At 63.9% G+C, this 51,124-nt stretch carries 50 protein-coding genes and 1 other RNA gene (1 of these 51 cut by a window edge); 27 read left to right on the top strand and 24 right to left on the bottom strand.

Annotation, left to right across the window (positions count from 1 at the left end; genetic code table 11):
* Positions 1-103 precede the first annotated feature (103 nt).
* Genes AC0SZ7_RS15355 through AC0SZ7_RS15340 form a run of 4 tightly spaced genes read right to left on the bottom strand, consistent with a single transcriptional unit; the run spans position 104 to position 2,935 of the window.
* Complete coding sequence (locus tag AC0SZ7_RS15355) at positions 104-835, bottom strand: amino acid ABC transporter ATP-binding protein (protein WP_416421897.1); 732 nt, start codon at positions 833-835, stop codon at positions 104-106.
* Positions 822-1,472 (bottom strand): amino acid ABC transporter permease, encoded by a 651-nt coding sequence (locus AC0SZ7_RS15350; protein ID WP_475505301.1) that lies wholly within the window; start codon positions 1,470-1,472, stop codon positions 822-824. Before AC0SZ7_RS15350 ends, AC0SZ7_RS15355 begins: the two co-directional genes overlap by 14 nt.
* Positions 1,469-2,134, bottom strand: coding sequence for an amino acid ABC transporter permease (locus tag AC0SZ7_RS15345; RefSeq protein WP_475505182.1), 666 nt, complete (start codon positions 2,132-2,134; stop codon positions 1,469-1,471). The genes AC0SZ7_RS15350 and AC0SZ7_RS15345 overlap by 4 nt, the downstream gene beginning before the upstream one ends.
* A 15-nt stretch (positions 2,135-2,149) precedes the next feature.
* Positions 2,150-2,935: a transporter substrate-binding domain-containing protein gene (locus AC0SZ7_RS15340; protein WP_475505181.1), complete on the bottom strand. Its 786-nt coding sequence runs from the start codon at positions 2,933-2,935 to the stop codon at positions 2,150-2,152.
* Between the two features lie 222 nt (positions 2,936-3,157).
* Here AC0SZ7_RS15340 and AC0SZ7_RS15335 point away from each other — a divergent pair, with 222 nt between their 5' ends.
* From AC0SZ7_RS15335 to AC0SZ7_RS15310, 6 genes are all read left to right on the top strand, one after another.
* The gene (locus AC0SZ7_RS15335) at positions 3,158-3,856 is read left to right on the top strand and encodes a FadR/GntR family transcriptional regulator (protein WP_475505300.1); all 699 of its coding nucleotides are present in this window, start codon (positions 3,158-3,160) and stop codon (positions 3,854-3,856) included.
* Between the two features lie 119 nt (positions 3,857-3,975).
* Positions 3,976-4,305: a thioredoxin TrxA gene (gene trxA, locus AC0SZ7_RS15330; protein ID WP_027979977.1), complete on the top strand. Its 330-nt coding sequence runs from the start codon at positions 3,976-3,978 to the stop codon at positions 4,303-4,305.
* A 247-nt stretch (positions 4,306-4,552) separates the two neighbouring features.
* Positions 4,553-5,812, top strand: coding sequence for a transcription termination factor Rho (gene rho, locus AC0SZ7_RS15325; protein WP_027979976.1), 1,260 nt, complete (start codon positions 4,553-4,555; stop codon positions 5,810-5,812).
* A 143-nt stretch (positions 5,813-5,955) separates the two neighbouring features.
* Positions 5,956-7,956, top strand: coding sequence for an acyltransferase family protein (locus AC0SZ7_RS15320; RefSeq protein WP_475505180.1), 2,001 nt, complete (start codon positions 5,956-5,958; stop codon positions 7,954-7,956).
* A 69-nt stretch (positions 7,957-8,025) separates the two neighbouring features.
* Positions 8,026-9,492: a 4-hydroxy-3-polyprenylbenzoate decarboxylase gene (gene ubiD, locus AC0SZ7_RS15315; RefSeq protein WP_416421901.1), complete on the top strand. Its 1,467-nt coding sequence runs from the start codon at positions 8,026-8,028 to the stop codon at positions 9,490-9,492.
* On the top strand, positions 9,492-10,460 hold the full coding sequence (locus AC0SZ7_RS15310; protein ID WP_475505179.1) for a CDP-6-deoxy-delta-3,4-glucoseen reductase: 969 nt from the start codon (positions 9,492-9,494) through the stop codon (positions 10,458-10,460). The genes ubiD and AC0SZ7_RS15310 overlap by 1 nt, the downstream gene beginning before the upstream one ends.
* A gap of 8 nt (positions 10,461-10,468) precedes the next feature.
* Here the strand turns inward: AC0SZ7_RS15310 and AC0SZ7_RS15305 are convergent, their stop codons facing one another.
* On the bottom strand, positions 10,469-10,945 hold the full coding sequence (locus AC0SZ7_RS15305; protein ID WP_475505178.1) for a sn-glycerol-3-phosphate transporter: 477 nt from the start codon (positions 10,943-10,945) through the stop codon (positions 10,469-10,471).
* Positions 10,946-11,291: 346 nt separating this feature from the next.
* On the opposite strand from AC0SZ7_RS15305, the gene AC0SZ7_RS15300 reads away from it, so the two are divergent.
* Positions 11,292-11,939, top strand: coding sequence for a gamma-glutamylcyclotransferase (locus AC0SZ7_RS15300; RefSeq protein WP_475505177.1), 648 nt, complete (start codon positions 11,292-11,294; stop codon positions 11,937-11,939).
* Here AC0SZ7_RS15300 and AC0SZ7_RS15295 read toward each other — a convergent pair.
* Positions 11,936-13,084: a hypothetical protein gene (locus tag AC0SZ7_RS15295; RefSeq protein ID WP_475505176.1), complete on the bottom strand. Its 1,149-nt coding sequence runs from the start codon at positions 13,082-13,084 to the stop codon at positions 11,936-11,938. The genes AC0SZ7_RS15300 and AC0SZ7_RS15295 overlap by 4 nt on opposite strands.
* Positions 13,085-13,189: 105 nt before the next feature.
* On the bottom strand, positions 13,190-14,167 hold the full coding sequence (locus tag AC0SZ7_RS15290; protein ID WP_475505175.1) for an NADPH:quinone oxidoreductase family protein: 978 nt from the start codon (positions 14,165-14,167) through the stop codon (positions 13,190-13,192).
* Positions 14,168-14,315: 148 nt separating this feature from the next.
* Between AC0SZ7_RS15290 and AC0SZ7_RS15285 the strand changes: the two genes are divergently transcribed.
* Complete coding sequence (locus tag AC0SZ7_RS15285) at positions 14,316-14,729, top strand: flagellar basal body-associated protein FliL (RefSeq protein WP_475505174.1); 414 nt, start codon at positions 14,316-14,318, stop codon at positions 14,727-14,729.
* Between the two features lie 3 nt (positions 14,730-14,732).
* Here the strand turns inward: AC0SZ7_RS15285 and AC0SZ7_RS15280 are convergent, their stop codons facing one another.
* A complete protein-coding gene (locus tag AC0SZ7_RS15280) occupies positions 14,733-15,182 on the bottom strand; it encodes an EVE domain-containing protein (RefSeq protein WP_475505173.1) in 450 nt (149 codons plus the stop codon).
* 197 nt (positions 15,183-15,379) lie between these two features.
* Between AC0SZ7_RS15280 and AC0SZ7_RS15275 the strand changes: the two genes are divergently transcribed.
* Positions 15,380-15,520 (top strand): hypothetical protein, encoded by a 141-nt coding sequence (locus AC0SZ7_RS15275; RefSeq protein WP_475505172.1) that lies wholly within the window; start codon positions 15,380-15,382, stop codon positions 15,518-15,520.
* 71 nt (positions 15,521-15,591) lie between these two features.
* Here AC0SZ7_RS15275 and AC0SZ7_RS15270 read toward each other — a convergent pair whose 3' ends face one another.
* The 4 genes from AC0SZ7_RS15270 to AC0SZ7_RS15255 form a co-directional block, all read right to left on the bottom strand.
* On the bottom strand, positions 15,592-16,194 hold the full coding sequence (locus AC0SZ7_RS15270) for a 5-formyltetrahydrofolate cyclo-ligase (RefSeq protein WP_475505171.1): 603 nt from the start codon (positions 16,192-16,194) through the stop codon (positions 15,592-15,594).
* An 88-nt stretch (positions 16,195-16,282) separates the two neighbouring features.
* A non-coding RNA gene (gene ssrS, locus AC0SZ7_RS15265) (6S RNA) lies at positions 16,283-16,461 on the bottom strand.
* Positions 16,462-16,492: 31 nt separating this feature from the next.
* The gene (locus AC0SZ7_RS15260; protein ID WP_475505170.1) at positions 16,493-16,810 is read right to left on the bottom strand and encodes a cell division protein ZapA; all 318 of its coding nucleotides are present in this window, start codon (positions 16,808-16,810) and stop codon (positions 16,493-16,495) included.
* Positions 16,807-17,016, bottom strand: a complete 210-nt coding sequence (locus AC0SZ7_RS15255; protein ID WP_081719218.1) for a TIGR02449 family protein — start codon at positions 17,014-17,016, stop codon at positions 16,807-16,809. The genes AC0SZ7_RS15260 and AC0SZ7_RS15255 overlap by 4 nt, the downstream gene beginning before the upstream one ends.
* A gap of 143 nt (positions 17,017-17,159) precedes the next feature.
* Here AC0SZ7_RS15255 and AC0SZ7_RS15250 point away from each other — a divergent pair, with 143 nt between their 5' ends.
* The 9 genes from AC0SZ7_RS15250 to gcvP all read left to right on the top strand — a co-directional run bounded on the left by AC0SZ7_RS15250 (position 17,160) and on the right by gcvP (position 29,417).
* Positions 17,160-17,711 carry a YecA/YgfB family protein gene (locus AC0SZ7_RS15250; RefSeq protein ID WP_475505169.1) on the top strand — a complete coding sequence of 184 codons (552 nt, stop codon included), beginning with the start codon at positions 17,160-17,162 and terminating at the stop codon, positions 17,709-17,711.
* A gap of 19 nt (positions 17,712-17,730) precedes the next feature.
* Positions 17,731-19,071 carry a Xaa-Pro aminopeptidase gene (gene pepP / locus AC0SZ7_RS15245; RefSeq protein ID WP_475505168.1) on the top strand — a complete coding sequence of 447 codons (1,341 nt, stop codon included), beginning with the start codon at positions 17,731-17,733 and terminating at the stop codon, positions 19,069-19,071.
* Positions 19,068-20,261: a 2-octaprenyl-6-methoxyphenyl hydroxylase gene (gene ubiH, locus AC0SZ7_RS15240; RefSeq protein ID WP_475505167.1), complete on the top strand. Its 1,194-nt coding sequence runs from the start codon at positions 19,068-19,070 to the stop codon at positions 20,259-20,261. The genes pepP and ubiH overlap by 4 nt, the downstream gene beginning before the upstream one ends.
* A gap of 59 nt (positions 20,262-20,320) precedes the next feature.
* Positions 20,321-21,541, top strand: coding sequence for a 2-octaprenyl-3-methyl-6-methoxy-1,4-benzoquinol hydroxylase (locus AC0SZ7_RS15235; protein ID WP_475505299.1), 1,221 nt, complete (start codon positions 20,321-20,323; stop codon positions 21,539-21,541).
* Positions 21,542-22,150: 609 nt separating this feature from the next.
* Positions 22,151-23,152: an extracellular solute-binding protein gene (locus AC0SZ7_RS15230; RefSeq protein WP_475505166.1), complete on the top strand. Its 1,002-nt coding sequence runs from the start codon at positions 22,151-22,153 to the stop codon at positions 23,150-23,152.
* Positions 23,153-23,194: 42 nt separating this feature from the next.
* On the top strand, positions 23,195-24,754 hold the full coding sequence (locus tag AC0SZ7_RS15225) for an ABC transporter permease (RefSeq protein ID WP_475505298.1): 1,560 nt from the start codon (positions 23,195-23,197) through the stop codon (positions 24,752-24,754).
* A gap of 174 nt (positions 24,755-24,928) precedes the next feature.
* Positions 24,929-26,011: a glycine cleavage system aminomethyltransferase GcvT gene (gcvT, locus tag AC0SZ7_RS15220; protein ID WP_475505165.1), complete on the top strand. Its 1,083-nt coding sequence runs from the start codon at positions 24,929-24,931 to the stop codon at positions 26,009-26,011.
* A gap of 45 nt (positions 26,012-26,056) precedes the next feature.
* Positions 26,057-26,440 carry a glycine cleavage system protein GcvH gene (gene gcvH / locus AC0SZ7_RS15215; RefSeq protein WP_475505164.1) on the top strand — a complete coding sequence of 128 codons (384 nt, stop codon included), beginning with the start codon at positions 26,057-26,059 and terminating at the stop codon, positions 26,438-26,440.
* Positions 26,441-26,537: 97 nt separating this feature from the next.
* The gene (gcvP, locus tag AC0SZ7_RS15210; protein WP_475505163.1) at positions 26,538-29,417 is read left to right on the top strand and encodes an aminomethyl-transferring glycine dehydrogenase; all 2,880 of its coding nucleotides are present in this window, start codon (positions 26,538-26,540) and stop codon (positions 29,415-29,417) included.
* Between the two features lie 88 nt (positions 29,418-29,505).
* Here gcvP and AC0SZ7_RS15205 read toward each other — a convergent pair whose 3' ends face one another.
* The 3 genes from AC0SZ7_RS15205 to AC0SZ7_RS15195 form a co-directional block, all read right to left on the bottom strand.
* Entirely contained in the window at positions 29,506-29,826 is a 321-nt protein-coding gene (locus AC0SZ7_RS15205) for a DUF2388 domain-containing protein (RefSeq protein ID WP_475505162.1), read from the bottom strand.
* Between the two features lie 74 nt (positions 29,827-29,900).
* Positions 29,901-31,682: a type IV pilus assembly ATPase TfpB gene (tfpB, locus tag AC0SZ7_RS15200; protein WP_475505161.1), complete on the bottom strand. Its 1,782-nt coding sequence runs from the start codon at positions 31,680-31,682 to the stop codon at positions 29,901-29,903.
* Positions 31,683-31,810: 128 nt separating this feature from the next.
* Entirely contained in the window at positions 31,811-32,134 is a 324-nt protein-coding gene (locus AC0SZ7_RS15195; RefSeq protein WP_475505160.1) for a hypothetical protein, read from the bottom strand.
* Between the two features lie 126 nt (positions 32,135-32,260).
* On the opposite strand from AC0SZ7_RS15195, the gene AC0SZ7_RS15190 reads away from it, so the two are divergent.
* Positions 32,261-32,731, top strand: a complete 471-nt coding sequence (locus AC0SZ7_RS15190; RefSeq protein ID WP_475505159.1) for an Lrp/AsnC family transcriptional regulator — start codon at positions 32,261-32,263, stop codon at positions 32,729-32,731.
* Between the two features lie 95 nt (positions 32,732-32,826).
* Here AC0SZ7_RS15190 and AC0SZ7_RS15185 read toward each other — a convergent pair whose 3' ends face one another.
* Positions 32,827-34,194: a CYTH domain-containing protein gene (locus AC0SZ7_RS15185; RefSeq protein WP_475505158.1), complete on the bottom strand. Its 1,368-nt coding sequence runs from the start codon at positions 34,192-34,194 to the stop codon at positions 32,827-32,829.
* Between the two features lie 138 nt (positions 34,195-34,332).
* Between AC0SZ7_RS15185 and argE the strand changes: the two genes are divergently transcribed.
* Positions 34,333-35,481 (top strand): acetylornithine deacetylase, encoded by a 1,149-nt coding sequence (gene argE / locus AC0SZ7_RS15180; protein ID WP_475505157.1) that lies wholly within the window; start codon positions 34,333-34,335, stop codon positions 35,479-35,481.
* 129 nt (positions 35,482-35,610) lie between these two features.
* A complete protein-coding gene (argA, locus tag AC0SZ7_RS15175) occupies positions 35,611-36,912 on the top strand; it encodes an amino-acid N-acetyltransferase (RefSeq protein ID WP_475505156.1) in 1,302 nt (433 codons plus the stop codon).
* Positions 36,913-36,991: 79 nt separating this feature from the next.
* On the opposite strand, the gene gshA is transcribed toward argA, so the two are convergent.
* The 3 genes from gshA to AC0SZ7_RS15160 form a co-directional block, all read right to left on the bottom strand.
* On the bottom strand, positions 36,992-38,575 hold the full coding sequence (gene gshA, locus AC0SZ7_RS15170) for a glutamate--cysteine ligase (protein ID WP_475505155.1): 1,584 nt from the start codon (positions 38,573-38,575) through the stop codon (positions 36,992-36,994).
* 199 nt (positions 38,576-38,774) lie between these two features.
* Positions 38,775-39,158, bottom strand: coding sequence for a PaaI family thioesterase (locus tag AC0SZ7_RS15165; RefSeq protein ID WP_475505154.1), 384 nt, complete (start codon positions 39,156-39,158; stop codon positions 38,775-38,777).
* On the bottom strand, positions 39,158-41,479 hold the full coding sequence (locus AC0SZ7_RS15160; RefSeq protein WP_475505153.1) for a Tex family protein: 2,322 nt from the start codon (positions 41,477-41,479) through the stop codon (positions 39,158-39,160). Before AC0SZ7_RS15160 ends, AC0SZ7_RS15165 begins: the two co-directional genes overlap by 1 nt.
* 240 nt (positions 41,480-41,719) lie before the next feature.
* On the opposite strand from AC0SZ7_RS15160, the gene ompR reads away from it, so the two are divergent.
* Positions 41,720-42,451 (top strand): osmolarity response regulator transcription factor OmpR, encoded by a 732-nt coding sequence (gene ompR / locus AC0SZ7_RS15155; RefSeq protein WP_416421929.1) that lies wholly within the window; start codon positions 41,720-41,722, stop codon positions 42,449-42,451.
* A gap of 90 nt (positions 42,452-42,541) precedes the next feature.
* On the top strand, positions 42,542-43,855 hold the full coding sequence (locus tag AC0SZ7_RS15150) for an ATP-binding protein (RefSeq protein WP_475505152.1): 1,314 nt from the start codon (positions 42,542-42,544) through the stop codon (positions 43,853-43,855).
* A gap of 74 nt (positions 43,856-43,929) precedes the next feature.
* On the opposite strand, the gene rimK is transcribed toward AC0SZ7_RS15150, so the two are convergent.
* The 3 genes from rimK to AC0SZ7_RS15135 are packed head-to-tail and all read right to left on the bottom strand — an operon-like array spanning position 43,930 to position 45,465.
* The gene (rimK, locus tag AC0SZ7_RS15145; protein ID WP_008372889.1) at positions 43,930-44,835 is read right to left on the bottom strand and encodes a 30S ribosomal protein S6--L-glutamate ligase; all 906 of its coding nucleotides are present in this window, start codon (positions 44,833-44,835) and stop codon (positions 43,930-43,932) included.
* Positions 44,832-45,314, bottom strand: coding sequence for a retropepsin-like aspartic endopeptidase RimB (gene rimB, locus AC0SZ7_RS15140; RefSeq protein WP_475505151.1), 483 nt, complete (start codon positions 45,312-45,314; stop codon positions 44,832-44,834). Before rimB ends, rimK begins: the two co-directional genes overlap by 4 nt.
* Positions 45,301-45,465: a hypothetical protein gene (locus AC0SZ7_RS15135; protein ID WP_475505150.1), complete on the bottom strand. Its 165-nt coding sequence runs from the start codon at positions 45,463-45,465 to the stop codon at positions 45,301-45,303. Before AC0SZ7_RS15135 ends, rimB begins: the two co-directional genes overlap by 14 nt.
* Positions 45,466-45,585: 120 nt before the next feature.
* Between AC0SZ7_RS15135 and AC0SZ7_RS15130 the strand changes: the two genes are divergently transcribed.
* A complete protein-coding gene (locus AC0SZ7_RS15130) occupies positions 45,586-45,984 on the top strand; it encodes an RNA-binding S4 domain-containing protein (protein WP_475505149.1) in 399 nt (132 codons plus the stop codon).
* On the opposite strand, the gene AC0SZ7_RS15125 is transcribed toward AC0SZ7_RS15130, so the two are convergent.
* Positions 45,981-46,778 (bottom strand): phosphatase PAP2 family protein, encoded by a 798-nt coding sequence (locus AC0SZ7_RS15125; protein ID WP_475505148.1) that lies wholly within the window; start codon positions 46,776-46,778, stop codon positions 45,981-45,983. The two genes, AC0SZ7_RS15130 and AC0SZ7_RS15125, sit on opposite strands and share 4 nt — an antisense overlap.
* A gap of 110 nt (positions 46,779-46,888) precedes the next feature.
* Between AC0SZ7_RS15125 and hslO the strand changes: the two genes are divergently transcribed.
* The gene (gene hslO / locus AC0SZ7_RS15120) at positions 46,889-47,791 is read left to right on the top strand and encodes an Hsp33 family molecular chaperone HslO (protein WP_475505147.1); all 903 of its coding nucleotides are present in this window, start codon (positions 46,889-46,891) and stop codon (positions 47,789-47,791) included.
* Positions 47,792-47,970: 179 nt separating this feature from the next.
* Entirely contained in the window at positions 47,971-49,515 is a 1,545-nt protein-coding gene (locus AC0SZ7_RS15115; protein WP_475505146.1) for a phosphoenolpyruvate carboxykinase, read from the top strand.
* An 86-nt stretch (positions 49,516-49,601) separates the two neighbouring features.
* Here AC0SZ7_RS15115 and AC0SZ7_RS15110 read toward each other — a convergent pair whose 3' ends face one another.
* Positions 49,602-50,648 (bottom strand): S8 family peptidase, encoded by a 1,047-nt coding sequence (locus AC0SZ7_RS15110; RefSeq protein ID WP_475505145.1) that lies wholly within the window; start codon positions 50,646-50,648, stop codon positions 49,602-49,604.
* Positions 50,649-50,843: 195 nt separating this feature from the next.
* On the opposite strand from AC0SZ7_RS15110, the gene AC0SZ7_RS15105 reads away from it, so the two are divergent.
* Positions 50,844-51,124, top strand: partial view of a 3-hydroxyacyl-CoA dehydrogenase gene (locus AC0SZ7_RS15105; RefSeq protein WP_475505144.1) — the 5' portion only. The gene runs 955 nt beyond the window's last position; the window shows 281 of its 1,236 coding nt (coding positions 1-281); its start codon is at positions 50,844-50,846; the stop codon falls past the right edge of the window.

The raw sequence follows: 51,124 nt of genomic DNA, 5'->3' as shown, positions 1-51,124 counted from the left end.
CTTGTGGGAGCTGGCTTGCCAGCGAGCTTTTATGGCCCCAACAGCTCGCTGGCAAGCCAGCTCCCACAGGATGTAGCAGCGGCCGCGGGGGGGGGGGGGCGGGTCAGGCGTGCTGCATGCCGATGAAGTTGGCCAGTTCCGGCGTCTGCGGTTCGGCGAACAGCTGCTTGGGGTGGCCTACCTCGTGCACCTTGCCCTGGTGCATGAACACCAGCTTGTCGCCGACTTCACGGGCAAAGCGCATTTCATGGGTGACCATGATCAGGGTCATGCCGTCCTGGGCCAGCTGGCGCACCACGCTGAGCACTTCGTTGACCAGCTCGGGGTCCAGCGCCGAGGTGATCTCGTCGCACAGCAGCACCTTGGGCGACATGGCCAGGGCGCGGGCAATGGCCACGCGTTGTTGCTGGCCGCCCGACAGGCGGTCGGGGAAGGCGTCGAACTTGTCACCCAGGCCCACCCGTTCGAGCATCTGCCGGGCCAGCGCCGCGGCCTTGGCCTTGGGCACCTTCTGCACCACCTGCGGCGCCAGCATCACGTTCTCGCCCACGCTCAGGTGCGGGAACAGGTTGAACTGCTGGAACACCATGCCGACCTTCTGGCGCAGGCTGCGCAAATCGGCCCGGGCGGCGTCCAGGTATTCGCCGTCCACCTCGATGACCCCGTCGTTGATCGACTCCAGGCCATTGAGGGTGCGCAGCAGGGTGCTCTTGCCCGAGCCGCTGCGGCCGATGATGGCCACTACCTGGCCTTCTTCCACGGTCAGGTCGATGCCCTTGAGCACGTGGTGGTCGCCATAGTATTTGTGCAGGGCGGAAATTCTAAGCAGTGGCATGCAGTCTCCTTTCCAGGTAGCGGGCGCTGAGCGACAGCGGGTAGCACAGGGCGAAGTAGCCCAGCGCCACCAGGCCGTAGACGGTGAAGGGTTCGAAGGTGGCGTTGGCGAGCATGCCGCCGGTCTTGGTCAGTTCGGTAAAGCCGATGATCGAGGTGACGGCAGTGCCCTTCACCACCTGCACCGAGAAGCCCACGGTGGGCGCCACGGCAATGCGCAGGGCCTGGGGCAGGATCACGTGGCGCAGTTGTTCATAGGGCGTCATGGCCAGGCTGGCGGAGGCTTCCCACTGGCCGTTGCCGATGGATTCCACGCACCCGCGCCAGATCTCGGCGAGGTAGGCGCTGGTGAACAGCGTCAAGGCCAGCGCGGCGGCTACCCAGGGCGAAATATCGATGCCCAGCAGCGCCACGCCGAAAAACACCAGGAACAACTGCATCAGCAGCGGCGTGCCCTGGAACAGCTCTATATAGCCACGGGCAATGCCACGGGGCAGGCCCTTGGCGCTGATGCGCATCGTCATCACCAGCAGGCCGATCAGGCCGCCGCCGATAAAGGCCACCAGGCTCAGGGCCAGGGTCCACTGCAGGCCGGTGAGCAGGTTGCGGACGATATCCCATAAGGTGAAATCCATCAGCGGCTCCTTGCAAGGTAACGGCGGCCCAGCCAGTTCAGCAAGGCGCGGATCAGCATGGCCATGGCCAGGTACACCAGGGTGGTCAGCAGGTAGGTCTCGAAGGCGCGGAAATTGCGCGACTGAATGAAGTTGGCGTAGAAGCTCAGCTCCTGGGTGGCGATTTGCGAACACACCGCCGAGCCCAGCATGACGATGATGATCTGGCTGCTCAGGGCCGGCCACACCTTGCCCAGCGCCGGCACCAGCACCACGTGGCGGAACGCCTCGGCGCGGCTCATGGCCAGCGCGGCGGCGGCTTCCAGCTGGCCGCGGGGAATGGCCTGGATGCCGGCGCGGATAATTTCCGTGCTGTAGGCGCCCAGGTTCACCACCATGGCCAGCACCGCCGCCTGCCATTCGCTGATCTGCACGCCCAGGGACGGCAGGCCGAAGAAAATGAAGAACAGTTGCACCAGGAACGGTGTGTTGCGGATCAGTTCCACATAGACGCCGAAGAGCCGCGCGAACGGCTGGATTTTCCACGCCCGCACCACCCCGCCAATGATCCCCAGGCTCACGCCCAGCAGGGCGCCGATGGCTGTCAGTTCCAGGGTGAACAGCGCGCCCTTGAGCAGCAGGTCGGTGTTGGCCAGTACGGGGGCGAAGTCGAAGTGGTAAGCCATATAGGGTCTGCTACCTCAGAGGTCGGCGGGCAGTGGCTGCTTCAGCCAGGTCTGCGAATTCTTTTCCAGGGCGCCGTCCTGCTTCGCCGCGGCAATGATCTCGTTGACCTTGGCCAGCAATTGCGGCTCGTCCTTGTTCAGGCCCACATACACGGGCGAGTCCTTGAGCTTCACCTTCAGCGCCGGGATGCGCTTGGGGTTGCGCTCGCTGATGGCCACCATCACCACGTTGCCGCTGGCGATGAGGTCCACCTGGTTGGCCAGGTAGGCGGCGATGGTCGAGTTGTTGTCCTCGAAGCGCTTGATGGTCACGCCCTCGGGGGCGACCTTGGTCAGCTCGATGTCTTCGATGGCGCCGCGGGTGACGCTGATGGTCTTGCCCTTGAGGTCGTCGAGGCTGGCGATGGGCGCGTCGGGCGGCCCGAACACGGCGAGGTAGAAGGGCGCGTAGGCGCTGGAGAAGTCGATGACCTTCTCGCGGTCGGGGTTCTTGCCCAGGCTGGAGATCACCAGGTCGACCTTGCCGGTAGTGAGGTAGGGGATGCGGTTGGTGCTGTTGACCGGGGTCAGTTCCAGCTTGACCTTGAGGTGGTCGGCAATCAGCTGCGCGGTGTCGATGTCCAGGCCGCGTGGCTTCATGTCCGGGCCTATCGAGCCGAACGGCGGGAAGTCCTGGGGCACGGCGACTTTCAGGGTGCCGCGCTTGACCACATCCTCCAGGCCGTCGGCGTGGGCGGGGGCCTGGCAAAGCATCAGGCTGGCGAACAGAGCGGTGAGCAGGGCGGTACAGCGCTGGATCATGGCACGGTCTCCGAAAGTGAGTGCCAATGCCCAGTGCACAGCCCATGCCAGGAACGCGTAACCCCCTGGCCACGGGCTTTTGGTTGGTCATACTGGTCTGAACAGTTGCACCGGTTTCGAGCAATAAACACGGGGGTGAACCGTTAGAGTGCGTGATTTGCCAGGCGGAAAAAATGGCGTTACAACAGTTATTCCATACGCCCGAAATGCCCCGCGCCCATGATCAATTCAATGAACCGAGCGGTACCTGAGGTCGCCATCCAGGGCATCCGCCAGCTGATCAGCCAACACGGCTTCGAGGCCGGTGCGGCATTGCCTTCCCAGCGCGACCTGGCCGAGCAGTTGGGGGTGAGCCGCGCCTCCCTGCGCGAGGCATTGTCGACCCTCAGCGCCCTGGGCGTGGTCAGTATCCAGCCGGGCAAGGGTGTGTTCGTGCAGGCCGCGGGGGCGGTGCAGGCCGCACCGGCCGGGTTGGCCTGGCCGTTCGCGGCACAGGCCACGCCCGAAGACATTTTCCAGCTGCGCTACGCCCTGGAAAGCTTCGCCGCCGGCCTTGCTGCAGTACGCTTGAGTGCCGACGAACTGGACGGCCTGCAGGACAACGTCGAGGCCATGCGCGTCGAGCTGCGCGGGGGCGACTTCGAGGCTGCGGCGCGCCTGGACTTCGACTTCCACCGGCGCATCCTGGTGGCCAGCGGCAACCAGGCCATGGCCAGCATCCTGGTCGCCAGTGCCGACATTTTCCTGGAAAGCCAGAAACTGCCGTTCATCCGTGCCGAGCGGGCCATGGAGACCTGGCAGGAACACCGCAAAATCCTTCGCGCGCTGGCGCGTCACGCCGCCGCACCGGCGTCCCGGGCCATGCAGGAACACATCCGCGCAGCGGCCCTGCGCACCGGCATTGCCTTCGTTGCGCCCTGACAACGATTGGTCAAATCTGGAATCACTATAGTTAGAGACAATCATCATCGGCTTCCTGTAGGGCGCCTGTGCCGTTATGATGGGCGACGTTTTTCCAGAATTCGACCGCGGAGCCCGTTATGAGCAGCGACAAAATCGTGCACGTCACTGATGCAACCTTTGAGGAGCAAGTACTCAAGGCCAAGGGCCCTGTCCTCGTTGACTATTGGGCTGAGTGGTGTGGCCCATGCAAGATGATCGCACCCGTGCTGGACGAGATCGCCGGTACCTACGAAGGTAAAGTGACCATCGCCAAGCTGAACATCGACGACAACCAGGAAACCCCCGCCAAGCATGGCGTGCGTGGCATTCCTACGCTGATGCTGTTCAAGGACGGTGAAGTGGCAGCGACCAAGGTCGGCGCCCTGTCCAAGTCGCAATTGGCCGCTTTCCTGGATGCCAGCCTGTAATAGCGCTGAAATATCCAGTGGTAATAGCCCCGCACCTTGCGGGGCTTTTTCTTGGGCGAACGACTAGACGCCCAGAAATTCAGGTGTTACATTCGGCCTCGCACTAGTATCTCTAGTGCCCCCTGCAAGCCGTCGCCGACGCACTCCTACTCGAATTAGTACGCGATCCTGTCGCCTTCTCTGCGGCGCGGCCTCATTAAGCCCAAAGCTTAATTTCTCCCTCCATACATGATTACGTCATTCCCTTATGAACCTGACTGAACTCAAGCAAAAGCCGATTACCGATCTGCTCGAAATGGCCGAACAGATGGGCATAGAAAATATGGCCCGTTCGCGCAAGCAGGATGTGATTTTCTCCCTGTTGAAGAAACATGCCAAAAGCGGCGAGGAAATCTCCGGTGATGGCGTGCTGGAGATTCTCCAGGACGGCTTCGGCTTCCTGCGTTCGGCTGACGCTTCGTACCTCGCGGGCCCGGATGACATCTACGTCTCCCCAAGCCAGATCCGTCGCTTCAACCTGCGCACCGGCGACACCATCGTCGGCAAGATCCGCCCTCCAAAGGAAGGCGAGCGTTATTTCGCCCTGTTGAAAGTTGACACCATCAACTTCGACCGCCCGGAAAACGCCAAGAACAAGATTCTGTTCGAAAACCTGACGCCGCTGTTCCCTACCGTGCGCATGAAGATGGAAGCCGGCAACGGTTCCACCGAAGACCTCACCGGTCGCGTCATCGACCTGTGCGCGCCAATCGGCAAGGGCCAGCGTGGCCTGATCGTCGCTCCGCCAAAAGCGGGCAAGACCATCATGCTGCAGAACATCGCGTCGAACATCACCCGTAACAACCCTGAAGTTCACCTGATCGTGCTGCTGATCGATGAACGTCCGGAAGAAGTGACCGAAATGCAGCGCACCGTGCGCGGCGAAGTGGTTGCCTCCACCTTCGACGAACCGCCAACCCGCCACGTGCAGGTTGCCGAAATGGTGATCGAGAAGGCCAAGCGCCTGGTCGAGCACAAGAAGGACGTGGTCATCCTGCTGGACTCCATCACCCGTCTGGCCCGTGCCTACAACACCGTCATTCCTAGCTCCGGCAAGGTACTGACCGGTGGTGTCGATGCCCACGCCCTGGAGAAGCCGAAGCGTTTCTTCGGTGCTGCGCGTAACATCGAGGAAGGCGGTTCGCTGACCATCATCGCCACCGCGCTGGTTGAAACCGGCTCGAAGATGGACGAAGTGATCTACGAAGAGTTCAAGGGTACCGGCAACATGGAACTGCCCCTGGACCGCAAGATCGCGGAAAAGCGCGTCTTCCCGGCTATCAACATCAACCGTTCCGGCACCCGCCGCGAAGAGTTGCTGACCGCCGACGACGAGCTGCAGCGCATGTGGATCCTGCGCAAGCTGCTGCACCCGATGGACGAAGTAGCCGCCATCGAGTTCCTGGTCGACAAGCTGAAGCAGACCAAGACCAACGACGAGTTCTTCCTGTCGATGAAACGCAAGTAAGCGCGCCTTTCGGCCTGCTTGAAAAAATGGCGCCCCGCGGGGCGCCATTTTTTTTACATCTTTTCGGAACTGATACACGGCCAGCCCTTCTATGATGCGAGGCCCCCGCTACCGGGGAGCTCACAATAAAACAAGGGACTGTCATGGCTGTACTGTCTTACCGTCGCGACATCGACGGCCTGCGCGCGCTGGCCGTAGCGGTGGTCGTGCTTTTTCACTTCGGCATCACCGGGTTTTCCGGCGGGTTTGTCGGTGTGGATATCTTTTTCGTCATTTCCGGCTTCCTGATCACCTCGATCATCTGGCGGCAACGCCAAGCGGGGCAGTTCAGCTTCCTCGACTTCTGGACCCGGCGGGCGCGGCGCATCCTGCCAGCCCTGTGCCTGGTCATGGTGGCGAGCCTGGTGGCAGGCTGGTTCCTGCTGGCGCCGCATGACTACAGCGACCTGGGCCGCACCGTGCGCTACCAGGCCATGTTTGCCTCCAACATTCTGTTCCGTCGCGAGGATGGCTATTTCGACACGGCCTCTGACCTCAAGCCCCTGTTGCACACCTGGTCGCTGTCGGTGGAGGAGCAGTTCTACATCGTCTTCCCGTTGCTGCTGGGGCTGCTGATGCGCTGGGCGCCGCGCTGGCGGCTGTGGTTGCTAGGGCTGGCGCTGGTGTCGTTGGGCATGAGCGTGTGGGCGGTGAAACACGACCCTTCAGCGGCGTTCTTCCTGCTGCCCATGCGTGCCTGGGAACTGCTGGCCGGCGCCCTGCTGGCGGTGGCACCGGCTGCGCAGGCGCCTCGTGCACCATGGCTCTATCAAGGCGCCAGCCTTTGCGGGCTGGCCATGCTGGTGGCTGCCACGCTGCTGTTCGATGCCAGCACGCCGTTTCCGGGTGCGGCCGCGTTGCTGCCGGTGGCGGGCACGCTGCTGTTGATATGGGCCAACGGCGCGCATTCAACCTGGGTTGGGCGCTTGCTGAGCACCCGGTTGTTGGTGGGTATCGGGCTGATTTCCTATTCCTGGTACCTGTGGCATTGGCCGGTGCACGTGTTTGCCAGCTACGCGGCAGTGGATGGGCTGGCCGGCTGGCAGGTGGCGGGCCTTGTGCTGTTCAGCCTGGTGCTGGCCTATGCCAGCTGGCGTTGGGTGGAACAGCCGCTGCGCCAGGCCAGGGTAGCTGCCACGCCGAGGCAAGTGCTGGCCGGCGCGCTGGCCTTGATGCTGATGATGGGCGTGGCGGGCCAGGCGCTGCGCTGGACTGATGGGGTGCCGGCGCGCCTGCCCGAGCAGGCGCTGCGTTACGCCCAGGCCAAGGAATGGGACGGCGGTGAGCGGGACTGCCTGGCAGGCTTCAACGATTCCAAGCCGGTCTGCCGGTTCGGCCCGCAAGGGGCAGGCGTGCCGCGCACGTTGATGTGGGGGGACAGTCACGCAGCGGGCCTGGGGCCGGCCCTGAAAATGGCGGCCGAGCACCATGCCACGCCTATATCCCTGGCAGCCAAGTCGGGGTGCATTCCGGTGCCGGGCCTTGAAGGCAAGCCCGCCTGCCAGGCGTTCAACCAGCAGATGCTGGCCCTGAGCGATACGCCGGGGGTAAGCGACGTGGTGCTGGCAGCGCGCTGGAGCCTGTACCTTTATGGTGAAGAGGATGGCGATACCACCTACATGCTCCATGACCCGCGTTCAGGCAAGCCGGACCGCCAGTATGCCGAGCAGCAACTGGCGCAACGGCTGGGCGACCTGGTAGCGCGGCTGCGGCAGCATGGCCACCGGGTGTGGCTGGTGGCCGAAGTGCCGCTGCAGAAACAACCGGTGCCCTGGCGTCTTACCCGCCTGGCCATGCTCGGCCGCTCGGCGGCCGATGACGGGCGGCCCGTGGCCGAGCATCTGGCGCGCCAGGCATTCATTCACCGGCTGTTCAATGGCCTCGCGGCCCGGGATACCCAGGTGCGGGTGATTGATCCTACCGGGCTGTTCTGCGCCAGGGATGGAATATGCCGGGTCGAAAGTAATGGCCAGTCGCTCTATATGGATACCAACCATTACGGCGACGGTGCGGCCACTTACCTGCAACCGCTGCTGGCGCCGCTGTTCCAGGGCGCGACGGCGGGCCGGGCCGACACGCAAATCCAGGCCAATTCTGCAGAATGACGGTTCGGCGGCTGCCAGCCGTCGCCGGAGCAGGTACGATGTACGCCTATTTTACGAGTGGCATGGTCAATGAAATTCAAGGATCTTCGGGATTTCGTGCAGCAGCTTGAGCAGCGCGGAGAGTTGAAACGCATCCAGGTGCCGATTTCGCCGGTGCTGGAAATGACTGAAGTCTGTGATCGCACCCTGCGCAGCAAGGGCCCGGCGCTGCTGTTCGAAAAGCCCACCGGCTACGACATCCCGGTGCTGGGCAACCTGTTCGGTACCCCCGGCCGCGTGGCGCTGGGCATGGGCGCCGAAGACGTCAGCGAGCTGCGTGAAATCGGCAAGCTGCTGGCCTTCCTCAAGGAGCCCGAGCCGCCCAAGGGGCTGAAGGACGCCTGGTCCAAGCTGCCGATCTTCAAGAAGATCATTGCCATGGCCCCCAAGGTGGTCAAGGACGCCGCGTGCCAGGAAGTGGTCATCGAGGGCGACGATGTCGACCTGGGCATGCTGCCGGTGCAGACCTGCTGGCCGGGTGACGTCGCGCCGCTGATTACCTGGGGCCTGACCGTCACCCGCGGGCCGAACAAGGACCGCCAGAACCTGGGCATCTACCGCCAGCAGGTCATTGGCCGCAACAAGGTGATCATGCGCTGGTTGAGCCACCGTGGCGGCGCGCTGGACTACCGCGAATGGTGCGAAAAACACCCAGGCCAACCGTTCCCGGTATCGGTAGCCTTGGGCGCTGACCCGGCAACTATCCTCGGCGCCGTTACGCCGGTGCCCGACAGCCTCTCGGAATACGCCTTCGCCGGCCTGCTGCGCGACAATCGCACCGAGCTGGTGAAATGCCGTGGCAATGACCTGCAGGTGCCGGCCAGCGCTGAAATCGTCCTGGAAGGGGTGATTCACCCCGGCGAGATGGCTGATGAAGGCCCGTATGGCGACCATACCGGCTATTACAACGAGGTCGACAGCTTCCCGGTGTTCACCGTGGAGCGCATCACCCATCGCATCAAGCCGATCTACCACAGCACCTACACCGGCCGGCCGCCGGATGAGCCGGCGATCCTGGGCGTGGCGCTGAACGAGGTGTTCGTGCCGATCCTGCAGAAGCAGTTCCCCGAGATCACCGACTTCTACCTGCCGCCCGAAGGCTGTTCCTACCGCATGGCGGTAGTGACCATGAAGAAACAGTACCCTGGCCACGCCAAGCGCGTGATGCTGGGAGTGTGGTCGTTCCTGCGCCAGTTCATGTACACCAAGTTTGTTATCGTCACCGATGACGACATCAATGCGCGGGACTGGAACGACGTGATCTGGGCTATCACCACGCGCATGGACCCCAAGCGTGACACGGTGATGATCGACAACACGCCCATCGACTACCTGGACTTCGCCTCGCCGGTGTCGGGCCTTGGCTCGAAGATGGGCCTCGACGCCACCCACAAGTGGCCCGGCGAAACCACCCGTGAATGGGGGCGCGTGATCGTCAAGGACGACGCCGTTACCAAGCGCATCGATGAACTGTGGAACCAGCTAGGAATAGATTGATGCGCGTAACCTTGCAGCCATCGGGCGCGGTGCTGGACACGCGGCCCGGCGAACGGATACTCGAAGCCGCCCAGCGTCTGGGCCACGAATGCCCGCAAAGCTGTCGCAACGGCAATTGCCACGTGTGCTCGGCGTTGCTGGTGGAAGGGCGTGTGCTCCAGAACGGGGAGCAGCGCGATCACGGTGAGATCTACACCTGCATCGCCGAGCCCCTGGAAGACTGCGTGGTGCTGTGGGACGGCGTGCTGGCGCTGGGCGAATTGCCCGTGCGCAGCCTGGCCTGCCAGCTCAGCGAGTGCACTCCGGTAGGCGGCGACGTCTGGCGCGTGCGCCTGCGTGCGCCGGCCGGCAAGCCGCCGCGCTACCACGCCGGGCAGTACTTGATGATCGAGCGCGAGAACGGCGACAAGTCGGCGTTCTCGCTGGCCTCGGCGCCGCACAGCGGCCGTGACCTGGAAATGCACGTGCTGGTGCGCGAAGCCAGTGCCCAGAGCCTGATCGAGCAGTTGCAGCGCAACCGCATGGCCCGCGTCGAACTGCCTTTCGGCGACACCCACCTGGCCGAGCTGCCGGACGGCCCGCTGGTGCTGATCGCCGCTGGTACCGGCATGGCGCAAATGCACAGCCTGATCGAGCATTGCCGCGCCCAGGGCTTCAAGCACCCGGTGCACCTGTACTGGGGCGTGCGCCGGCCTGAAGACTTCTATCAGATCGAGCACTGGGAGGAGTGGAAGGCGCTGCCCAACCTGTTCCTGCACCAGGTGGTCAGCGACCTCTGCGGGTGGGAAGGCCGCTGCGGCATGCTGCACGAAGCGGTCTGCGAAGACATTGCCGACCTGGCTGGCGTGCACGTCTATGCCAGCGGCTCGCCGGCCATGATCTACGCCACCCTGGACGCCTTGGTGGCGGCGGGCATGGATGCGCACCAGATGCGTGCCGACGTGTTTGCCTACGCGCCCCGTCCCTGAGCGCAGGTTCAGAAGCGGAACCCGACGTTGAGCATGGTCGCGGCCAGGCCCAACAGCACTATTTCCCCGGTGACCGGCCCCCAATGGGCGCCGACGCCGGGGATTACCGCCGGCGCAATGCCGTAGCGGTTGAGCGGCAGCTTGTCGCGGTAGGCGCCCTTGTAGCCATGAATCACCCCTGCGCTGAGCTTGTAATACAGCGCGGAGTCCGCCACCTCGAAACGTTTGCCGGCATAGGCATAAGCCGAGCGTTGGCTGAATGAATTGCGGAACGTCGCACCCCCCACGATGAGCCCCGACGCCAGGTTGCGCTCCAGGCCAATCAGGTCCTGGCGGTTGTTGTAGTGGTGGTTGCTGGCGAAATGGCGGGTGATGACGCTGCCCTGCAGCAGCCAGAAGCTATTGGTTTCAGCACCTGCGAGCGGGGCCCAGGCCCCTAGGGCGGCAGGCAGCAGGCCCAGGAGAGTGCTGAAGGTAAGTTTCATGACAGTGAACCGCTATTTACCGAAGGTGCGCTTTTTCGCTCATATCGATAGGAAGTATCTAGCCCTGAAACTTCTGAATATTCTGTAGGAAAGTTTACACCCGCCTAAGGTGCACTATTCTCAGGCAATAGGCGGTGAACTTGCAGGCGCGAAAGTGCCACTTCGGTGCGTGTTCAAGGTTGCCGATCCACAAAGGTGCTTTATAACCAAACCATTTCGGTTTGCTTATAAGCGTTTGCAAGGGCTTGTTTTTCTGAGGTTATCTGCCGTACGGTAACAGCGGGGCTGTAGCAATCGGTTAAAGTGGATTGGCCTTGTCGATTCACGGGGAAATCAGGCGACGACTATGTCGGCTATCGAAACTGCACACTTTAATGAGGTTTACCCACCTTCGCTCGATCTCGGGCCGCAATTGACCCACGAGCAACTGGTGCACTCACTTCACGCCACCATGGCACGTCATAAAGGCGGCCCGGTGTGGCTGTTTGCCTACGGCTCGCTTATCTGGCGGCCGGAGTGCAGCACGGTGGAACGCCGCCGGGCGCGGGTACATGGCTACCATCGCGGTCTCTACCTGTGGTCCCACGAGCACCGCGGCACGCCGGAACGGCCCGGGCTGGTGTTCGGCCTGGACCGTGGCGGCTCCTGCAGTGGCTTCGCCTACCGGCTGCCGCAAGAGCAACTGCAGGACTCACTGCTGGCGCTATGGCAGCGGGAGATGCCTTACCCGTCCTACCGCCCCCATTGGCTGAACTGCCGCCTTGAAGACGGCACCAAGGTTCAGGCGCTGGGCTTCGTGCTGGAGCGGCACTTGCCCAGCTATGCGGGCAACCTGCCCGACAACCTGTTGAGCCACATCCTGGAAAGCGCCAGTGGGCGCTTTGGCAGCACCCTGGATTACGTGCAGCAGACCATCAGCGCCCTGCGCAGCCATGAGATGCCCGACCGCAACCTGGAGGCGCGCATCAAGCGCTGCCACACGCGCGAAGGTTAGGCGCCGGTTGCCGGAGGCAGGAGTTCCCGGTACATGCCCTGGACTGCTGCCACTGGCGCCCCCAGGCCAATGGCCGGCGTGAATGCCGCGCCGCCGATGGCCGAAAAAGGCGCCCATTGCGTTCCATGGCTCACCGCACGCTCGTTCTTCTCGGTCTCGGTAAGGTACGTGTAGCTGTACTTGCGCATGTTGGCGTACCAGGCGTCGTTGAGATGCATGGTGTTGTGGGCAGTCTTCAATGCGGCCGCGTCCAGCTTAAGGCACTTCTGCAGGTTCACGCCCCAACGCAGCAGGCAGGTTTCTGCCAGGTGGCGTACCACAATACCTGGCTCTGCCAGCGCTTTGGGGCCGGCCACGCCGTCCTCGGCGGCATTGCCCACCAGGGTTGCGTGCCTTCCAGGCAACGGATAGATGCGGACCTTCGCATGGCCAGTCACCTTGGGAATTACGCAAGCGAAGCCCTTCGAGCGTTCGTCGCGTGCGTAAAACGCCACGTATTCGCGCACATTGCTGCCCAAGGTAACGCGCTCTGGCTGGAAGTTCAGCAGCCCCGGCACCGGGTCGATGGCGAAGATGTTCACCGGGATATGCTTGAGGGCCGGGTCCTTGAGCATGGCGTTGGCGAGCATATGGCAGCTGATGCCGCCGCGGCTCCAGCCTACCAGGTTGACCTGGCTGGGTATTTTGCCGCCCTTGCGGAACTGGTTGACGATCTGCTGCTGCAGCTGCTGTGGGGTTGGGTTCCGGTCACCGTAGTCGTACACCCGCGCCCAGAAACTGCCTTTGACCAGCACATCCTGGATGGGCACGCCAGATTTCTTCAGCGCCTGGTAATCGGCTTCGTTGAGCTTGTCGCGCTGCCATTCGAATTCGCCCTTGATCATGTTCAAGGCGTGGCGAACATTGGTTTCCCAGCCCTTGCCAAATGTCGGGCCCGCGTACGGGTGGTCCTTGGATTCGACGGTTAGCATGTCGGCTTGCAGGTTGCCGCTGCCCGGCCCGTCGACGACGATCCAGTCGGCGAATTCGCGGCCAAGGCTGTTGGCGGCCAGCGTCGCCACCAGCTCGCCGTTCCAGTAGTCAGGGTGGTTGTTGCCAAAGCTGGTGGCGCCGGTGCCGCAGAAGTAGACAGTAAATACACTCATGGTGAATTCCCTTTCGATGAGGTTGCAACCGGACGATTGCGGCACCCAGTTCAACGTCATCGAGGGGAATGCACCATTCAGAACCTTTTCCTGAACAGGAAGGGCTCACCGCACGGCGATCACCAACTTGCCGACCGCCTGGCGATGGGCAAGCGCGTGAATGGCTGCGCCCGCTTCAGCCAAAGGATAGGTGGCTGAAACCAGCGGCTTGAGCTTGCCCGCGGCGAACCACTGGAACAGCGCCTTGAAGTTGGCCGCGTTGTCCTGCGGCTGGCGCTGGGCAAACGAGCCCCAGAATACCCCGACCACCGCAGCGCCCTTGAGCAGCGCCAGGTTTACCGGCAATTCCGGGATGCGCCCGCTGGCAAAGCCTACCACCAGCAGGCGGCCATTCCAGGCGATGGCCCGCACGGCCTGGTCGAACAGGTCGCCGCCCACCGGGTCGTAGATCACGTCCACGCCGTTGCCGCCGGTCAGGCGCTTGATCTCATCCCTGAGGTTGGTTTCGCTGTAGTTGATCAGCTCGTCAGCGCCGGCTGCCTTGGCCACCGCCAGCTTGTCGGCGCTGCTGGCCGCGGCTATCACCCGGGCGCCCATGGCCTTGCCGATTTCCACCGCCGCCAGGCCCACGCCGCCGGAGGCACCCAGCACCAGCAGGGTTTCGCCCGGCTGCAGGTTGGCGCGCTGCTTGAGGGCATGCATGGAGGTGCCGTAGGTCATGCTGAAAGCGGCGGCGGTCTTGTAGTCCATGCCGTCTGGAATGGGCATGGCGGCGTAACCAGGTACGGCGATTTCCTCGGCGAAACTGCCCCAGCCGGTCAGGCCCATTACCCGGTCCCCAACCTTCAGGTGGCTGACGTTCTCACCCACCGCGCGCACCACGCCAGCCGCTTCGCCACCCGGGGAAAAGGGGAAGGGCGGCTTGAACTGGTATTTGCCTTCGATGATCAGCGTGTCGGGAAAGTTGACCCCGGCGGCGTGCACCTCCACCAGCACTTCGTTCTTCTTGATCGCCGGGCTGGCGATGTCTTCCAGTACCAGGGTTTCGGCGGGGCCGAAGGCTTTGCACAGCACAGCTTTCATCGGGCTATTCCTTTGCAGGTTGTGGCCGATAAGTGTAGGTGTGACGAATGTGCGGTCAACGAGCATGCCCCCAGCTGATAGGCGTCCATAAGCGCCGGCCCGTGGGTTATCTTGTTATGCTTGCGCCAACAGAATGAGGAACGAATTTGTGAAAGCGTGGATCTTGATGGCGTTGGCCCTGACGCTGCCCGTGTCGGCGGCCATGGCCGAGGAAGGCAAGGAAGAGGGCGGCGCACCGAAAGTGAGCTACATCACCCTGAGCCCGCCCTTCGTGGGCAACTATGCGCTGGACGGCAGCCCGCGCCTGCACGTGTACAAGGCTGACGTGGCACTGCGCGTGACCGGGCCCGAGGCGGAAGCAGCGGTCAAGCACCAGGACCCGTTGATCCGCAACCAGCTGGTGGCGCTGTTCTCGCAACAGACCGTGGAATCGCTGAGCAACGTCGAGTCCAAGGAAAAGCTGCGCCAGGAAGCGCTCAAGCAGGTGCAACAGGTCATGACCAGCGAAGAGGGCAAGCCGATGGTCGAGGACTTGCTGTTCAACAACCTGATCGTGCAGTAAGCCTCAGCGCAGTGCCAGTACCGCCGCCCATTGCTCGGCGGTCACCGGCATCACCGACAGCCGGCTGCCTTTCTGCACCAGCGGCAGTTCGGCCAGCGCCGCCTGCTGCTTGAGGTAGCCCAGGCCCAGCACCTTGGCGAAGGTCTCCACGTGGCTTACGTCCACCGCGCTCCAGGGGTTCTTGTCGGCGTTGGCGCGGGCGTCATGGTAGGCGCTTTCCGGGTCCAGGGCGGTGGGGTCTTCGTAGGCCGCCGCGCTGATGCGGGCGATGCCGGCAATACCTGGCTCCGGGCAGCTGGAGTGGTAGAAAAAGAATTCGTCGCCCACCGCCATGGCGCGCAGGAAATTGCGCGCCTGGTAGTTGCGCACCCCATCCCAGCGGGTTTCGCCCAGCTTTGCCAGGCCCTTGATGGAGAGCTCGTCTGGCTCGGATTTCATCAGCCAGTAGGCCATGTGTGGTGCTCCAGATTTGTAACTGAATTTGCCATTATGGCGTTTTCACGACAACCCGACAGTCGGTTGACGCCAGTGTTTGCGTGTCGCGTCATGTTGCCGCAGAATGCGCGCATTTTACGCTTCACATAATTACCGGGCCATCTTCAAACCTCAGCGCCCGACTTCATCACGACTTGCCTGAAGGGGGGCAATTGATGCGCCGCAAACCGGATTTGCTATGGATTTTGGTCATTTTGTTCGGTTTGGGAGTCGTGACCACGGGTTACGCGCAGACGCTGTGGGACCGCAAGGCCAACGCCCCCGTGGACGTGAACGCGCCCGTCCAGTACCGCTGATTCCAGCGCGAAAAAAAGGCCCATCGGCATGCCGATGGGCCTTTTTTGTGCCTGCGGCAGCGCCTGCAGGGTCAGGCCAGGTACCAGCGCCGGTCTGAAACAGTCCCCTGCAAGGGTACATCCCAACTGGCCTGCGCCAACTGGGCAACCTTCTGGCACTCATGGGCCAGCCCCAGCAGCATCGGTTTGTGCCAGGCGTCACGACGGCTGCGGTAGGCCAGGCTGCGGTCATAAAAACCGCCGCCCATGCCCAGCCGGCCGCCGACCTCGTCGAACCCCACCAGCGGCAGCAGGATCAGGTCCAGTGCCCAGATGACGCGCTGGCGTGCAGGGTTGATGTGCGGCTCAGGGATGCGGAAGCGGTTGCGACGATATGCCTCACCCGCGCGCACCTGCTGGAACACCATTTTGGTCCTGGGCCAGGCACTGAGCACCGGCAAATAGGTTTTCTTGCCGCGGCGCTGGGCTTCGGCCAGCAGCAGGCGTGGGTCTATTTCGCTGTCGTTGGGCAGGTACAGGGCAACATGGCGGGCCCGGCGGAATAGCGGGTGCTGGGCCAATTGGCGGTACAGCCCGCGTGCGGCCTGGCGTTGCTGGGCAGGGCTGAGGGCGCGGCGTGCATCGCGCAACTGGCGGCGCAGCTGGGCGCGCGAAGGTGGTGCGGGTTGGGTCATGGCGAAGGCCATCCAGAGGCGCCCGGGCCGCGCAGGGCGGCGGGGCGGATGCCCCTGCCGGCTAGGCCAGGCAAGGGCAAGTAAAGCGAGACTCCCCGACGAACCGCTGTCGGTGTAGCCCTTGAACCCGAAAGTTCAAGGTGGAGATTGCAGGAGGCGTTAAGGCTTTCCGTCAAGCGGACATGCGCACCGGCCCCAGCGTGCAACCCCCGTGGTTGTGCGTATCGGCTCAGGGACATGACCGACTGGCAAGCACTCCAGGGAGCGGCGCAAGTATACCCGAAACAATCACAATGTTTCAGCCCCGGGTTTCATCCTGATCAGTGGCGAGCACCAGGTCGACGCGTTCGAGCAGGTCGCGAACCTGTTCACGGGTCGAACCGTTCACCGCCACTTCTGGCGTGTCCTGCTTGTGCAACAGGTCATGGGTAATGTTCAGCGCGGCCATCACGGCGATGCGGTCGGCGCCGATGACTTTGCCGCTGCTGCGGATCTCGCGCATCTTGCCATCCAGGTAGCGCGCGGCGCTCACCAGGTTGCTGCGCTCCTCCGGTGGGCAAATGATCGAGTATTCCTTGTCGAGGATCTGAACAGTGACGCTATTGCTTGAGCTCATGAGTCTTGCTCCAGGGCCTTGAGGCGCGAAATCATCGATTCGACCTTGTGCCGGGCGATTTCGTTTTTTTCTATGAGGTGTGCGCGCTCCTCGCGCCAGGATTTTTCCTGAGCTAGTAGGAGTCCGTTTTGGCGTTTTAGTTGCTCGACTCGGTCGATCAATTGCTCGAGTCGGCCCATCAGCGCTTGCAGGTCGTTCTGTTCCATGGGGTCCCGTTCGCTACAATCAGTGAGTGGCGCAAGGCCTTGCACGTTAACGAGTTGGCCGCGTCGATGGTCTTGGCGCGCCTGCCGGTGCTAGGATACAAGGTCTTCATTCTAGTCATTGCGCCGCCTGGCGCCTAGTTGCCATGTCTATTCAGAAATCCCCGTATCAAGGCTTTGCCGACCTGCTCAATGCAGGCGGTCACCCCGTCTCCCCTGCCGAGCTGCACGGCTTGCTGCTGGGCCGTAGCTGCGCAGGCGCCGACTTCGACGCCGAAGCCTGGCTGGCCGACGCCGCGCTGTCGCTGGACACCGAACCTGCGGACAACGTGCGCAATGCGCTGGTTGGCCTGCAGCAGATGGTGCAAGGCGAACTCACCGGCGAAGACGTGACCATCGTCATCCTGCTGCCTAGCGACGATGCGCCGCTGCCCGAGCGCGCCACCGCCCTGGGCCAATGGTGCCAAGGCTTCCTCACCGGCTTCGGCCTGCACTCGGGTGGCAAGACCCTGAGCCAGGAAGCCCAGGAAATCCTCCAGGACATGGATGCCATCTCGCAGGTGCAGGAAGCGCTGGAAGAATCCGAAGACGCCGAAAGCGACTACATGGAAGTGATGGAGTACCTGCGCGTGGCGCCGATGCTGCTGTTCACCGAGTGCGCCAAGCCGACGGCCGCTGCCAAGCCATCCCTGCACTGATGCGAAAAGGGGCCCACCTGTGCCAGTAATCCACATCCCGAAGTCGGAATATGCGCGTCGGCGCAAGGCTCTGATGGCGCAGATGGAGCCCAACAGCATCGCCATCCTGCCTGCTGCCGCCGTTGCCATTCGCAACCGTGACGTGGAGCACGTGTACCGCCAGGACAGCGACTTCCAGTACCTGAGCGGCTTCCCCGAGCCCGAGGCGGTGATCGCCCTGATCCCCGGCCGCGAGCACGGCGAGTACGTGCTGTTCTGCCGTGAGCGCAACCCCGAGCGTGAGCTGTGGGATGGCTTGCGGGCTGGCCAGGAAGGCGCCATTCGCGAATATGGCGCCGACGATGCGTTCCCCATCACCGATATCGACGACATCCTGCCCGGCCTGATCGAAGGCCGCGACCGGGTGTACACGGCCATGGGCAGCAACACCGAATTCGACCGGCACCTGATGGAGTGGATCAACGTCATCCGCTCCAAGGCCGACCTGGGGTCGCAGCCGCCTGAAGAATTCGTGGCCCTGGACCATCTGCTGCACGACATGCGCCTGTACAAGTCGGCCAACGAGGTGAAGGTCATGCGCCACGCCGCGCAGATCTCCGCCCGTGCCCACGTGCGCGCCATGCAGGCGTGCCGCGCCGGGCTGTACGAGTTCAGCCTGGAAGCCGAACTCGATTACGAATTCCGCAAGGGCGGGGCGAAGATGCCGGCCTATGGCTCCATCGTCGCCTCGGGCCGCAACAGTTGCATCCTCCACTACCAGGAGAACGATGCACTGCTCAAGGACGGCGACCTGGTGTTGATCGACGCCGGCTGCGAGATCGACTGCTACGCCAGTGACATCACCCGCACCTTCCCGGTCAGCGGCACGTTCTCGCCCGAGCAGAAAGCCATCTACGAGCTGGTGCTCAAGTCCCAGGAAGCGGCCTTCGCCGCCATCGGCCCGAACCGCCACTGGAACGAGGCCCATGAAGCCACCGTGCGGGTCATCACCGAAGGGCTGGTGGAACTGGGCCTGCTGGTGGGCGACGTCAACGAGCTGATCGTCAACGAAGCCTACCGCGCCTTCTACATGCACCGTGCCGGCCACTGGCTGGGCATGGACGTGCACGACGTCGGCGACTACCGCGTGGGCGGCGAGTGGCGAGTGCTGGAGCCGGGCATGACCCTGACGGTAGAGCCGGGCATCTACATCAGCCCCGACAACACCAGCGTCGGCAAGAAATGGCGTGGCATTGGCGTGCGTATCGAGGACGATGTGGTGGTAACCCGCAGCGGTTGCGACATCCTGACCCGCGACGTGCCCAAGACCGTCGCCGAAATCGAAGCCTTGATGGCTCAAGCACGTACCGAGGCCGCATGAACCGCGTCAAACTGGCAATCATCGGCGGCGGCCTGGTCGGCGCCAGCCTGGCCCTGGCCCTGCAGGCCGGCGCCAAGGCGCGCGGCTGGAAGATCATGCTGATCGAGCCGTTCGCCCCTGGCGATACCTACCAGCCCAGCTACGACGCGCGCTCTTCGGCGCTGTCGTTCGGTACCCGGCAGATCTACGAGCGCCTGGGCCTGTGGCAGCACATTCACCGCCGCGCCGAGCCTATCCGGCAAATCCACGTGTCGGACCGCGGGCGCTTCGGCGTCACCCGTCTTACCGCGCTGGAAGAAGGCGTGCCGGCCCTGGGCTACGTGGTGGAAAACGCCTGGCTGGGCCAGTGCCTGTGGCAGGCGCTCGACCCGGAAGTAGTGAGCTGGCGCGTGCCGGCCGAAGTCACCCGCCTGCAGGTGCGCGAGGACGGCTACCGCCTGACCCTCAACGACGACACCAGCCTGGACTGCGACCTGGCGGTGCTGGCCGACGGCGGCCGTTCCGGCCTGCGCGAGCAGCTGGGTATTGGCGTGCGCCGCCGGCCCTATGACCAGAGCGCGCTGATCGCCAACATCAGCCCCAGCCAGCCCCATGAAGGCCTGGCGTTCGAACGCTTCACCGATGACGGCCCCATGGCGCTGCTACCGCTGCCCGACAACCGTTGCGCGCTGGTGTGGACCCGCCAGGGCATGGACGCCCAGCGCCTGGCCGAGATTGACGAGCGCGCGTTCCTCAAGGAGCTGCAAGGCGTGTTCGGCTACCGCCTGGGCACCTTGCAGCAGGTGGGCGTGCGCCACCTGTACCCGCTGACGCTGGTAGAAGCCGAAGAGCAGGTGCGCCCCCACCTGGTGGTGCTGGGCAATGCCGCCCACGCGCTGCACCCTATCGCCGGCCAGGGTTTCAACCTGTCGCTGCGTGATGTGCAGTCGCTGGCCGACACTCTGTTGGCCAGCCAGGCGCCGTTGGGCGATTTCGCCACCTTGCAGCGTTACCGCGAAAGCCAGCGCGCCGACCAGGACCTGACCGTGGGCTTCTCCGACAAGGTCACCCGCCTGTTCGGCTCCTCTCAGCCGCTGGTGGCCGCCGGGCGCAACCTGGGCCTGCTGGGCCTGGACCTGCTGCCGCCGGCCAAGCGTTGGTTTGCCCGCCAGGCCATGGGCCTGGGCACCCGCGCAGATATGCAGGGTTGAGCATGGTCGCGTCGTTTTACTCCCCCATCAGCCCCGTGGAACAGGCTTGAAGCATGGAAATGCGTGCAGATCTGGTAGTAGTCGGCGCCGGCATGGTGGGCAGTGCCCTGGCCCTGGCGTTGCAGAACAGCGGCCTGGAAATCCTGGTGGTCGACGGCAGCCCCCTCAGCGTCAAGGCGTTCGACGCCCAGGCGCCGTTCGAACCGCGGGTAAGCGCCCTTTCGGCCGCCAGCCAGCGCGTGCTTGAACGCCTGGGTGCCTGGCAGGGCATTGCCCGGCGCCGCGCCAGCCCCTACGGCGACATGAGCGTGTGGGATGGCAGTGGCACCGGCCACATTCACTTCAGTGCGGCCAGCGTGCATGCCGAGACCCTGGGCCATATCGTCGAGAACCGCGTGGTCCAGGACGCTTTGCTGGAACAGCTGCACGACAGCGACATCGGCCTGCTGGCAAACGCCCGTCTGGAGCAGCTGCGCCGCTCCGGTGACGACTGGCTGCTGACCCTGGCCGATGGCCGCACCGTGCGCGCGCCGCTGGTGGTGGCCGCCGACGGCGCCCATTCCGCCGTACGCCGGCTGGCTGGCTGTGAAACCCGTGAGTGGGATTACCTGCACCACGCCATCGTCACCAGCGTACGCTGCGCCCAGCCGCACCAGCGCACTGCCTGGCAGCGCTTCACCGACGACGGCCCGCTGGCCTTCCTGCCGCTGGAACATGCCGACCAGCAGCATTGGTGCTCCATCGTCTGGTCGACCACGCCCAAGGAAGCCGAGCACCTGATGGCGCTGGACGACGACACCTTCTGCGCGCAACTGGAGCGTGCCTTCGAAGGGCGGCTGGGCAAGGTCGAGCACGCCGACAAACGCCTGTGCGTGCCGTTGCGCCAACGCCACGCCAAACGCTACGTGGCCGAAGGCCTGGTGCTGATCGGCGACGCCGCGCACACCATCCACCCGCTGGCCGGGCAGGGTGTGAACCTGGGCTTCCTGGATGCCGCGGTGCTGGCCGAAGAGCTGCTGCATGCCGCTGGCCGGGGCGAGCGCCTGGCCGATGTGCGCGTGCTGAGCCGCTACGAACGCCGGCGCATGCCCCACAACCTGGCGTTGATGGCGGCCATGGAGGGCTTTGAACGGCTGTTCCAGGCCGACCCGTTGCCGGTGCGCTGGTTGCGCAACAGCGGTTTGAAGTGGGTGGAACAGATGCCCGAGGCCAAGGCGCTGTTCGTGCGCCAGGCGCTGGGTTTGAGCGGCGACCTGCCAGAGTTGGCCAAACCTCTGTAACCCTTCCTGCAACCCTGTACCAGCGGCCAGGGCCCCCGCAATTACGCAGGCGCCCCGCCGAGCGCGTCGCCTGCATCGCGGCCACGGCCGGCGCCTACCCAGCACGCAACTCGGTTTCTGTAGCAGCGGCCGCAGGCCGCGTCCAGGGCGCCGCGCCTTCCCCGGCACACCGCGGTGAGCCTGGACGCTGCCTTAGGCAGCTGCTACAGGGACGCGGGCACCCGCCTATCGCGGCCAAGGCCGGCTCCTACCCAGCACGCAACTCGGTTCCTGTAGCAGCGGCCGCAGGCCGCGTCCAGGGCGCCGCGCCTTTCCCGGCACACCGCGGTGAACCTGGACGCTGCCTTAGGCAGCTGCTACAGGGACGCGGGCACCCGCCCATCGCGTCGCCTGCATCGCGGCCAAGGCCGGCGCCTACCGCGCACGGTGTAGGAGCCGACTTTAGTCGCGATGCCGGCAACGCGGTTTGAAGACAGTTGCTGCTAACGTATCGAGTTATCTTTATAACTTCGAGGAAACATCTGGAAACTTCTTGCTTTCGACTTCGATTGAGATGGCAAATGCGTTTCTCTACCATTTGCCCCTCATTCGATATCGGGGGTTATTTCCATGCTGCCATCCAAGCGCGTTTTCATTGCCCTGGCGCTCAGCCTGTTCGCCCATGAAGCCCGCGCCGCCGATGCAGTGGTGGTGTATTCCTCGCGCATCGACGAGCTGATCAAGCCAGTCTTCGACGCCTATACCGCCAAGACCGGTGTGCCGATCAAGTTCATCACCGACAAGGAAGCGCCGTTGATGCAACGCATCAAGGCCGAGGGTGAGCACGCCACCGCCGACCTGCTGCTGACCGTCGACGCCGGCAACCTCTGGCAGGCCGAGCAGATGGGCATCCTGCAGCCCATGCAATCGAGCGTCATCGACGCCAACATCCCGCCGCAGTACCGCGCCGCCAGCCATGAATGGACCGGCCTCAGCCTGCGCGCGCGAACCATTGCCTACTCCACAGCACGGGTAACGCCGGATGATTTGTCCACTTACGAGGCCCTTGCCGACAAACAGTGGGAAGGGCGCCTGTGCCTGCGCACGGCGAAAAAAGTCTACAACCAGTCGCTGACCGCCACCCTGATCGAAACCCACGGCGAGGCGCAGACCGAAGCCATCCTCAAGGGCTGGGTGAACAACCTGTCCACCGACGTGTTCTCCGACGACATCGCCGTGCTGCAGGCCATCAAGGCCGGCCAATGCGACGTGGGCATCGTCAACACCTACTACTATGGGCGCCTGCACCGCCAGGACCCGCAACTGCCGATCAAGCTGTTCTGGCCCAACCAGGAAGACCGTGGCGTGCACGTCAACCTGTCGGGCATTGGCCTCACCCGCCACGCGCCGCACCCTGAAGCCGCGAAGGCGCTGGTGGAGTGGATGACCGGGCCCGAGGCGCAGAAGATCTTCGCCGACACCAACCAGGAATTCCCGGCCAACCCCGCCGTCCAGCCTTCAGCGGAAGTGGCGGGCTGGGGCACGTTCAAGGCTGACACCCTGCCGGTGGAAGTGGCGGGCAAGCGCCAGGCCGAGGCTATCCGCCTGATGGACCGTGCTGGCTGGAACTGATTGGCCGTGAACCCGCGCCGCTGGTACCTGCCGGTATTCGCCATGGCGGCGCTGGTGCTGCTGCCCCTGAGCGTGTTGCTGTTGTCGTGGCAGAGCATCGACGCTGCCATCTGGCAGCACCTGTGGGCCACGCAGTTGCCGCGCCTGCTGGGCAACACCCTGAGCTTGCTGGCCAGTGTCGGCCTGGGCGTTACCCTGCTGGGCGTGAGCCTGGCGTGGCTTACCAGCCTGTGCCAGTTCCCCGGGCGGCGCTGGCTGGACTGGGCGCTGATGTTGCCGTTCGCCATCCCTGCCTACGTGCTGGCGTTCGTCTTCGTTGGCCTGCTGGACTTTGCCGGGCCGGTGCAGACGCTGCTGCGCGAGTGGTTCGGCAGCGGCCTGCGGTTGCCGCGGGTGCGCTCGACTGGCGGGGTGGTCATCGTGCTGGTGCTGGTGTTCTACCCCTACGTATACCTGCTGGCGCGCACCGCTTTCCTGGCCCAGGGCCGTGGGGTGATGGAAGCGGCGCGGGTGCTGGGGCACACACCCTGGCAGGCGTTCTGGCGCGTGGCCCTGCCCATGGCGCGGCCGGCCATTGGTGCTGGCATTGCCCTGGCGATGATGGAAACCCTGGCTGATTTCGGCGCGGTAGCGGTGTTCAATTTCGACACCTTCACCACCGCCATCTACAAGACCTGGTACGGCTTCTTCAGCCTCTCCAGCGCCGCGCAGCTGGCCAGCCTGCTGCTGGTGGCCGTGGTGCTGGTGCTGTATGGCGAGCGGCGCGCCCGGGGTGCGGCCCATGCCGGCAGCGAACGCGTGCGCGGGCACATGCTCTATCACCTGACCGGCTGGAAAGCCGCGGCGGCCACCGGCTGGTGTGGCCTGGTGTTCGCCTGTGCCTTCGTGGTGCCGGTGACGCAGCTGCTGGTGTGGTGCTGGCAGCGTGGGCGGTTCGACCTGGACGAGCGTTACCTGGGCTTGATCCTGCACACCCTTTACCTGGGCTCGCTGGCTGCGCTGGCAACGGTGGCGGTGGCGCTGGTGCTGGCATTTGCGCGGCGCCAGGCGCCCACCCGGGCCATCGGCGCCGGCGTGGGGCTGGCCAACCTGGGTTATGCGTTGCCCGGCTCGGTGCTGGCCGTGGCGATCATGCTGGCCTTCAGCTACCTGGATAAAGCCCTGGTCATCCCCCTGGCGGGCCGGCCGCTGCTGCTGGGCAGCCTGGTGGCGTTGCTGGTCGCCTACCTGGTGCGTTTCATGGCGGTTGCCTACGGCCCGCTGGAAAGCAGCCTGGCGAAAATTCGCCCGTCGCTGCCCGAAGCGTCGCGCAGCCTGGGGGTTGGCGGGGTGCGTTTGTTCACCCGGGTGTACGTGCCGCTGTTGCTGCCGGGGGCACTGAGCGCGGCGTTGCTGGTGTTCGTCGACGTGCTGAAGGAAATGCCCGCTACGCTGTTGATGCGCCCCTTCGGCTGGGACACCCTCGCCGTGCGGGTATTCGAGATGACCAGCGAAGGGGAATGGGCGCGCGCTTCACTGCCGGCCCTGACCCTCGTGCTGGTGGGGCTGCTGCCGGTGATCGGGCTGATTCGACGTTCGGCACGGCGTATCGGTCAAAGCTGATGGCGCCTCTGCCCAGAGGTGTCAGGGCCGCGCCTTGCGGCTACAATGCGCGGCATTCGGCGCGGCCGGTCATTGTGATCTGGTCTTATAGGCACCCCGCAAAGCCCTGTTCCAGAGCCTTGCGGGTGGTTTGCCCAGTATTCGCGCCTTCGCCAAGCCCGGAAGGAGAAACCCATGGGACAGCGTACGCCTCTGTATGACCTGCATTTGGCGCTAGGCGCCAAAATGGTCGATTTTGGCGGTTGGGACATGCCCCTGCATTATGGATCGCAGGTCGAGGAGCACCATCAGGTGCGTCGCGACTGTGGCGTGTTTGATGTATCGCACATGACCGTCATCGACATCGCCGGGCCCCAGGCCCAGGCCTTCCTCCAGCACCTGCTGGCCAATGATGTCGCGCGCCTTCAAGGCACCGGCGCGGCGCTGTACAGCGCCATGCTCGATGAGCGTGGTGGCATCGTCGATGACATGCTTGTCTACCTGCTGGACGACGGTTATCGCCTGGTGGTCAACGCCGCCACGCGTGACCAGGACCTGGCCTGGATCGGCAAGGTCGCCAACGGTTTCGATGTGCGCGTCAGCGAGCGCCCCGAGCTGGCGATGCTCGCCATCCAGGGCCCGCAGGCGCGGCATAAGGTCGCGCAGCTGGTGAGCCAGGCGCGCGCGAACCTGATCAATCAGCTCAAGCCATTCCAGGGCCTGCCCGACGTTGATTGGTTCATCGCCCGTACCGGTTACACCGGTGAAGACGGCCTGGAAATCGTGCTTCCGGCCACCGATGCCCCGGCTTTCTTCAACGACCTGGTCGGCGCCGGCATCGCCCCGATTGGCTTGGGGGCCCGGGATACGCTGCGTCTGGAGGCAGGCATGAACCTTTATGGCCAGGATATCGACCAGGCGCACTCGCCCCTGGTATCGAACATGGCCTGGAGCATTGCCTGGGAGCCGGTGCAGCGAAACTTCATCGGCCGTCAGGCGCTGGAGGCTGAACGCGGGCAGGGCGCCAGCGAAAAACTGGTCGGGCTGGTGCTGGAAGAGCGCGGTGTATTGCGTGCCCACCAGGTAGTTCGTATCGCAGAAATTGGCGAAGGGGAGATCACCAGTGGTAGTTTCTCACCTACGTTGAGCAAATCGATCGCCCTGGCGCGCGTTCCGATGGCCACCGCCGACCGTGCCGAGGTGGAAATCCGTGGCAAGTGGTACCCAGTGCGGGTAGTGCGCCCCACGTTCGTGCGCCATGGCAAAACCCTGATCTGACTTTTGCGCGGGCCTGCCGCCGACCCTGTTGAGGACAATAAAATCATGAGCAATATTCCTGCTGACCTGCGTTTTGCCGAAAGCCACGAGTGGGCGCGCCTGGAAGCCGACGGCAGCGTGACCGTGGGTATCTCCGACCACGCCCAGGAAGCCCTGGGTGACGTGGTGTTCGTTGAACTGACCGAAGTGGGCAAAGTGTTCGCCGCTGGCGACGCAGCAGGCGTGGTCGAGTCGGTGAAGGCCGCCTCCGACATCTACTCGCCGGTTTCGGGTGAAGTGATCGCCGTCAACGAAGCGCTGGCCGACGCGCCTGAATCGCTCAACGAAGAGCCCTACAGCGCCTGGATCTTCAAGCTCAAGCCAAGCAGCCCCGCCGAACTGGACAAGCTGCTGGACGCCGCTGGTTACAAAGCCGCCATCGGCGAGTAAGCAACTTCCCGGCACGGGCGGCAATCTCTTTCTAGACTGAACAGGCCTCGACCCGTCGAGGCCTGTTGTAAGCCATGTCTCGGAAAAGAGAGCCGCCATGTCCCGGTTGCCACCGCTTAGCGAACTGCAAGACCCCGACGCCTTTCCCCGCCGCCACCTCGGCCCCGATGCCGCGGAGCAGCGCGCCATGCTTGAGGCGCTGGGCCTGGCCAGCCGTGACCAACTGATCGAACAGACGGTACCGCCCGGCATTCGCTTCAACCGCCCCCTCCACCTCCCCCCGGCGCTGGATGAAACCGCTGCCCTGGCGAAGCTGCGCGGCCACGCCGAGCAGAACGAGGTATGGACCAGCCTCATCGGCCTGGGCTACCACGGTACCCTGACTCCCGCCGTCATCCTGCGCAACGTGCTGGAAAACCCCGGCTGGTACACCGCCTATACCCCCTATCAGCCTGAAATCGCCCAGGGCCGGTTGGAAGCGTTGCTCAATTTCCAGCAGATGATCATCGACCTCACCGGGCTGGAACTGGCCAACGCCTCGCTGCTGGACGAGGCTACCGCCGCCGCCGAGGCCATGGCGCTGGCACGGCGGGTGAGCAAGTCGAAAAGCCCGCGTTTCTTCGTCGACAGCAACTGCCACCCGCAGACCATCTCGGTGGTGCAGACCCGGGCCGAAGGCTTTGGCATCGAGCTGGTCATCGACACGGTGGAGAACCTCGCCAGCCACGACGTGTTCGGCGCGTTGCTGCAATACCCCGACACCCACGGTGAAGTCCGCGACCTGCGCCCGCTGATCGAGCAGTTGCACGCGCGGCAGGCCATCGCCTGCGTCGCCGCCGACCTGCTGAGCCTGCTGGTGCTTACCCCACCCGGGGAGATGGGCGCTGACGTGGTGCTGGGTTCCACCCAACGCTTCGGCGTGCCCATGGGCTATGGCGGGCCCCACGCGGCCTATTTTGCCAGCCGCGACGAGTACAAGCGCGCCATACCCGGGCGCATCATCGGTGTGTCCAAAGATGCCCGTGGCAACGTGGCGTTGCGCATGGCCCTGCAAACCCGCGAGCAGCACATCCGCCGCGAGAAGGCCAACTCCAACATCTGCACCGCGCAGGTGCTGTTGGCCAACATCGCCGCCTTCTACGCGGTGTACCACGGCCCCGACGGCCTGCGCCGCATTGCCCAGCGGGTGCACCGGCTCACGCAAATCCTCGCCGCAGGGCTTGAGCGCAAGGGCATCAGCCGGGTCAACCAGCATTACTTCGACACCCTCACCCTGGACGTTGGCGGCGCCCAGACGGCGATCATCGACAGTGCGCAGGCGGCGCGGGTGAACCTGCGAATTCTGGGGCGTGGCCACGTTGGCCTGAGCCTCGACGAAACCTGCGACGCCGCCACCGTGCGCCTGCTGTGGGACATTCTGCTGGGCGCCGACCACGGGCTGGAGGTGGCAGCGCTGGATGCTGAAACCCTGCCGGCCGGGATTCCCGCCGCGCTTGAGCGTGAATCGGGTTACCTCAGCCACCCGGTATTCAACCTGCACCACAGCGAAACCGAGATGCTGCGCTACCTCAAGCAGCTGGAAAACAAGGACCTGGCGCTGAACCAGTCGATGATCCCGCTGGGCTCCTGCACCATGAAACTCAATGCCACCAGCGAGATGATCCCCATCACCTGGCCACAATTCGCCAACCTGCACCCGTTCGCCCCGGTAGAGCAGGCGCGTGGCTACAAGGCCATGATCGACGAGCTGGAACAATGGTTATGCGCCATCACCGGCTTCGATGCCATCTGCATGCAGCCCAACTCCGGTGCCCAGGGCGAATACGCTGGCCTGCTGGCCATCCGCAAATACCATGAGAGCCGCCACCAGGGGCAGCGCAACATTTGCCTGATTCCGGCGTCGGCACACGGCACCAACCCGGCCTCGGCACAAATGGCGAGCATGCAGGTGGTGATCGTCGAGTGCGACGAGGCCGGCAACGTCGACCTCGACGACCTCAAGGCCAAGGCGCAGGCGGCGGGCGACAAGCTCTCCTGCCTGATGGCCACCTATCCTTCGACCCACGGCGTGTACGAAGAAGGCATCGTCGACATTTGCGCGGTCGTCCACCAGCATGGCGGCCAGGTGTACATGGACGGCGCCAACCTCAATGCCCAGGTGGGCCTGGCGCGCCCGGCCGATATCGGTGCGGACGTGTCGCACATGAACCTGCACAAAACCTTCTGCATCCCCCATGGCGGCGGTGGCCCGGGCATGGGCCCGATTGGCGTGCGCGCGCACCTGGCGCCGTTCGTGGCCAACCACCCGGTGGTGCCCATCGACGGGCCGTTGCCGAACAACGGCGCGGTCAGCGCCGCGCCCTGGGGCAGCGCCAGCATCCTGCCCATCAGCTGGATGTACATCGCCATGATGGGGCCGCAGCTGGTGGCCGCCACCGAGGTGGCGATACTGTCCGCCAACTACCTGGCTAACCAGCTGGGCGGCGCCTTCCCGGTGCTGTATAGCGGCCGCAACGGGCGCGTGGCGCACGAATGCATCCTCGACCTGCGGCCACTGAAGGCGCAGACCGGCATCAGCGAGGAGGACGTGGCCAAGCGCCTGATGGACTACGGCTTCCACGCGCCAACCATGTCGTTCCCGGTGCCGGGCACGCTGATGATCGAGCCCACCGAAAGCGAATCAAAGGCCGAGTTGGACAGGTTCGTGGAAGCGATGTTGAGCATTCGCGCCGAAATCGCCCAGGTCGCCAACGGCCATTGGCCTGCCGAGGACAACCCGCTCAAGCGCGCGCCGCATACCCTTGCCGACATCACCGCACCTTGGGAGCGCCCATACCCCATCGCCCAGGCAATTACCCCCAGCAGTCACACCCTGGCGCATAAATACTGGCCAGCGGTGAACCGGGTCGACAACGTGTATGGGGATAGGAACCTGTACTGCGCGTGCGTGCCGGTGGATGACTACAGAACCCCGTAGCAGCGACTACTAATTGTGGGAGCTGGCTTGCCAGCGAGCTTCTTGACCGCAACAACTCGCTGGCAAGCCAGCTCCCACAAAGCGAGGCTTATTCGCCGACTGGCTCTGCGCCCTTGATCAGGATGGCGTTGGCCAATTCCATGTCCGAAGCCTTCAAACCTGGGTTATCGGTGCGCACTTGTTGCATTGCCGCTTCAAGGTAAGGCCCCTTGATGCTGCCATTGCTCGCCACATAGCTGCCGGCGTCATCCTGGGCGGCGACGATCAGTTTGTGGTGGCGGAACGTCAGGTAGGTGGAACCCGTGGTTGCACCGGAAGACAGTACGTCTCTCAGGAAACCATCGGCCATGGCCGAGCCAACTGGTACCGAGAGCAGGGCGAGCGTTACTACGGCAGTTTTAAGACGCATGATGGGTGACTCCGACAGGATTGTTCATGATTTGGATTCTCAAGCCTGAAGCGGAGTTCCCGATAGAGCGGTTTCTATTTCAAATCATTTCTCGGCGTCACTCGCAGCACCTCCTCGACGGTCGTCAGCCCCGCGGCAATTTTCTGTGCGCCGGACAGGCGCAGGGTGCGCATGCCCTCCATCACGGCCCTGCGCTTGAGCGAGGTCAGGTCGGTCTCGGCCTGGATATGCGCCTTCACCGTGTCGCTCATCTGCATGATCTCGTACACCCCGGCGCGGCCGCGGAAGCCGGTGTCGCGGCACTCGTTGCAGCCGATGGCACGGTGGGCGGTGGCGGGCAGCGGCGCTTGCCAAGGCCGCGTCAGGGTCTGCCAATCTTCCTCGCCCAATGCCTGCGGCGCCTTGCAGTGCGGGCACAGGGTGCGCACCAGGCGCTGAGCCATCACCCCCAGCAGGGTGGCCTTAATCAGGTAGTGCGGCACCCCAAGCTCCAGCAGGCGGCTGATGGCGCTGGGCGCATCGTTGGTGTGCAGGGTGGATAACACCAGGTGGCCGGTGAGCGCTGCCTGCACGGCCATTTCGGCGGTTTCCAGGTCGCGGATCTCGCCGATCATGATGATGTCCGGGTCCTGGCGCATCAGCGCGCGCACGCCGCTGGCGAAGGTCAGGTCGATGTTGTGCTGCACCTGCATCTGGTTGAACGCCGGTTCCACCATTTCGATGGGGTCTTCGATGGTGCACAGGTTCACCTGGGGCGTGGCCAGGCGCTTGAGGGTGGTGTACAGCGTGGTGGTCTTGCCCGAGCCTGTGGGGCCGGTCACCAGGATGATGCCGTTGGGCTGGCTGATCATGTCCTCCCAGCGCCGCAGGTCATCGGTGCCAAAGCCCAGCTCGTGAAAGTCCTTGAGCAGCACCTGCGGGTCGAAGATGCGCATTACCATTTTTTCGCCAAACGCGGTGGGCAGTGTCGACAGCCGCAGTTCCACTTCGCCGCCGTCGGGGGTCTTGGTCTTGACCCGGCCGTCCTGGGGTTTGCGCTTTTCGGCGACGTTCATGCGCCCTAGGCTTTTCAGGCGGCTGACAATGGCCATGGTGACCTGGGGCGGAAATTGATACACGTTGTGCAGGATACCGTCGATGCGAAACCGCACGGTGCCCTGCTCGCGCCGTGGCTCAATGTGGATATCGCTGGCGCGCTGCTGGAAGGCGTACTGGAACAGCCAATCGACGATGTTGACGATGTGCGCGTCGTTGGCGTCGGGTTCCTGGTCGCTTGAGCCCAGGTTCAGCAACTGCTCGAAATTGCCTGGGCTGCCGCCGCGTTGGTCAGTGTTGTTGGCGCCGCTGACCGAACGGGCCAGGCGATAGAACTCGACGGTAAGGCGCTGTATTTCCGCCGGGTTGGCGACCACGCGCCGTATGTTGCGCTTGAGCACGTGGGTGAGGTCGGCTTCCCAGCCGCTGACATAGGGCTGCGCGCTGGCCACGGTGACGGCGGTGCGTGACACGGCCACGGCGAGAATCTTGTGGCGTTGGGCAAAGCCGTAGGACATCAGCGGCGTCAGGGCCGCCACGTCGATTTTCAGCGGGTCGATGCGCAGGTAGGGTTGGCCGGCCTGTTGTGCCAGCCACAGGGTCAGCTGCTCCAGGTCCAGCGCCTTGCCTGGGCGGCTGCGGTCGTCCAGTTGTTGGCTGGCGATGAACTCCAGCGGGTGTTGCTTGCAGTTGTGCAGCGCCCGGCGAGTCGCCATGGCGTGTTCAGCTGAATCCTGGCTGAGAAAACCCTGGTCCACCAGGTCGCGCAACAGGTCGTTCAACTCCAGCCAGCGGTCCTCAATGACGGTGACGACGGACATGCGGGCTCCTTGAATCGGTCTACAACGCCCAGGCTGAAAAAGGGTGCCTGAGCGTCAAAGGTAGACCGGGGAAACCCGTTGTTGTTGCCGGTGGCGCCGGGAAAAAGTTTCAGGGTCTTGCCGGGCGTTCAGCCCACGGCGGCCAGGCCCTGACTGGCCGCTGGCTGCAGCTCGACGGAGAGCACGCAGATGAGGTTGGATATTTTATGACCAATTACTTCCGCGCGATGCCAGCTGAGGCCATCGATGCTCAAGTCAACGTGCAGCAGGTCCTCTTCACGCACCACGTTGAGCGCCAGCGGGGTGAGGTACTGCATCGCGAACAGGTTCAGCACGCGGCACAGGCTGTCGGGCTCGGCTTCGGCTACCAGTTGATAGCGCACGCTGGTGGTGGCCTGGTGCGGGCTCCAGGTGTCGCTGCGCGCGGGCAGGTGGGCTTCGTGGGCGGTCATGGCAGGGCTCCTGAAACGATGGGCACAGTTTTCCATGGCGGGCCGGGTATTTCTTGTCTAAATCAGTCGCATAATGGCGTTGTGCGAATCATGTGATTCGACGGTTAGCCTAGATGGGATATTTTTATGCACAGTGAGCTGGATCACTACGACCGCCGCATTCTGGCCCTGCTGCAAGAGGACGCCTCGCTGTCCAGCGCGCAGGTCGCCGAGCAAGTGGGCCTGTCGCAATCGCCGTGCTGGCGGCGCATTCAGCGATTGAAAGAGGAAGGGGTGATTCGCGGGCAGGTGACGCTGCTGGACCGCAAGAAGATCGGCCTCAACACGCAGATTTTCGCCGAGGTGAAACTCAACGCCCACGGGCGCTCCAACTTCACCGAATTTACCGACGCGATTCGCGGTTTTCCCGAAGTGCTGGAGTGTTATGTGCTGATGGGGTCGGTGGACTTTCTGCTGCGCATCGTGACGCCGGACATCGAAGCCTACGAGCGGTTTTTCTTTGAAAAGTTGTCGCTGGTGCCGGGCATCCAAGAGGTGAACTCGACCGTGGCATTATCCGAGATCAAGTCCACCACCAGCCTGCCAGTGCTGCGCTGACCCGTAGCAGCTGCCGCAAGGCTGCGTCACGGCAAACGCGGTATGTCAGTAATACCGCGGCGCCGGTGACGCGGCCTTTGGGCCGCTGCTGCAGGTTATTTGCGCAGGATCTGCTTCCATGCGCGGCACTGGGTCACGGTCAGTGCCTGGTGTACACGGGCTTCCAGCACTTCGTCGCTGAGATCAGTGTCGGCCAGCTGGTGCAGCTTGTTCAGCTCACCGTACAGGCGGTCCACTTCCGGCAGGTCCAGCACGTCGCGCGCATGGTGCAGCCAGGCCTGGATGCGCTCGATGCGCGGCAGCTGCTCGGCCAGGTCTTCGGGCTGTTGCTGGTAACGGCCCAGCTGCAGGGCGGTAGCTTCTTCGGCAAGGAAGTGGCCCAGCCAATTCATCAGCTGTGCAGCGCCCTGGCGGTTGCCACGGTTGTTGCGCTCTACCGTCCAGGCGCGGGCCATCAGCCAGCGCGAGGTATTCAGCGAGAACAGGCCCCAGCGGGTGTCCAGCAGCTCTTCGATGAACTGCTCGGGGGCCGCCTGGCGCACGTCCTCGTCTTCCTGGCCGGCCTGCACCAGCGGGCGCCAGTCTTCCAGCAGGGCATCCAGGCTCACGCGCAGCTCATGGGTAGTGCTGCGCGGGGCAGCCTGGCCCAGGCTGCCGGCCAGGGCGCGCAGTTCGATCAATTGCGCTACCCAGTCCTGCAGCAGGCGCCAGTGGCCGTTGAACCGGTACTGCTCGGCCAGGCGCTGGCTGTTGCCCAGCAGGTGCCAGGCCAGGGCGGTGAAGGCGTCGTCCAGGGCCATTTCGGCATTCAGCTCAGGCGCCGGCAGGCTCAGGGTGTAGCTGCCCGGCTCGGCCAGGCGGTAGCCGCGCTCGGCCTTGCTGATGTCACAGGGCATCAGTGGCAGCTTGATGGCCAGTTCCGCAGCCAGCTCCAGCAGGGCCGCCGGGTCGCCTTCGCGCAGTTCCAGCTCCAGCTCGCAGATCTCTTCGGACTGCTTGCCGACGATGACCTTGCCCAGGTCCAGGGCCGCCTCGATCACCACCTTGGCCTTGCCGCGGCCCCAGGCGATTTCCGCGCGCTCGCGGACGAAGTCGGTGGTGAACACCGGCTTGATGGTCTTCTTGTCCAGTTCGGCCAGCTCTTCGGGCCAGCATTCGCCGTCCAGCTTCTTCAGGTCCAGCTTGGCCTTGGCCAGGTCCCAGTTGTACTCGTTGCGTTCGGACAGGCCGGCAACGCTTTGACCGCGGGTTTTCAGGGTCTGGATGATTTCGTCGCCATCCTTGCGCAGGCGCAGCGCGACCTTGGCGCCGGCCAGTTCGCCGGTGGGGGTGTCGAAGTACTGATTGAACAGCTCACGGCGTTCCCAGCCACTCTTGTTGCGCTTTTTCAGCAACGGGTGTTCGCGCAGTTCAGCCAGGGTTTCGGGGCTGACGCGCAGTTTGATTTCGGTTTCTTTTTGCATGGCGGGAGAATCCAGGCGCTGTTCTGATAGGAGCGCAGATGACTGCTAAGGCCGTGCAGTGTACAGGACTACCATCCCGGCGGTTTATTCTCGGTGCTCAATGGCTCTATGATGGGCTTCGCACCCAGGAGAATGCCCATGCCATTGCCTTCCCTCAAAGAACAGTTCGCCGCGCTGATTGCCGCGCCGTCGGTGAGCTGCACCCAGGCCAGCCTCGACCAGTCGAACAAACCGGTGATCGACCTGCTGGCCGGTTGGCTGGGCGACCTGGGCTTTGCCTGTGACATTCGCGAGGTGTCCCCGGGCAAGTTCAACCTGCTGGCCAGCCGTGGCACCGGCCCTGGCGGCCTGGTGCTGTCGGGCCACAGCGACACCGTGCCCTACGACGAAAAACTCTGGCAGACCGACCCGCTCAAGCTCACCGAGGTGGACGGCCGCTGGGTGGGCCTGGGCAGCTGCGACATGAAAGGCTTCTTCGCGCTGGTCATCGAGGCGGTGCTGCCGCTGCTGGCGCATGACTTCAAGCAGCCGTTGCTGATCCTCGCCACCTGCGACGAGGAAAGCTCCATGGCCGGCGCCAAGGCCCTGGCTGCCGCCGGCTGGCCGCTGGGCCGCGCGGCGGTGATCGGCGAGCCCACCGGGCTCAAGCCGATCCGCCTGCACAAGGGCGTGATGATGGAGCGCATCGACATTCTCGGCCGCAGCGGCCATTCCTCCGACCCAAGCCTGGGCCACAGCGCCATGGAAGCCATGCACGGCGCCATCAGCGAACTGATGGGCCTGCGCAAGCAGTGGCAGGTGGAGTACAACAACCCGCAGTTCAGCGTGCCGCAACCCACCCTGAACTTCGGCTGCATTCATGGCGGCGACAACCCCAACCGCATCTGCGGCCAGTGCTCGCTGGAGTTCGACCTGCGCCCCCTGCCGGGCATGGACCCCAAGGTGCTGCGCGCCGCCATTCGTCAGAAGCTCGAGCCGCTGGCCGACCTGCACCAGGTGAAGATCGACTACGCGCCGCTGTTCAGCGAAGTGCCGCCCTTCGAGCAGGCTGCCGACTGCGAACTGGTGCAAGTGGCCGAGCGCCTGACCGGCCACCGGGCGGAAGCGGTGGCATTCGGCACCGAAGCGCCTTATCTTCAGCGCCTGGGTTGCGAGACCTTGATTCTGGGCCCTGGCGACATCGCCTGCGCGCACCAGCCGGGAGAATTCCTGGAAATGTCACGTCTTGAGCCCACAGTGCGTCTATTGCGTCAGTTGATTGAACATTATTGCCTGCAGCCGGCCTAAACGGCTGCAGTGCCCATCCGTATTGAAGAGAGGAGAGCCCGCGTGTTGCCAAGCCTGTTACGACGATAACCAGCAGCCAGCTGTGCGTTCCCACGTTGCTCGTCCACTCTTCCACAGGCTTTTGAAGTTATGCCCGAATACGTCAATTGGCTCCGTCACGCGTCTCCCTACATCAACGCCCACCGCGATTGCACTTTCGTGGTGATGCTGCCCGGCGATGGCATCGACCATCCCAACTTCGGCAACATCGTCCATGACCTGGTGCTGCTGCACAGCCTGGGCGTGCGCCTGGTGCTGGTGTACGGCTCGCGCCCGCAAATCGAAAGCCGCCTGGCCGCCCGTGGCCTCACCCCGCACTACCATCGCGGCCTGCGCATCACCGACGCGGCCACGCTGGAATGCGTAGTCGACGCCGTCGGCGCCCTGCGCATTGCCATCGAAGCGCGCCTGTCCATGGACATGGCTTCCTCGCCCATGCAGGGTGCCCGCCTGCGCGTGGCTGGCGGCAACCTGGTGACCGGCCGGCCTATCGGCGTGGTCGAAGGTATTGATTACCACCACACCGGTGAAGTGCGCCGCGTCGACCGCAAGGGCATCAACCGCCTGCTGGACGAGCGCTCCATCGTGCTGCTGCCGCCATTGGGCTACTCGCCCACCGGCGAGGTGTTCAACATTGCCTGCGAAGACGTTGCCATGAGTGCCGCCATCGAGCTGGGTGCCGACAAGCTGCTGCTGTTCGGCGCTGATCGCGGCCTGATCGACGCCAATGGCAAGCTGGTACGCGAGTTGCGCCCGCAACAGGTGCCCGCGCACCTGGAGCGCCTGGGCATGGAAAATTACCAGGCCGAACTGCTCGATGCCGCCGCCCAGGCGTGCAAGGGCGGCGTGGGCCGCAGCCATATCGTCAGCTACGCCGAAAACGGCGCGCTGCTGACCGAGCTGTTCACCCGCGACGGTGGCGGCACCCTGGTGGCCCAAGAGCAGTTCGAGCAGGTGCGCGAGGCGGCGATTGAAGACGTAGGCGGCCTGCTGGACCTGATCAGCCCGCTGGAAGAGCAGGGCATCCTGGTGCGCCGTTCCCGCGAGGTGCTGGAGCGCGAGATCGAGCAGTTCAGTGTGGTGGCGCGTGAGGGGATGATCATCGCCTGTGCGGCGCTGTACCCCATCGCCGATTCCGAGGCCGGCGAGTTGGCGTGCCTGGCGGTGAACCCGGAGTACCGCCATGGCGGCCGTGGTGATGAACTGCTGGAGCGCATCGAGAACCGTGCGCGGGAAATGGGCTTGAAGACGCTGTTCGTGTTGACGACCCGCACCGCCCACTGGTTCCGCGAGCGTGGTTTCGAGCCTAGCGGTGTGGAGCGCCTGCCGGCGGCGCGGGCGTCGCTGTACAACTACCAGCGCAATTCGAAGATCTTCGAAAAAGCGCTTTAAAGCTATCGCGGCCAAGGCCGGCTCCTACGCTGACCGTGGTAGGAGCCGGCCTTGGCCGCGATGGGCGCGACGCGTTATATCAGTTGCTGATACCCAGGATGCTCGCCTGGTACGAGCCCACGAAGGTGTCGAAGTCCCCCACCTCGGTCTGCTCCAGCTCCGACTGCTGCGCGATGGACTTGCGCGCCATTTCCTCGAACTTTGCCTGCTCTTCCACGCTCAATGCCTGGCTGCGGAAGAATTCCGCGTGCACCTGGCTCTGGCGCAGCGAGAACTGCGCGAAGCTTTCCTTGTGCTCGGCCATGCTCGCCAGCACCTGCGCCGACGGCGTCAGTGACGGGTCGCTGACCTTGGCGCGCTGGGCGGCCAGGGCCTTGGCGTGTTCGTCGCTACCATGGCTTTCGTCCAGCAGCTCGGCCAGCGGCGCGATCTGGTCCAGCAGCTCGGCGGCCCATTGCTTGAGCTCAACCGGCTGGCCATCACGCTGCAGCTGCAGGCCAGGCTTGCGGCCTTCCTTGACCACGCTGAGGAAGTTGTTGGTGGCGCCGCCGCACTCACCGCTTTCCAGCAGCGGGCTTTCCTGCAGGGCGCAGTACAGCAGGAACGCGTCCAGGAAGCGCGCTTCGGGCAGGTCGATGCCGGTAGGCAGGAACGGGTTGATGTCCAGGCAACGCACTTCCACGTATTGCACGCCACGGGCCATCAGTGCCTGGATTGGGCGCTCGCCGGTGTAGGTCACACGCTTGGGGCGAATGTTGGAGTAGTACTCGTTCTCGATCTGCAGGATGTTGGTGTTCAACTGCACCCACTCGCCATCCTTGTGCGTGCCGATCTCCACGTACGGCGCGTACGGCGTGGCCACGGCCTTGCGCAGGCTGTCGGTGTAGCTGGGCAGGTCGTTGTAGCACGGGGTCAGGCCGGCCTGGGCGTTGCTTTGGTAACCCAGGTCGCTCATGCGCAGGCTGGTGGCGTAGGGCAGGTACAGGGTGTCGGCGTCCAGCTGTTCCAGCTGGTGGCCACGGCCGCGCAGGAAGCCTGCGTCAAGGGCCGGCGAGGCACCGAACAGGTACATCAGCAGCCAGCTGTAGCGGCGGAAGTTGCGGATCAGCGCGATGTAGGCCGAAGACTGATAGTCGCGGTCGCTCTGCTCGGCACCTTCGGCCTGGCGCAGCAAAGGCCACAGCTGCTCGGGCAGCGAGAAGTTGTAGTGGATGCCGGCGATGCACTGCATGGTGCGGCCGTAGCGCAGGGCCAGGCCCTGGCGGTACACATACTTGAGCTGGCCGATGTTCGAGGTGCCGTAGTAGGCAATCGGAATGTCTTCCTCGGCGGGCAGCGGGCAGGGCATCGAAGGGCTCCAGAGGAACTCGTTGCCCAGCTTGGAATAGGCGAAGCGGTGGATTTTTTCCAGGCTTTGCAGGGTCTGCGCCGGGTCGGCCAGGGCTGGGGTAATGAACTCCAGCAGCGACTCGGAATAGTCCGTGGTGATCTGCTCATTGGTCAACGCAGCGCCCAAGGCCTCGGGGTGCGGCGTTTGTGCCAGGCGGCCCTGGGCAGTGACGCGCAGGCATTCGCGCTCGATGCCGTGCAGGCAATGCTCAAGCAGGGTCAGGTTGGCACGCTCGCGCAATAGGCGCAGGCGGCGGTTGAGAATTTCGCTCAAGTTGGATTCCTTCACGCGTCAGTCGCCCCAATATGGGGGTAGAGTTGACGGTCTACAAGGGTGACGAAAGGAACCGGCGTTGTCGCCTGGTACGGTTATTGGTGTCAGATTTTTCGCCTGACGTTCCATTTGTATCCAGGTAGTCGATTCCGGCACCGCATACGCAGTGCCGAAATTAACCCATTCAGGATACAAACCGCTAGAGAACCACGAAGGTCCCCTGCGCTTTTGCCATCAGTTTGTCGCCCTGAAGCACTTCGGCGTCGACCACCAGGGTGCGGCGGCCGCCGTGCACGATCCGGGCAACGCACAGCACCTCGCCCTCGGCCACCGGGCGCAGGTAGTTGATCTTGCACTCCAGCGTCACGCTTTGCTGGTCGAAGCCGTGATGGCTGGAGCACGCCAGGCCCATGGTGATGTCCACCAGGCTGAACAGCGCGCCGCCATGCATTACCTGGCCACGGTTGCGCAGGTGCGGCTCCAGCGCCAGGGCTACCTGTGCCTCGCCTTTTTCAAGGCTGTGCAGGCGGCACCCCAGCAACTGGCTGAAGGCGCTGTGCACCAGCGCTTCAGGGATATCCATCAGCGTTTCTTCAGCTGCTTGGCGTTGGCGAACAGCGAGGCCATGGCGTTGTTGGCCGGGGCAGCTGCGGGCTCCTTCTGGCGCGCAGGCGCGCCTTGCTGGCGTGGCGCTGCGCCTGGGCGGCTGCCGCGAGCACCGTCGACTTTCTCACCCGGGGTGTCGCTCATGCGCATCGACAGGCCCACGCGCTTGCGTGGAATGTCGACTTCCATGACCTTGACCTTCACCACGTCACCCGCCTTCACGGCTTCGCGAGGGTCCTTGATGAACTTCTCGGACAGCGCCGAAATGTGCACCAGGCCGTCCTGATGCACGCCGATGTCGACGAAGGCACCGAAGTTGGTCACGTTGGTGACCACGCCTTCCAGGATCATGCCCGGCTGCAGGTCCTTCAGGTCTTCCACGCCTTCCTGGAATTCGGCGGTCTTGAACTCGGGGCGCGGGTCGCGGCCTGGCTTGTCCAGTTCCTGCAGGATGTCGGTAACGGTGGGCAGGCCGAAGGTTTCATCGGTGAATTTCTTCGGGTCCAGGCGCTTGAGGAAGGCGCTGTCGCCGATCAGCGAGCGAATGTCGCGGTCGGTCTCGGCGGCGATGCGCTTTACCAGCGGGTAGGCTTCGGGGTGGACGGCCGAGGCGTCCAGCGGGTTGTCGCCATTCATCACGCGCAGGAAGCCTGCGGCCTGTTCGAAGGTTTTCTCGCCCAGGCGGCTGACTTTCTTCAGCGCGGCGCGGGTCTTGAAGGCGCCGTGCTCGTCGCGGTGCGCGACGATGTTCTGCGCCAGCGTGCTGTTGAGGCCCGAGATGCGCGCCAGCAGCGCCACCGAGGCGGTGTTCACGTCCACGCCCACGGCGTTCACGCAGTCCTCGACCACGGCGTCCAGGCCGCGCGCCAGCTTCAGCTGCGAGACGTCATGCTGGTACTGGCCGACGCCGATGGATTTCGGGTCGATTTTCACCAGCTCGGCCAGCGGGTCCTGCAGGCGGCGGGCAATCGACACGGCGCCACGGATGGACACGTCCAGGTCGGGGAATTCCTTGGCCGCCAGTTCCGAGGCCGAGTACACCGAAGCGCCGGCTTCGGAGACCATGACCTTGGTCATTTTCAGGCCTGGGTATTTTTTGATCAGCTCGGCGGCCAGCTTGTCGGTTTCGCGGCTGGCGGTGCCGTTGCCGATGGCAATCAGGTCAACCGAGTGCTTGGCGCACAGGGCGGCCAGCACGGCCAGGGTCTGGTCCCACTTGTTGTGCGGCACGTGCGGGTACACGGTGGCGGTATCCAGCACTTTACCGGTGGCATCGACCACGGCCACCTTGCAGCCGGTGCGCAGGCCCGGGTCCAGGCCCAGGGTGGCGCGCGGGCCGGCCGGCGCGGCCAGCAGCAGGTCGTGCAGGTTGTGGGCGAAGACGTTGATGGCCTCAGCCTCGGCGCCATCGCGCAGCTCGCCGAACAGGTCGGTCTCCAGGTGGGTGTACAGCTTGACCTTCCAGGTCCAGCGCACCACCTCGCCCAGCCATTTGTCGGCAGGGCGGTTCTGGTTTTTCAGCGCGAAGTGCTCGCCAATCATCATTTCGCACGGGTGCAGGGTGCCCGGCAGCTCTTCGCCCACTTTCAGGGTGGAGCTGAGCACGCCTTCGTTGCGGCCGCGGAAAATCGCCAGGGCGCGGTGCGACGGCATGCTCTTCAGCGGCTCGTCGTGTTCGAAGTAGTCGCGGAACTTGGCGCCTTCCTCTTCCTTGCCGGCGACCACGCGGGCGCTGAGGGTGGCTTCCTGCTTGAGGAAGTTGCGCAGCTTGTCCAGCAGGCGGGCGTCTTCAGCGAAGCGCTCCATCAGGATGTACTTGGCACCTTCCAGGGCGGCCTTGGTGTCGGCCACGCCTTTTTCGGCGTCGACGAAGCGTGCCGCCTCGGCCTCGGGGGCCAGCATCGGGTCGCCCAGCAGGCCATCGGCCAGTTCGCCCAGGCCAGCTTCCAGGGCGATCTGGCCCTTGGTGCGGCGCTTCTGCTTATAAGGCAGGTACAGGTCTTCGAGGCGGGTCTTGGTGTCGGCCAGGTTGATGTCGCGGGCCAGTTCGGGGGTCAGCTTGCCTTGTTCCTCGATGCTGGCCAGGATACTGGCGCGGCGGTCATCGAGTTCGCGCAGGTAGCGCAGGCGTTCTTCCAGGTTACGCAGTTGGGTGTCATCCAGGCTGCCGGTCACTTCTTTCCGGTAGCGGGCGATAAAAGGCACCGTCGAGCCTTCATCCAGAAGTGCCACGGCCGCTTCGACCTGTTGCGGGCGTACGCCGAGTTCTGCGGCGATGCGGCTGTTGATGCTGTCCATGAGACCACCTGAGCAATTGTGAATGCAGAGCCGCCGGCCGGGGCTGGCGAACTGGACTGCCGGGCGCGCCCGGCATAAAAGGGGCGCATTATAACCAGCCATGCGGGGTTGGGGGATGCTGGCAAAATCACCTGTCGGCGCGTCTGTTATGGCAACCCAGGTAAAATCTGCTAACAATGCACACAGCACACTGATTCGGCACCTGCGCCATAATACGTGCCGAGATCACAGGAGTAAGCCATGAGCAGCACTGCACAAGCACCAAAGATTCTGATTGTTGACGACGATCAGGTCATCCGGGATCGGCTGGTGCGCTTCCTCACCGAGAACACCGACTTCAACGTCCGCGCCGTCGGCGACACCAAGGAAATGGACCGGCTGCTGGCCCGCGAGTCCTATAACCTGGTGGTCATGGACTTGATGCTGCCCGGTGAAGATGGCCTCACGGCCGCCGCGCGCCTGCGCCGTGAAAAGGTCAACCCTATTCCGGTCATCATGCTGACCGCCAAGGGCGACGACCAGGACCGCATCGCCGGCCTGGAACATTGCGACGATTACCTGGGCAAGCCGTTCAACCCGCGCGAACTGGTTGCTCGCATCAAGGCCGTGCTGTTCCGCCGCGTGGCCCCGGTGCCTGGCGCGCCGGCCAGTGAAGACGAAGTGGTGACCTTCGGCGATTACTCGCTGTCGCTGGCCACCCGCGAACTCAAGCGTGGCGACCAGGTGAACATGCTCACCACCGGTGAGTTCGCCGTGCTCAAGGCGCTGGTCATGCATGCCCGCGAGCCGCTGACCCGCGACAAGCTGATGAACCTGGCCCGTGGCCGCGAATGGGATGCCCTGGAGCGCTCCATCGACGTGCAGATCTCGCGCCTGCGGCGCATGATCGAGCCAGACCCATCCAAGCCGCGCTATATCCAGACCGTCTGGGGCGTGGGCTACGTCTTCGTGCCGGACGGCAAGAGCAAGTGACGGGGCATTTGTAGGAGCGGGCCGTAAGGGCTCGCCATCCGCAATCAGTGCGAGCGGTGCTCGTTCCTGCAAGGTTTATGGCTGCTGTATATGAAGACCCCCGTTTGGTTTCCCCAGAGTTTCTTTGCCCGCACGTTATGGCTGGTGCTGGCTGTGGTGCTGTTTTCCAAGGCCCTTACCCTGGTTTATCTGTTGATGAACGAGGACGTGCTGGTGGACCGCCAGTACAGCCACGGCGTGGCGCTTACGCTGCGCGCCTATTGGGCGGCCGATGAAGACGACCGCGAGCGCATCGCCGATGCCGCCGGCCTGATCCGCGTGGTGGGTGGTGGGGTGCCCGAGGGTGAACAGCACTGGCCCTACAGTGAAATCTACCAACGCCAGATGCAGGCTGAACTGGGTGCCGACACCGAGGTGCGCCTGCGCGTGCATGCGCCGCCGGCGCTGTGGGTGCGCGCGCCAAGCCTGGGCGCGGGCTGGTTGAAGGTGCCGTTGTACCCCCACCCGTTGCGTGGCCAGAAAATCTGGAGCGTGCTGGGCTGGTTCCTGGCCATCGGCCTGCTGTCCACCGCCTCGGCATGGATTTTCGTGCGTCAGCTCAGCCAGCCCCTCAAGCGCCTGGTATTTGCCGCGCGCCAGCTGGGCCAGGGCCGTAGCGTGCGCCTGCCCATCAGCGACACCCCCAGCGAGATGACGGAGGTGTACCGCGCGTTCAACCAGATGGCCGAGGACGTGGAACAGGCCGGGCGCGAGCGCGAGCTGATGTTGGCCGGGGTGTCCCACGACCTGCGTACACCGTTGACGCGGTTACGCCTGTCCACCGAATTCATGGACCCTTCCAGCGACCTTGCTGCCGACATGCAGCGCGATATCGAGGACATGGACGCCATTCTTGACCAGTTCCTGGCCTTCATCCGTGACGGCCGCGATGAAGCCATCGTCGAGGTCGACCTGGCGCAGCTGGTGGAAGAAACCGTGGCGCCGTTCAACCAGCCCCAGGAGCGCGTGCGCCTGTGCCTGGAGCCCATTCCGCCGTTCCCGTTGCGCCGAATTTCCATGAAACGGCTGCTGACCAACCTGATCGGCAACGCCTTGCACCATGCGGGTGACGGCGTGGAAGTGGCAGCCTACGTGTCAGGCGACAACAGCGCGCCGTACGTGGTGTTGAGTGTGCTGGACCGCGGCGCGGGCATTCCCGAGGACGAACTGGCGAGCATTTTCGACCCGTTCATTCGCGGTGACCGCGCGCGCAGTGGCAAGGGGACTGGCTTGGGCTTAGCGATCGTCAAGCGTATTGCCGCCATGCACGGCGGCAACGTGGAACTGCGCAACCGCTCGGGCGGCGGCCTGGAAGCCCGAGTGCGGCTGCCGCTAGGGCTGATGCTGCCCCGCGACGCGGTCTGACTCCCGCGCCCGGACGCGGGCAGCATTGTCTTGTGTACCCCGACGACGTAGCAGCTGCCGAAGGCTGCGTCCGGTCAACCTTTGCCTTTGGTACGCGTAAGGTTAGGCCCGCCGTTCTTTTCCAGATGTTCGATGATCATCCCGGCCACGTCCTTGCCAGTGGTGACTTCGATGCCTTCCAGGCCAGGCGAGGAGTTCACCTCCATCACCAGCGGCCCATGGTTGGAACGCAGGATATCCACGCCCGCAACGCTCAGGCCCATGACCTTGGCAGCGCGGATGGCGGTCATGCGCTCCTCGGGGGTTATCTTGATCAGGCTGGCGCTGCCGCCACGGTGCAGGTTGGAACGGAACTCGCCGGGCTTGGCCTGGCGCTTCATCGAGGCAATCACCTTGTCGCCCACCACAAAGCAGCGGATGTCGGCGCCGCCGGCTTCCTTGATGTATTCCTGCACCATGATGTTCTGCTTCAAGCCCATGAAGGCCTCGATCACCGATTCGGCAGCCTTGGTGGTTTCGCACAGCACCACGCCGATGCCCTGGGTGCCTTCCAGCACCTTAATCACCAGCGGCGCGCCGTTGACCATCTGGATCAGGTCGGGGATGTCGTCCGGCGAGTGGGCAAAGCCGGTCACCGGCAGGCCGATGCCACGCCGCGACAGCAGCTGCAGCGAGCGCAGCTTGTCCCGTGAACGGGCAATGGCCACCGACTCGTTCAGCGGGAACACGCCCATCATTTCGAACTGGCGCAACACCGCGCAGCCGTAGAAAGTCACCGAGGCGCCGATGCGCGGTATCACCGCGTCGAAGCCTTCCAGCGGTTTGCCGCGGTAGTGGATCTGCGGCTTGTGGCTGGCGATGTTCATGTAGGCGCGCAGGGTGTCGATCACTACCATTTCATGCCCGCGCGCGACTCCGGCTTCAACCAGGCGGCGGGTGGAATACAGACGCGGGTTCCGCGACAGCACAGCGATCTTCATGCAACACCTGTGGAAGAGGTAGTAGAGGCCGGAAAAGCCGGCTTGTCTTGAACGTAGGTAACGCCCGGGTTGACCACCAGTTGGCCATGTACCAGGGCCTTGGAGCCCAGCAACAGGCGATAGCGCATCGCCTTGCGGCAGGCCAGGGTGAATTCGACCTGCCAGATGCGATCGCCCAGCGCCAGGGTGGTGCGGATCACATAACGGGTCTGGGCGTGGCCGTTGGAGCTCTTGATGGTTTTCATCGCCACCATCGGCGCTTCGCAGCGCCGGTGACGCAATTGCACCACCGAGCCCAGGTGCGCGTTGAAGCGTACCCATTGCTCGCCATCCCGCTCGAACGGTTCTATCTCCGTGGCGTGCAGGCTGGAGGTGCTGGCGCCGGTATCGATCTTGGCGCGCAGGCCGGCCACTCCCAGGTCGGGAAGCGCCACCCACTCGCGAAGGCCGATAACGGTCAAATGATCAAATGTCTTCAATGGGGCAACCGAGGGTATAAAAGGTTTCTGATCGCAGCATAGCCGCCGTGGGGCGGCCGCGAAACGACCCTTGACGCAAAGCGCGGTATTCACGCAGAAACCGGGCCAAATGGCGATAGATATTGAGTGGCAAGCTGAAGATTTCGTTCATCCTGAAAGTCCTGGTGGCTATCCATGGCCGGAGCAGGGACTTTACGCTGTGGGCGTCTGACCTTGCATCCGACAGGCACGGTAGTACAGTTCCATTAAATTCCTGAGTCGAGGGTTTGTTGTGGCACAAAAACAGGAAGAGGACGACAAGGTTCGTCTGGATAAATGGTTGTGGGCGGCGCGCTTCTACAAGACTCGCGCCTTGGCCAAGGCGGCCATCGAAAGCGGCAAGGTGCATTGCCGGGGCGAGCGCTGCAAGCCGGGCAAGGAGCCCAGGGTAGGCGACGAATTCGAGCTGCGGACCGGCTTCGATGCGCGCACGGTGGTGGTCAAGGCACTGTCGGTGGTGCGCCGGGGCGCGCCCGAGGCGCAGCTACTATATGAAGAGACGCCACAGAGCGTGGCCAAGCGCGAAGAAGCCGCGCAGTTGCGCAAGGCGGGTTCGCTGGGGGTGACCACCGATGGGCGGCCGACCAAGAAACAGCGTCGGCAGCTCCATCAGTTTCACAGTGAGTCTTAAGCGCTCACCACGCTCAGGCACTTGATCAGCGGCAGGCGCTGCAGCACGCGGAACAGCGGTTGCGTCACGCGCAGCAGCCAGCCCGAGATGCTCGCGGCATACGGCGTGTAGTAGCCCCAGCCCAGCGCCAGCAGCGCCATGGCCACGCCGCCGATGTAGTCATCCTGGCCCCAGTGGGCGCCGGCGACCAGGCGCGGCATTGAAAACAGCAGCACCAGGCCCCAAATCACCAGGTACTGGGCGAAGCGGCGGGCAAAGATGCTCATGAACATGCCCCAGATCAGCAGCACGGAGGCATGGTCACCCGGGAAGCTCTGGTTCGAACCGTCCTTGAGCTCCAGGTGCGAATCGATGTGCGGGTACAGGTCGCTCAGGCGGATGGCATCGCTCAGCACCAGCGACGGGCTGTGATGTTGCCAGCCCATGGCATCGCAGACCTTGTCGAACAGGGCGCGAATAATCAGCAGCAGTACCAGCATCGATACGAACGCCAGGGTGGCACGGCGGGTATGGATAGCTTCGATCACCCAGTCACCGCAGATCAGCAGCGACAACAGGATCAGCCCGACAATGATGTCGAACGGGCGCATGCTCGCCACTGCCCAGACCGAACGCCATACCACGTGGTCGGCGAGGGGCTGGTTGAGCAGGTGGAACAGCCATTCGTCGAAAGATGTGAACAGCGCGTGGCCGGCTGGCAGTAACCACAGCCCGATCAGCCCGAAGGCGATTAGATTACATAGCAGAAGGCCTCGTACGTTCCACCTTGCTTGGAACAGTGCGGGTTTGTTCATAAGATACCTCTATGTCAGACAGAGCGATCCGCACCAGGCTGGTGCTCTAAAACGGGCTTTTATAGGCCCTTGTAAACATCTTGTCACTATTATCAGATACCCAGACCTCTATGCACGACACACCGGATACCGATTACACCCAACGTTTCATCTTCGACGAATGCGACATTCGTGGTGAGATGGTTTCGCTTGAGCGCAGCTACGCCGAAGTGCTGGCCAAGCATCCCTACCCGGAACCGGTTGCCCAGCTGCTGGGTGAGTTCATGGCCGCGGCTTCGCTGCTGGTGGGCACGCTCAAGTTCGACGGCCTGCTGATTCTGCAGGCGCGTTCGGATGGCCCGGTGCCGCTGCTGATGATCGAGTGCTCCAGCGAACGCGATATTCGCGGCCTGGCGCGCTACGAAGGCGACGCCATCGTGCCAGGTGCCACCTTGGCCGACCTGATGCCCAACGGTGTGCTGGCAATGACCGTAGACCCAAACAAGGGCCAGCGCTACCAGGGCATCGTCGAACTGGACGGCGCCGACCTGTCGGAGTGCTTCACCAACTACTTCAAGGTGTCCGAGCAACTGGGCACGCGTTTCTGGCTGAACGCCAACGGTTCGCGCGCGCGCGGCATGCTGCTGCAGCAACTGCCGGCCGACAAGCTGAAGGACGCCGAGGAGCGCGAAGCCAGCTGGCAGGACGCGACCGTGCTGGCCGGCACCCTCACCGCCGAAGAGCTGCTGGGGCTGGACAACGAGACTGTGCTGCACCGCCTGTACCACGACCAGGCCGTGCGCCTGTTCGACGTGCAACCGCTGCGTTTCCGTTGCAGTTGCTCACGTGAGCGCTCTTCGCGCGCACTGGTCAGCCTGGGTGAAGCCGATGCGCAGGCACTGGTGGCCGAACGTGGCGGTGTGATCGAGATCGATTGCCAGTTTTGCAGCCAGCGCTATCTCTTTGATAGCACAGAAGTTACCCAGCTTTTCGCCGGCGGCGGTCTTGAGGTTCCGTCAGATACCCGTCACTGAAACGTTTCAGTTAATCCAGATCGCGTAAGTGCCGCCGGGTTGCCGCCGTTTCGACAGGAGGCCTCTACTATTTCTGGACGTTTCTGGCATAATCCGGCCCACTTTTAGAGCTGTAGTAGTTTTTTTGTCTCTACTACAAAACGTTTGGAGTACTCGGCCCTAGGCCGACGGGGAACCTCATGACGCAAGCTAATAACACCGTGTACACCGATCTGAGCATCGATGAGCTGGTACAAGAAGCCCTGAAGCGCGGTGAAGGCGAGCTTGCCGATACTGGCGCGCTGGTCGTGAAAACAGGTCACCGTACCGGTCGTTCGCCGGTTGACCGTTTCATCGTTGAAGAATCCTCCACCCAGGACGCCATTGCCTGGGGCCCGATCAACCGCAAGTTCCCGGCCGACAAGTTCGATGCCCTGTGGGACCGCGTTGCCGCCTACCTGGGCGAGCGCGAGCGGTTTGTCTCCCACGTTCACGTAGGCTCTGACGAAGCGCACTACCTGGCAGTCAAGATGACCACCGAGACTGCCTGGCACAACCTGTTCGGCCGTTGCCTGTTCATCAACCCGGAAAGCTACAACCCGGGCGCCAAGCAGGAATGGCAAGTCATGAACGCCCCTTGGTTCGTGTGCGAACCAGAGCGTGATGGCACCAATTCCGACGGTACCGTGATCATCAATTTCGCGGCCAAGAAAGTCCTGATCGCCGGCATGCGTTACGCCGGTGAAATGAAGAAAGCCATGTTCTCGGTGCAGAACTTCCTGCTGCCGGCTGCTGACGTACTGCCTATGCACTGCGCGGCCAACATGGGCGAAGAAGGCGACGTTACCCTGTTCTTCGGCCTGTCGGGCACTGGCAAGACCACCCTGTCGGCTGACGAAAGCCGCTACCTGATCGGCGACGACGAGCACGGTTGGGGCGAAGGCGTTGTTTTCAACATCGAAGGCGGCTGCTACGCCAAGTGCATCGACCTGTCCGAGAAAAACGAGCCGGTCATCTGGAAAGCCATCCAGCACGGCGCCGTCCTGGAGAACGTGGTCCTGGACCCGGTCACCAAGAAAGCCGACTACGCCGATGACAGCCTGACCCAGAACAGCCGCGCCGCTTACCCGCGCGAGCTGATCGAGAAGCGCGCGCCGAAAAACCTCGGTGGCGAGCCTAACGCCGTCATCTTCCTGACCTGCGACCTGACTGGCGTGCTGCCACCGGTGTCCATCCTCAGCGAAGAGCAGGCTGCCTACCACTTCCTGTCGGGCTACACCGCGCTGGTCGGTTCGACCGAAATGGGCTCGGGCGCCGGCATCAAGTCGACCTTCTCCACCTGCTTCGGCGCGCCGTTCTTCCCGCGCCCGGCTGGCGAGTACGCCGAACTGCTGATCAAGCGTATCCGCGGCTTCAACTCCAAGGTCTACCTGGTCAACACCGGCTGGACCGGCGGTGGCTACGGCGTTGGCAAGCGCTTCAACATCCCGACCACTCGTGGCGTGATCGCGGCCATCCAGAGCGGCGCTCTGATTGGTGCCGAGACCGAGCACCTGGCCACCATCAACCTGGACGTGCCGAAGGCTGTGCCGGGCGTTGAGACCGTGCTGCTGAACCCGCGCAACACCTGGGCTGACCAGGCTGCCTACGACGAGGCCGCCAAGGGCCTGGCCAAGCTGTTCGTCGAGAACTTCAAGAAGTTCGACGTCAGCGACGCCATCCGCACTGCCGGTCCACAGCTGTAATAGCTGCCCGGCCCGAAAAAGCCGCCCCCCGGGGCGGCTTTTTTATGCCTGTAAACCGCCCCGTAGCAGCTGCCAAAGGCTGCGTCCTACAACCGCGAAGCCGCATCCAAATCCATCAACCCCTGCCCATACGCCTCGCTGTTGGCATAGATCCCGCTCTTGTTGGCCGTACTCAACAACAGATCCCTCAACTGCTGCGGGCTCTTGTCCGGGTAGCGACTTTGCAGCCCCGCCAACGCACCCGCCACTAACGCCACCGCCGGCGAAGTACCCGCAGTCTCGACGAATTTCCCGTTCTTGCCCGTGGTCAGCAATCCCGCCCCAGCGTCGCCGCCGGGCACGGCAATGCACCAGGCACGGGCCACCCCGCAATAATTGGACTTGGCGTTGATGGCCGTGCCGTCGGCCTTCAAGGCCACCACCGCCAGCCAGCCTTTCTCAAGTTCAGGCACGGCCAGGGCCAGCCCCGGTTCGGCCAACGGTTCGCGCTTGAGTTCGTTGCCCGTGGGGAACACGAACACCGCGCCCTGGGCTACCAGTTCGCGGGCACTCTGCAACGACGCCTCCATGATTTGCTTGTAGCGCGCCTCGGTGATTTCCGAGGCAGGCACCGCGTTTGCCCACGAATTGCTGAGGATGCGCGCGCCCTTGTCGAAGGCGTAGCGCCAGGACTTGGCGATTTCCTCATCAAAGTAGAACGGCTCGTTGTCATCGCCGAAGCGCATGGGCACCAATTGGGCGTGGTAGGCAATGCCGTGCATGCCCAACTCGTCCTTGTTGGCCGCCAGCACCCCGGCCATCTGCGTGCCGTGGCCCACGCGGTCGATGGTGCCGCCTTTCTTGGCCACGTAATCGTAACCGGGGTCGGCGATGCGCCCGCTGAAGGAGGGCAGGTCCAGGTTGAGCCCCGAATCGATCAAGCCGACGATCACTCCCTCGCCAGTGCCCCCCCGGGCGTACAAGGCGGACGCCTTGACCACCGCCAGGGCAGGCTGGGCAGCGTACTCAGGGGTTTCAAAGGCCTTGCGCTCGACGGCGGCGGCCGTGGTGGCAAAACCGAACGCAATGGCGGGAAATACCAGTAGCGATGGCAAGGTAAAGCGGGGGCGGAAAGCGCGGTGTGCGTCCTGCATGGGAGGCTCCTGAGGCAGAAAGATCAAGGCACCCACTATCGGCATTTCAGCCTGCGGTTGCATGGCGGTACTGTTTCCGGGTGTTTGATGAATTCAGCCGCTGAATAAGCCGCATCACGCGAATAAAGTTCAAAACCAGCCCGCGCTGTTCTATGGTTTGGGGATTGCCCAGCTACCTTAATCAGAGGATCTGCCATGAGCCAAAGCACCTACGACATCCAGCGCGCCGCCGTTATCGGGGCCGGAACCATGGGCCGGGGCATTGTGATGTGCCTGGCGGCTGCCGGCATCCAGGTGAAATGGATGGACAGCAACCCGCAGATGCTCAACCAGGCACTGGAGATCGTGGGGCACACCTGGGCGCACAATGTCGAGCAGGGGCGCATTGATGCCGCCGAGTCGGCGCGCCGGCTGGCGCGCATCGCCAAGGTGGCCGACTACCCGGCCATCTTCGACGTGGACCTGGTGATCGAGGC

The sequence above is a fragment of the Pseudomonas sp. JC1203 genome, from assembly GCF_056175065.1.
The sequence above is the reverse complement of the archived record's forward strand: the minus strand, read 5'-3'. Positions and strand labels throughout refer to the sequence as shown.

Coding starts and splice junctions, on each gene's coding strand:
- AC0SZ7_RS15225 (WP_475505298.1), top strand. CDS start 23,195: ATGGCGGCGCTGGTGCTGCTGCCCCTGAGCGTGTTGCTGTTGTCGTGG.
- AC0SZ7_RS15160 (WP_475505153.1), bottom strand. CDS start 41,479: ATGGACAGCATCAACAGCCGCATCGCCGCAGAACTCGGCGTACGCCCG.
- AC0SZ7_RS15340 (WP_475505181.1), bottom strand. CDS start 2,935: ATGATCCAGCGCTGTACCGCCCTGCTCACCGCTCTGTTCGCCAGCCTG.
- AC0SZ7_RS15205 (WP_475505162.1), bottom strand. CDS start 29,826: ATGCGTCTTAAAACTGCCGTAGTAACGCTCGCCCTGCTCTCGGTACCA.
- AC0SZ7_RS15115 (WP_475505146.1), top strand. CDS start 47,971: ATGACGCAAGCTAATAACACCGTGTACACCGATCTGAGCATCGATGAG.
- AC0SZ7_RS15110 (WP_475505145.1), bottom strand. CDS start 50,648: ATGCAGGACGCACACCGCGCTTTCCGCCCCCGCTTTACCTTGCCATCG.
- AC0SZ7_RS15305 (WP_475505178.1), bottom strand. CDS start 10,945: ATGAAACTTACCTTCAGCACTCTCCTGGGCCTGCTGCCTGCCGCCCTA.
- AC0SZ7_RS15275 (WP_475505172.1), top strand. CDS start 15,380: ATGCGCCGCAAACCGGATTTGCTATGGATTTTGGTCATTTTGTTCGGT.
- AC0SZ7_RS15260 (WP_475505170.1), bottom strand. CDS start 16,810: ATGAGCTCAAGCAATAGCGTCACTGTTCAGATCCTCGACAAGGAATAC.
- AC0SZ7_RS15230 (WP_475505166.1), top strand. CDS start 22,151: ATGCTGCCATCCAAGCGCGTTTTCATTGCCCTGGCGCTCAGCCTGTTC.
- ompR (WP_416421929.1), top strand. CDS start 41,720: ATGAGCAGCACTGCACAAGCACCAAAGATTCTGATTGTTGACGACGAT.
- hslO (WP_475505147.1), top strand. CDS start 46,889: ATGCACGACACACCGGATACCGATTACACCCAACGTTTCATCTTCGAC.
- tfpB (WP_475505161.1), bottom strand. CDS start 31,682: ATGTCCGTCGTCACCGTCATTGAGGACCGCTGGCTGGAGTTGAACGAC.
- AC0SZ7_RS15290 (WP_475505175.1), bottom strand. CDS start 14,167: ATGAAAGCTGTGCTGTGCAAAGCCTTCGGCCCCGCCGAAACCCTGGTA.
- AC0SZ7_RS15255 (WP_081719218.1), bottom strand. CDS start 17,016: ATGGAACAGAACGACCTGCAAGCGCTGATGGGCCGACTCGAGCAATTG.
- rho (WP_027979976.1), top strand. CDS start 4,553: ATGAACCTGACTGAACTCAAGCAAAAGCCGATTACCGATCTGCTCGAA.
- rimK (WP_008372889.1), bottom strand. CDS start 44,835: ATGAAGATCGCTGTGCTGTCGCGGAACCCGCGTCTGTATTCCACCCGC.
- AC0SZ7_RS15310 (WP_475505179.1), top strand. CDS start 9,492: ATGCGCGTAACCTTGCAGCCATCGGGCGCGGTGCTGGACACGCGGCCC.
- AC0SZ7_RS15250 (WP_475505169.1), top strand. CDS start 17,160: ATGTCTATTCAGAAATCCCCGTATCAAGGCTTTGCCGACCTGCTCAAT.
- gcvH (WP_475505164.1), top strand. CDS start 26,057: ATGAGCAATATTCCTGCTGACCTGCGTTTTGCCGAAAGCCACGAGTGG.
- AC0SZ7_RS15195 (WP_475505160.1), bottom strand. CDS start 32,134: ATGACCGCCCACGAAGCCCACCTGCCCGCGCGCAGCGACACCTGGAGC.
- argA (WP_475505156.1), top strand. CDS start 35,611: ATGCCCGAATACGTCAATTGGCTCCGTCACGCGTCTCCCTACATCAAC.
- AC0SZ7_RS15165 (WP_475505154.1), bottom strand. CDS start 39,158: ATGGATATCCCTGAAGCGCTGGTGCACAGCGCCTTCAGCCAGTTGCTG.
- gcvT (WP_475505165.1), top strand. CDS start 24,929: ATGGGACAGCGTACGCCTCTGTATGACCTGCATTTGGCGCTAGGCGCC.
- AC0SZ7_RS15185 (WP_475505158.1), bottom strand. CDS start 34,194: ATGCAAAAAGAAACCGAAATCAAACTGCGCGTCAGCCCCGAAACCCTG.
- AC0SZ7_RS15295 (WP_475505176.1), bottom strand. CDS start 13,084: ATGAGTGTATTTACTGTCTACTTCTGCGGCACCGGCGCCACCAGCTTT.
- AC0SZ7_RS15280 (WP_475505173.1), bottom strand. CDS start 15,182: ATGGCCTACTGGCTGATGAAATCCGAGCCAGACGAGCTCTCCATCAAG.
- AC0SZ7_RS15135 (WP_475505150.1), bottom strand. CDS start 45,465: ATGAACGAAATCTTCAGCTTGCCACTCAATATCTATCGCCATTTGGCC.
- AC0SZ7_RS15300 (WP_475505177.1), top strand. CDS start 11,292: ATGTCGGCTATCGAAACTGCACACTTTAATGAGGTTTACCCACCTTCG.
- AC0SZ7_RS15355 (WP_416421897.1), bottom strand. CDS start 835: ATGCCACTGCTTAGAATTTCCGCCCTGCACAAATACTATGGCGACCAC.
- trxA (WP_027979977.1), top strand. CDS start 3,976: ATGAGCAGCGACAAAATCGTGCACGTCACTGATGCAACCTTTGAGGAG.
- AC0SZ7_RS15125 (WP_475505148.1), bottom strand. CDS start 46,778: ATGAACAAACCCGCACTGTTCCAAGCAAGGTGGAACGTACGAGGCCTT.
- AC0SZ7_RS15345 (WP_475505182.1), bottom strand. CDS start 2,134: ATGGCTTACCACTTCGACTTCGCCCCCGTACTGGCCAACACCGACCTG.
- AC0SZ7_RS15150 (WP_475505152.1), top strand. CDS start 42,542: ATGAAGACCCCCGTTTGGTTTCCCCAGAGTTTCTTTGCCCGCACGTTA.
- AC0SZ7_RS15190 (WP_475505159.1), top strand. CDS start 32,261: ATGCACAGTGAGCTGGATCACTACGACCGCCGCATTCTGGCCCTGCTG.
- AC0SZ7_RS15270 (WP_475505171.1), bottom strand. CDS start 16,194: ATGACCCAACCCGCACCACCTTCGCGCGCCCAGCTGCGCCGCCAGTTG.
- argE (WP_475505157.1), top strand. CDS start 34,333: ATGCCATTGCCTTCCCTCAAAGAACAGTTCGCCGCGCTGATTGCCGCG.
- AC0SZ7_RS15235 (WP_475505299.1), top strand. CDS start 20,321: ATGCGTGCAGATCTGGTAGTAGTCGGCGCCGGCATGGTGGGCAGTGCC.
- gcvP (WP_475505163.1), top strand. CDS start 26,538: ATGTCCCGGTTGCCACCGCTTAGCGAACTGCAAGACCCCGACGCCTTT.
- ubiD (WP_416421901.1), top strand. CDS start 8,026: ATGAAATTCAAGGATCTTCGGGATTTCGTGCAGCAGCTTGAGCAGCGC.
- AC0SZ7_RS15320 (WP_475505180.1), top strand. CDS start 5,956: ATGGCTGTACTGTCTTACCGTCGCGACATCGACGGCCTGCGCGCGCTG.
- ubiH (WP_475505167.1), top strand. CDS start 19,068: ATGAACCGCGTCAAACTGGCAATCATCGGCGGCGGCCTGGTCGGCGCC.